General features: G+C 67.8%; 48 protein-coding genes (2 of these 48 cut by a window edge). 24 read left to right on the top strand and 24 right to left on the bottom strand.

Annotation, left to right across the window (positions count from 1 at the left end):
- Together AB0F51_RS22965 and AB0F51_RS22960 are read right to left on the bottom strand one after the other, a co-directional pair.
- Nucleotides 1-4,427 carry the 5' portion of an NAD-glutamate dehydrogenase gene (locus tag AB0F51_RS22965; RefSeq protein WP_360283066.1) on the bottom strand. The gene continues 439 nt to the left of window position 1, outside the view, so 4,427 of the gene's 4,866 nt are visible here — the first part of the coding sequence; the start codon lies at nt 4,425-4,427; its stop codon lies off the left edge, out of view.
- Nucleotides 4,428-4,686: 259 nt separating this feature from the next.
- Nucleotides 4,687-5,187: a MarR family transcriptional regulator gene (locus AB0F51_RS22960; RefSeq protein WP_360283469.1), complete on the bottom strand. Its 501-nt coding sequence runs from the start codon at nt 5,185-5,187 to the stop codon at nt 4,687-4,689.
- Between the two features lie 87 nt (nt 5,188-5,274).
- On the opposite strand from AB0F51_RS22960, the gene AB0F51_RS22955 reads away from it, so the two are divergent.
- Entirely contained in the window at nt 5,275-6,255 is a 981-nt protein-coding gene (locus tag AB0F51_RS22955; protein ID WP_360283064.1) for an NmrA/HSCARG family protein, read from the top strand.
- A 176-nt stretch (nt 6,256-6,431) separates the two neighbouring features.
- On the top strand, nt 6,432-7,340 hold the full coding sequence (locus AB0F51_RS22950) for an NADP-dependent oxidoreductase (RefSeq protein ID WP_360283062.1): 909 nt from the start codon (nt 6,432-6,434) through the stop codon (nt 7,338-7,340).
- Nucleotides 7,341-7,365: 25 nt separating this feature from the next.
- Here the strand turns inward: AB0F51_RS22950 and AB0F51_RS22945 are convergent, their stop codons facing one another.
- The gene (locus AB0F51_RS22945) at nt 7,366-7,842 is read right to left on the bottom strand and encodes a cupin domain-containing protein (RefSeq protein ID WP_360283060.1); all 477 of its coding nucleotides are present in this window, start codon (nt 7,840-7,842) and stop codon (nt 7,366-7,368) included.
- 176 nt (nt 7,843-8,018) lie between these two features.
- Entirely contained in the window at nt 8,019-8,879 is an 861-nt protein-coding gene (locus tag AB0F51_RS22940) for a GNAT family N-acetyltransferase (protein ID WP_360283467.1), read from the bottom strand.
- 107 nt (nt 8,880-8,986) lie between these two features.
- Between AB0F51_RS22940 and AB0F51_RS22935 the strand changes: the two genes are divergently transcribed.
- The 3 genes from AB0F51_RS22935 (at nt 8,987) to AB0F51_RS22925 (ending at nt 11,535) form a co-directional block, all read left to right on the top strand.
- Nucleotides 8,987-9,493, top strand: a complete 507-nt coding sequence (locus AB0F51_RS22935; protein WP_360283058.1) for a MarR family transcriptional regulator — start codon at nt 8,987-8,989, stop codon at nt 9,491-9,493.
- 15 nt (nt 9,494-9,508) lie between these two features.
- On the top strand, nt 9,509-10,342 hold the full coding sequence (locus AB0F51_RS22930; RefSeq protein ID WP_360283056.1) for a helix-turn-helix transcriptional regulator: 834 nt from the start codon (nt 9,509-9,511) through the stop codon (nt 10,340-10,342).
- A 251-nt stretch (nt 10,343-10,593) separates the two neighbouring features.
- Nucleotides 10,594-11,535: an NADP-dependent oxidoreductase gene (locus tag AB0F51_RS22925; RefSeq protein ID WP_360283054.1), complete on the top strand. Its 942-nt coding sequence runs from the start codon at nt 10,594-10,596 to the stop codon at nt 11,533-11,535.
- A 26-nt stretch (nt 11,536-11,561) separates the two neighbouring features.
- Here AB0F51_RS22925 and AB0F51_RS22920 read toward each other — a convergent pair whose 3' ends face one another.
- Nucleotides 11,562-12,497 carry a LysR substrate-binding domain-containing protein gene (locus AB0F51_RS22920; protein WP_360283052.1) on the bottom strand — a complete coding sequence of 312 codons (936 nt, stop codon included), beginning with the start codon at nt 12,495-12,497 and terminating at the stop codon, nt 11,562-11,564.
- Nucleotides 12,498-12,568: 71 nt separating this feature from the next.
- On the opposite strand from AB0F51_RS22920, the gene AB0F51_RS22915 reads away from it, so the two are divergent.
- Nucleotides 12,569-13,303 (top strand): SDR family oxidoreductase, encoded by a 735-nt coding sequence (locus AB0F51_RS22915; RefSeq protein ID WP_360283050.1) that lies wholly within the window; start codon nt 12,569-12,571, stop codon nt 13,301-13,303.
- Between the two features lie 10 nt (nt 13,304-13,313).
- Here the strand turns inward: AB0F51_RS22915 and AB0F51_RS22910 are convergent, their stop codons facing one another.
- Nucleotides 13,314-14,591: a family 16 glycosylhydrolase gene (locus AB0F51_RS22910; protein WP_360283048.1), complete on the bottom strand. Its 1,278-nt coding sequence runs from the start codon at nt 14,589-14,591 to the stop codon at nt 13,314-13,316.
- Between the two features lie 287 nt (nt 14,592-14,878).
- Here AB0F51_RS22910 and AB0F51_RS22905 point away from each other — a divergent pair, with 287 nt between their 5' ends.
- Nucleotides 14,879-16,093: an MFS transporter gene (locus AB0F51_RS22905; protein ID WP_360283046.1), complete on the top strand. Its 1,215-nt coding sequence runs from the start codon at nt 14,879-14,881 to the stop codon at nt 16,091-16,093.
- Between the two features lie 7 nt (nt 16,094-16,100).
- On the opposite strand, the gene AB0F51_RS22900 is transcribed toward AB0F51_RS22905, so the two are convergent.
- Nucleotides 16,101-16,853, bottom strand: a complete 753-nt coding sequence (locus AB0F51_RS22900; RefSeq protein ID WP_360283044.1) for a class I SAM-dependent methyltransferase — start codon at nt 16,851-16,853, stop codon at nt 16,101-16,103.
- Nucleotides 16,854-17,635: 782 nt separating this feature from the next.
- Here AB0F51_RS22900 and AB0F51_RS22895 point away from each other — a divergent pair.
- From AB0F51_RS22895 to AB0F51_RS22880, 4 genes are all read left to right on the top strand, one after another.
- Nucleotides 17,636-18,253 carry an expansin EXLX1 family cellulose-binding protein gene (locus AB0F51_RS22895; RefSeq protein WP_360283042.1) on the top strand — a complete coding sequence of 206 codons (618 nt, stop codon included), beginning with the start codon at nt 17,636-17,638 and terminating at the stop codon, nt 18,251-18,253.
- A 126-nt stretch (nt 18,254-18,379) separates the two neighbouring features.
- Nucleotides 18,380-18,910: a SigE family RNA polymerase sigma factor gene (locus AB0F51_RS22890; protein ID WP_360283040.1), complete on the top strand. Its 531-nt coding sequence runs from the start codon at nt 18,380-18,382 to the stop codon at nt 18,908-18,910.
- Entirely contained in the window at nt 18,907-19,683 is a 777-nt protein-coding gene (locus AB0F51_RS22885; RefSeq protein WP_360283038.1) for a hypothetical protein, read from the top strand. Before AB0F51_RS22890 ends, AB0F51_RS22885 begins: the two co-directional genes overlap by 4 nt.
- 15 nt (nt 19,684-19,698) lie before the next feature.
- The gene (locus tag AB0F51_RS22880; protein WP_360283036.1) at nt 19,699-20,316 is read left to right on the top strand and encodes an FMN-binding negative transcriptional regulator; all 618 of its coding nucleotides are present in this window, start codon (nt 19,699-19,701) and stop codon (nt 20,314-20,316) included.
- A gap of 20 nt (nt 20,317-20,336) precedes the next feature.
- On the opposite strand, the gene AB0F51_RS22875 is transcribed toward AB0F51_RS22880, so the two are convergent.
- Nucleotides 20,337-20,936, bottom strand: a complete 600-nt coding sequence (locus tag AB0F51_RS22875; protein ID WP_360283034.1) for a TetR/AcrR family transcriptional regulator — start codon at nt 20,934-20,936, stop codon at nt 20,337-20,339.
- Nucleotides 20,937-21,003: 67 nt separating this feature from the next.
- On the opposite strand from AB0F51_RS22875, the gene AB0F51_RS22870 reads away from it, so the two are divergent.
- Complete coding sequence (locus AB0F51_RS22870; protein WP_360283032.1) at nt 21,004-22,005, top strand: saccharopine dehydrogenase; 1,002 nt, start codon at nt 21,004-21,006, stop codon at nt 22,003-22,005.
- On the opposite strand, the gene AB0F51_RS22865 is transcribed toward AB0F51_RS22870, so the two are convergent.
- Nucleotides 22,006-22,779, bottom strand: coding sequence for an NAD(P)H-binding protein (locus AB0F51_RS22865; protein ID WP_360283030.1), 774 nt, complete (start codon nt 22,777-22,779; stop codon nt 22,006-22,008). It abuts the gene before it with no gap.
- A gap of 133 nt (nt 22,780-22,912) precedes the next feature.
- Between AB0F51_RS22865 and AB0F51_RS22860 the strand changes: the two genes are divergently transcribed.
- Genes AB0F51_RS22860 through AB0F51_RS22850 form a run of 3 tightly spaced genes read left to right on the top strand, consistent with a single transcriptional unit; the run spans nt 22,913 to nt 26,911 of the window.
- Entirely contained in the window at nt 22,913-23,788 is an 876-nt protein-coding gene (locus tag AB0F51_RS22860) for an RNA polymerase sigma-70 factor (RefSeq protein ID WP_360283028.1), read from the top strand.
- Nucleotides 23,789-23,826: 38 nt separating this feature from the next.
- Nucleotides 23,827-25,887 (top strand): hypothetical protein, encoded by a 2,061-nt coding sequence (locus AB0F51_RS22855; RefSeq protein WP_360283026.1) that lies wholly within the window; start codon nt 23,827-23,829, stop codon nt 25,885-25,887.
- Between the two features lie 52 nt (nt 25,888-25,939).
- Nucleotides 25,940-26,911: an alpha/beta hydrolase gene (locus AB0F51_RS22850; protein WP_360283024.1), complete on the top strand. Its 972-nt coding sequence runs from the start codon at nt 25,940-25,942 to the stop codon at nt 26,909-26,911.
- Nucleotides 26,912-26,953: 42 nt separating this feature from the next.
- Here AB0F51_RS22850 and AB0F51_RS22845 read toward each other — a convergent pair whose 3' ends face one another.
- The 3 genes from AB0F51_RS22845 to AB0F51_RS22835 all read right to left on the bottom strand — a co-directional run bounded on the left by AB0F51_RS22845 (nt 26,954) and on the right by AB0F51_RS22835 (nt 32,352).
- Entirely contained in the window at nt 26,954-30,403 is a 3,450-nt protein-coding gene (locus AB0F51_RS22845; RefSeq protein WP_360283022.1) for a sugar-binding protein, read from the bottom strand.
- Nucleotides 30,404-30,413: 10 nt separating this feature from the next.
- Nucleotides 30,414-31,478, bottom strand: a complete 1,065-nt coding sequence (locus AB0F51_RS22840) for a LacI family DNA-binding transcriptional regulator (RefSeq protein WP_360283020.1) — start codon at nt 31,476-31,478, stop codon at nt 30,414-30,416.
- 244 nt (nt 31,479-31,722) lie between these two features.
- Entirely contained in the window at nt 31,723-32,352 is a 630-nt protein-coding gene (locus tag AB0F51_RS22835) for a hypothetical protein (protein ID WP_360283018.1), read from the bottom strand.
- Between the two features lie 105 nt (nt 32,353-32,457).
- On the opposite strand from AB0F51_RS22835, the gene AB0F51_RS22830 reads away from it, so the two are divergent.
- Together AB0F51_RS22830 and AB0F51_RS22825 are read left to right on the top strand one after the other, a co-directional pair.
- On the top strand, nt 32,458-33,639 hold the full coding sequence (locus AB0F51_RS22830; protein ID WP_360283016.1) for a M48 family metalloprotease: 1,182 nt from the start codon (nt 32,458-32,460) through the stop codon (nt 33,637-33,639).
- On the top strand, nt 33,636-39,017 hold the full coding sequence (locus AB0F51_RS22825; RefSeq protein ID WP_360283014.1) for an AAA domain-containing protein: 5,382 nt from the start codon (nt 33,636-33,638) through the stop codon (nt 39,015-39,017). The genes AB0F51_RS22830 and AB0F51_RS22825 overlap by 4 nt, the downstream gene beginning before the upstream one ends.
- Nucleotides 39,018-39,037: 20 nt before the next feature.
- Here AB0F51_RS22825 and AB0F51_RS22820 read toward each other — a convergent pair whose 3' ends face one another.
- Together AB0F51_RS22820 and AB0F51_RS22815 are read right to left on the bottom strand one after the other, a co-directional pair.
- A complete protein-coding gene (locus AB0F51_RS22820; protein WP_360283012.1) occupies nt 39,038-39,880 on the bottom strand; it encodes a tryptophan 2,3-dioxygenase family protein in 843 nt (280 codons plus the stop codon).
- Nucleotides 39,881-39,932: 52 nt separating this feature from the next.
- Nucleotides 39,933-40,460 (bottom strand): SitI3 family protein, encoded by a 528-nt coding sequence (locus AB0F51_RS22815; RefSeq protein WP_360283010.1) that lies wholly within the window; start codon nt 40,458-40,460, stop codon nt 39,933-39,935.
- 116 nt (nt 40,461-40,576) lie between these two features.
- Here AB0F51_RS22815 and AB0F51_RS22810 point away from each other — a divergent pair, with 116 nt between their 5' ends.
- Both AB0F51_RS22810 and AB0F51_RS22805 read left to right on the top strand, forming a co-directional pair.
- Nucleotides 40,577-42,406 (top strand): hypothetical protein, encoded by a 1,830-nt coding sequence (locus tag AB0F51_RS22810; protein WP_360283008.1) that lies wholly within the window; start codon nt 40,577-40,579, stop codon nt 42,404-42,406.
- A 78-nt stretch (nt 42,407-42,484) separates the two neighbouring features.
- Nucleotides 42,485-43,957, top strand: coding sequence for a glycoside hydrolase family 76 protein (locus tag AB0F51_RS22805; RefSeq protein ID WP_360283006.1), 1,473 nt, complete (start codon nt 42,485-42,487; stop codon nt 43,955-43,957).
- Here AB0F51_RS22805 and AB0F51_RS22800 read toward each other — a convergent pair.
- Nucleotides 43,954-44,505, bottom strand: a complete 552-nt coding sequence (locus AB0F51_RS22800) for a hypothetical protein (RefSeq protein WP_360283004.1) — start codon at nt 44,503-44,505, stop codon at nt 43,954-43,956. The two genes, AB0F51_RS22805 and AB0F51_RS22800, sit on opposite strands and share 4 nt — an antisense overlap.
- Before the next feature lie 138 nt (nt 44,506-44,643).
- Here AB0F51_RS22800 and AB0F51_RS22795 point away from each other — a divergent pair, with 138 nt between their 5' ends.
- The gene (locus tag AB0F51_RS22795) at nt 44,644-45,141 is read left to right on the top strand and encodes a DUF2505 domain-containing protein (protein ID WP_360283002.1); all 498 of its coding nucleotides are present in this window, start codon (nt 44,644-44,646) and stop codon (nt 45,139-45,141) included.
- Nucleotides 45,142-45,239: 98 nt separating this feature from the next.
- Nucleotides 45,240-45,431: a hypothetical protein gene (locus AB0F51_RS22790; RefSeq protein ID WP_360283000.1), complete on the top strand. Its 192-nt coding sequence runs from the start codon at nt 45,240-45,242 to the stop codon at nt 45,429-45,431.
- 62 nt (nt 45,432-45,493) lie between these two features.
- Here the strand turns inward: AB0F51_RS22790 and AB0F51_RS22785 are convergent, their stop codons facing one another.
- The gene (locus AB0F51_RS22785) at nt 45,494-46,357 is read right to left on the bottom strand and encodes an alpha/beta fold hydrolase (protein ID WP_360282998.1); all 864 of its coding nucleotides are present in this window, start codon (nt 46,355-46,357) and stop codon (nt 45,494-45,496) included.
- Between the two features lie 138 nt (nt 46,358-46,495).
- Here AB0F51_RS22785 and AB0F51_RS22780 point away from each other — a divergent pair, with 138 nt between their 5' ends.
- Complete coding sequence (locus AB0F51_RS22780) at nt 46,496-47,137, top strand: TetR/AcrR family transcriptional regulator (protein WP_360282996.1); 642 nt, start codon at nt 46,496-46,498, stop codon at nt 47,135-47,137.
- On the opposite strand, the gene pruA is transcribed toward AB0F51_RS22780, so the two are convergent.
- The 4 genes from pruA to AB0F51_RS22760 form a co-directional block, all read right to left on the bottom strand.
- A complete protein-coding gene (gene pruA, locus AB0F51_RS22775; protein WP_360282994.1) occupies nt 47,138-48,766 on the bottom strand; it encodes an L-glutamate gamma-semialdehyde dehydrogenase in 1,629 nt (542 codons plus the stop codon). It abuts the gene before it with no gap.
- 203 nt (nt 48,767-48,969) lie between these two features.
- Entirely contained in the window at nt 48,970-49,908 is a 939-nt protein-coding gene (locus tag AB0F51_RS22770; protein ID WP_360282992.1) for a Ku protein, read from the bottom strand.
- A gap of 31 nt (nt 49,909-49,939) precedes the next feature.
- Nucleotides 49,940-50,488: a hypothetical protein gene (locus tag AB0F51_RS22765; RefSeq protein ID WP_360282990.1), complete on the bottom strand. Its 549-nt coding sequence runs from the start codon at nt 50,486-50,488 to the stop codon at nt 49,940-49,942.
- Nucleotides 50,485-51,981: a wax ester/triacylglycerol synthase family O-acyltransferase gene (locus tag AB0F51_RS22760; protein WP_360282988.1), complete on the bottom strand. Its 1,497-nt coding sequence runs from the start codon at nt 51,979-51,981 to the stop codon at nt 50,485-50,487. The genes AB0F51_RS22765 and AB0F51_RS22760 overlap by 4 nt, the downstream gene beginning before the upstream one ends.
- A gap of 221 nt (nt 51,982-52,202) precedes the next feature.
- Here AB0F51_RS22760 and AB0F51_RS22755 point away from each other — a divergent pair, with 221 nt between their 5' ends.
- Complete coding sequence (locus AB0F51_RS22755; protein ID WP_360282986.1) at nt 52,203-52,706, top strand: cupredoxin domain-containing protein; 504 nt, start codon at nt 52,203-52,205, stop codon at nt 52,704-52,706.
- Nucleotides 52,707-52,716: 10 nt separating this feature from the next.
- Nucleotides 52,717-54,042 carry a hypothetical protein gene (locus AB0F51_RS22750; RefSeq protein WP_360282984.1) on the top strand — a complete coding sequence of 442 codons (1,326 nt, stop codon included), beginning with the start codon at nt 52,717-52,719 and terminating at the stop codon, nt 54,040-54,042.
- On the opposite strand, the gene AB0F51_RS22745 is transcribed toward AB0F51_RS22750, so the two are convergent.
- The 4 genes from AB0F51_RS22745 to AB0F51_RS22730 form a co-directional block, all read right to left on the bottom strand.
- Nucleotides 54,003-55,217 carry a glycosyltransferase 87 family protein gene (locus AB0F51_RS22745; RefSeq protein WP_360283465.1) on the bottom strand — a complete coding sequence of 405 codons (1,215 nt, stop codon included), beginning with the start codon at nt 55,215-55,217 and terminating at the stop codon, nt 54,003-54,005. The genes AB0F51_RS22750 and AB0F51_RS22745 overlap by 40 nt on opposite strands.
- Before the next feature lie 2 nt (nt 55,218-55,219).
- On the bottom strand, nt 55,220-55,876 hold the full coding sequence (locus AB0F51_RS22740; protein WP_360282982.1) for an HAD family phosphatase: 657 nt from the start codon (nt 55,874-55,876) through the stop codon (nt 55,220-55,222).
- 81 nt (nt 55,877-55,957) lie between these two features.
- The gene (locus AB0F51_RS22735) at nt 55,958-56,746 is read right to left on the bottom strand and encodes a DUF4097 family beta strand repeat-containing protein (protein WP_360282980.1); all 789 of its coding nucleotides are present in this window, start codon (nt 56,744-56,746) and stop codon (nt 55,958-55,960) included.
- 97 nt (nt 56,747-56,843) lie between these two features.
- Nucleotides 56,844-57,127, bottom strand: partial view of a P-loop NTPase gene (locus AB0F51_RS22730; RefSeq protein WP_360282978.1) — the final stretch only. 991 nt of this gene lie beyond the right edge of the window; 284 of the gene's 1,275 nt are visible here — the last part of the coding sequence; the start codon falls outside the window, past its right edge; it ends in the stop codon at nt 56,844-56,846.

Below are 57,127 nucleotides of genomic sequence, written 5' to 3'. Positions count from 1 at the left end.
TCCGGTACGCCGTTGGACACCAGCGACTGGCGCCGCTGCTCGAACAGCGCCAGCTCGCGCCCGCGCAGTACGTCGGGAAGTGCGGCGGTGAGCTTGGCGATGCCCGGTGCGAAGAAGTCGATCAGGTCGGCGATGTCGACCGGGGGCCGACGGTTCGAGACCAGCCAGCGGGTGGCGCGCTCGACCAGTGTCCGCGTCTCCAGCCGCATAGCGGTCTGGGTCTGGGCGTCCACCACGTTGTCGAGCTCGGCGTTGCGGGCCAGCAACTCGGGCTGGGCGAAGATCCGCGACGCGGCCAGATTGGCGCGCACCACGTCCTCGATCGACCCGCCGGTCTCCAGCGAGAGCCGGTGGTACGCGGTGATCCCGGAGGAGTTGATGAACTCGTTCACCACCTGGGTGGTGATGATCTCGCGGCGCAGCTGGTGCGACTTCATCGGCTCGGCGAACCGGTCCTGGATCGCCTTCGGGAAGTAGCTGACCAGCTTGGCTTCCAGGTACTTGTCGTCGGGCAGCGTCGTCTTGAGCAGCTCGGCCTCGAGCACGATCTTGGTGTAGGCGATCAGCACCGACAGCTCGGGCGAGGTCAGCCCACGCCCCTCGGCCTTGCGCCGCTTGAACTCCGCGACGCTCGGCAGGAACTCCAGCTCGCGGTCGAGCAGGCCCTGCTTCTCCAGCCGCCGGACCCAGTCCTGGTGGACGTGCATCAGCGCCGGGGCCTGCGCGGTCGCGTTGGCCAGGCCGATGTTCTGCCGGTAGTTGCTCTTCAGCACCAGCTCGGCGACCTCGCCGGTCATCGACGCGATCACGTCGTTGCGCTGCTTCTCGGTCAGGTCGCCGTCGGCGACCACCTTGTCGAGCAGGATCTTGATGTTCACCTCGTGGTCGGAGGTGTCCACGCCGGCCACGTTGTCGATGAAGTCGGTGTTGATCCGGCCGCCGTTGGTCGCGTACTCGATCCGGCCGAGCTGGGTGAAGCCGAGGTTGCCGCCCTCACCGACCGCCCGCGCGCGCAGGTCGGAACCGTTGATCCGGATCGCGTCGTTGGCCTTGTCGCCGACGTCCGCGTGCGACTCGGTCACGGCCTTCACGTACGTCCCGATGCCGCCGTTCCAGAACAGGTCGACCGGTGCCTGGAGGATCGCCTGCATCAGCTCGTTCGGCGTGAGGGAGGCCGGATTGCCTTCCAGGCCGAGCGCCTCGCGCACCTCCGCGGTGATCGGGACCGCCTTGTCGGTCCGCGCGTAGACACCACCACCGGGCGAGATCAGCGAGGCGTCGTAGTCGGCCCACGACGAGCGGGGCAGGTCGAACAGCCGGCGCCGCTCCACGAACGACGTCGCCGCGTCCGGCGACGGGTCGAGGAAGATGTGCCGGTGGTCGAAGGCCGCGATCAGCCGGATGTGCTCGGACAGCAGCATCCCGTTGCCGAACACGTCGCCGCTCATGTCGCCAACGCCGACGACAGTGAAGTCGGCGTTCTGGCAGTCGTGGCCCATCTCGCGGAAGTGCCGCTTGACCGACTCCCAGGCGCCCCGCGCGGTGATGCCCATCGCCTTGTGGTCGTAGCCGACCGAACCGCCCGAGGCGAACGCGTCGCCCAGCCAGAAGCCGTACTCCTTGGCGACCCCGTTCGCGATGTCCGAGAACGTCGCGGTTCCCTTGTCGGCGGCAACGACCAGGTAGGCGTCGTCACCGTCGTACCGGACCACGTCGCGCGGCGGAACGATGTCACCGGCAACGATGTTGTCGGTGATGTCCAGCATCCCGGAGATGAAGGTCTTGTACGACGCGACGCCCTCGGCCAGCCACGCGTCCCGGTCGACCGCCGGATCCGGCAACTGCTTGGCGTAGAAGCCGCCCTTCGCACCCACCGGCACGATGACCGAGTTCTTCACCATCTGCGCCTTCACCAGACCGAGCACCTCGGTCCGGAAGTCCTCACGCCGGTCGGACCAGCGCAAACCACCGCGAGCGACCGCGCCGAAGCGCAGGTGCACACCCTCGACCCGCGGCGAGTACACGAAGATCTCATACGCCGGCCGCGGCTGCGGCAGGTCCGGGATCGCCTTGGGCTCCAGCTTGAACGAGATGTACGTCCGCGGGCTGCCGTCGGCAGCCGGGAGGAAGTAGTTGGTGCGCAGCGTCGCCTTGATGACGGTCAGGTAGGACCGCAGGATCCGGTCCTCGTCCAGGCTCTTCACCGTGTCGAGCGCGGCGACGATCTCCTTCTCCAACTGGGCCACCGCATTCACCCGGGCGGGGTCGTCGGCCGGGCCGCGCGCCGGGTCGAAGCTGGTCTCGAACAGCTGGACGAGCAGCTTGGCCACGTCGACGTGGTTGAGGAAGGTGTTCTCGATGTAGTCCTGGCTGAACGGAGTACCGCCCTGCCGGATGTAGCGCTGGTAGGCGCGCAGGATGCAGACCTGGCGCCAGCTGAGGCTGCCGCGCAGTACCAGGGCGTTGAGCTTGTCGCTCTCCGCACGGCCTTCCCACACCGCCTGGAACGTGTCGGAGAAGAGCCCACGCAACTCCTCGCGCTCCTCGTAGCCACTGGGCGCCCGGAGACCGAAGTCGTAGATGTACGCCGTACCGGAGGGCCGACGGATCTCGTACGGCCGCTCGTCGATCACCTCGACACCCATGTGGGTCAGCAACGGGAGCACCTGGGACAGCGACAGCGCAGTACCGGTGCGGTAGACCTTGAAGCGGCGCTCCCCCTCCCACTGCTCGTCGATCGGGGTGTAGAGCGACATGGCCAGGCCGTCCTCGGCGGGCAGCTTGTCCAGGATCGACACGTCGCGTACGGCGATCCGGGCGTCGAAATCCTCCTTGTACGCCTCCGGGAACGCGTTCGCGTACTGGCTGCTCATCCTGGTGACGGCCACGTCGCCGCCCTGCTCGTGCAGCGCGACGTTGAAGTCGTCCTGCCAGGCACGGGTCGCCTCGACCACCTGCTGCTCGAGCACCTCGTTGTCGAACTCGCCGACCGTCTCGCCCTGCTTCATCCGGACCACGAAGTGCACCCGGGCCAGCACCGACTCGGTCACGTAGGCGGCGTAGTCGACCGACTCGGCGCCGATCGCGTCCTTGAGGATCTGCTGCATCTTGAGCCGGACCGCCGTGGTGTAGCGGTCACGCGGCAGGTAGACCAGGCAGGACAGGTAGCGGTTGTACACGTCGCGGCGTACGAACAGCTTGACCGCGCGACGCTCCTGCAGGTGCAGCACGGACTGCACGATCGGCAGGAGGTCCTCCACTGGAGCCTGGAGCAGCTCGTCGCGGGGGTAGGTCTCCAGTACGTCGAGCAGGCCCTTGCCGCTGTGACTGTTGGGGTCGAACCCCGTCCGCGCGAACAGTTCGATCGCCTTGCGCCGCAGTACCGGCACCTGCATGACGCTCTCGGTGTACGCCGTGGAGGAGAGCAGCCCGATGAACCGGCACTCCGAGACCGGCTCACCGTTCTCGTCGAACTGCTTGATGCCGACATAGTCCAGGTACGACGAGCGGTGCACCGTCGAGCGGGAGTTCGCCTTGGTCAGGATCAGCAGCTTCTTCTCCCGGGCCTTGGCACTCACCTCCGGCGGCAGCAGACCGGCGTTCTCGTCCAGCTTCGGGTCCGGCCGCAGGATGCCCAGGCCGGTCCCCGGGACACCGCGCAGGATGCCCTGCTCACCGCGCATGGTGAAGCTGTACTCGCGGTAGCCGAGGAAGGTGAAGTGCTCGTCGGCGAGCCACTCCAGCAGCTCCCGGGCCTCCTCCACCTCGTTCTCGCTGACCGGCAGCTTGGACGCGTCGAGGTCCTCGGCGATCGAGACCGCCTTCTCGTGCATCTTCGGCCAGTCCTCGACGGCCTCCCGGACGTCGCCCAGCACCCGCTGCAGCGCGTTCTCGAGCTCACGGTGCTCCGCCGGGTCGGCGATCCGCTCGACCTCCAGGTGCATCCAGCTCTCCCGGACCAGGTCGTGCTCGTCCGCGGCGGCCGCGTCGTCGAGCACCTCCTGCAGGGTGCCGGCGACGTCACGCCGGACCACGAACTGCGGGTGCACCAGCAGCTGCAGCTCGAGGTTGTGGTCGGTGATCACCATCGAGGCGCTGTCGACCAGGAAGGGCATGTCGTCGATCACGATCTCGACGACCGTCCGGCCGTTCGCGGACCAGCCGTGCTCCTCGACCGTCGGGGTGAAGACATGCACCTTGGCGGTGCCCTGCGGCCGGGACAGCGCGGACTTGTAGTGGTGTTTCGCGGCGCCCAGGCAGTCGGTCGGTTGACGGGCGGCGACGTCCTCCGCGGCGACGTAGCGGTAGTACCGCTCCAGGAAGTTCCGTAACCGGCCGGCGTCGACCGACTGGTCCTTGCCGTGCGACCCCGCGGCCACCGCCTTGGCGAGAACCTCCGCCTTCTGGACGTCCAGCTTGCTCTGCATTCCCCACCGTCTCCACACGCGACAATCGGCGCTCCGGCGCCGGGCGCACGACGTTGTGCGCCTGTCTCAGAGATTAGTCCACTTCGGTCACTGGTGTGCTGCCGGGACGGTCCTTTCCGGTGCCTTACAAATCACCTTTAACAGCCCTTGCCAACCGGAGCGCGAGGGCCGGACAGGCCAGTACCGCGCGGCGCGCGTTCGCCAGTTCACCCCGGGTGATCTCGCGCCCGCGGAGTACCGGGAAGCCATGCCGGAGGTCTCAGCCGCAGCCGCGGATTTCCGGCGGGCAGTTCGTGTGCTCATGCTTCTCCACTGCCTCGACCACCTCGGCCGACGCCTCGCCGAGCGCCACCATCCGGTCCCTGCCGAGGACGTCGGCGAAGAACTCGCGGACGCGTCGGGCGTGGGCCGGCGCGCAGGCCTTGATCGCGGCCAGCCCTTCGTCGGTCAGCACGATCTCCGGATAGCGGGCGTCACAGGCCTCCTTGCGGATCAGGCCCCGCTTCTCCATCCGGGACAGGTGGTGCGACATCCGGCTCTTCTCCCACTGGGTCGCCTCACCCAGCTCGTACGCGCGCATCCGGCCGGTCACGGACTCGGACAGGTTGACCAGGATCTCGAAGTCGGACGCGGACAGGCCGAACTCGCGCTGCAGGTGCCGGGTCAGGTGCGTTTCCAGCGTCCTGCGCATCAGCAGGAAGTTGCGCCAGGCCTGCTGCTCTTCGTCGTCGAGCCACGGTTCGTTCGCCACACCGCCCATCATAGCGGCCAGGGTTGACACATCAACCAAATGCGGTACTGTCAATCTTGGTTGACACATCAACTCATTACATCGAGGAGAAATCTGATGACCGAGAAGTTGCTCATCGCCGTGGTCGGAGCGACGGGTTCGCAGGGCGGCGGGCTGGTCCAGGCGATCTTGGCCGACCCCGAGCAGCGGTTCGCAGTACGGGCGTTGACCCGGAACGCGCAGTCGGAGAAGTCGCGGGCCCTGGCTGCCGCCGGTGCCGAGGTCGTCGAGGCTGATCTCGACGACGAGGCGAGCCTGCGGGCAGCGTTCGACGGCGCGCACGGCGCTTACGTGGTGACCAACTACTGGGTTCCGCTGACGCCGGAGGAAGAGGCCGCGCGGAGCCGCGCCGAGATGGAGCTCGAGCAGGTCGACAACGCCGCGCGCGCCGCCAAGGAGGCCGGTGTCGCCCACGTGATCTGGTCGACGCTGGAGGACACCCGCGACCACTTCGGCGAGACCGACCGGGTGCCGAGCCTCGACGACGGCCGGTACAAGGTGCCCCACTTCGACGCGAAGGGCGAGGCCGACGAGCTGTTCACGAAGTACGGCGTACCGACGACCTTCCTGCGGACCACCTTCTACTTCGAGGCGCTCCTGCAAGGCATGGGCCCGGTCCGCGCCGAGGACGGCAAGCTCGTCCTCACCTTCCCGATGGCCGACCAGCCGCTGGCCGGCATCGCCGCCGAGGACATCGGCAAGGCCGCCCTCGGCATCTTCAAGCGCGGCGACGAGTTCATCGGCCGGACGGTCAGCATTGCCGGCGACCACCTGACCGGCACCCAGTACGCCGACGTCCTCAGCACCACCCTGGGCGAACCCGTGACCTACCGCCCCTACACCTGGGACGAATTCCGCAACCTCGGCTTCCCGATGGCCGTCGAGTTCGCCAACATGTTCCAGTTCTACGCCGAAGACTCGGAGCGCTTCACCGGCGACCGCGACCTCAACCTGGTCCGCGAGCTCAACCCGCAGGCGCAGAACCTCGAGGCCTGGCTCAAACTGCACGCTAACAAGGTCAAGGCAACCATCAACTGACCTTCCACCCCCGCTGAGATCGGCGGCTCACCCCAGCAACCCGAGCCGCCGACCAGCAAGCAAACCCCTCTGCTCAGGTGGCCCATCGAAACCGTCGGCGAATGGCCCAGTGATCGCGGGCCGCGGCTGCCTACGGTCGAGTCGTACCATCACAACCACCACTGCAGAGGAACTTCATGCGTGCCATCACCGTCCGCGATCGCGAGGCCGAGGGCTACGGGCTGTCCCTGACCGAGCTGCCCTCTCCCCGCCCTGCCGAGAACGACGTCATCGTCCAGGTCCACGCCGCCGGCTTCCTCCGAGGCGAACCGGAATGGCCGAGCACCTGGACCGACCGGGCTGGCCGCGACCGGACACCAAGTGTCCTGGGCCACGAACTATCCGGTGTAGTCGTCGAGCTCGGCTACGGCACCACCGGCCTCACGATCGGCCAGCGAGTCTTCGGGCTGACCGACTGGGCCCGCAACGGTTCGCTCGCCGAGTACACCGCCGTCGAGGCCCGCAACCTGGCCCCGCTTCCCGCCGACGTCGACCACACCGCCGCGGCCGCTGTGGTGATGCCCGGGCTGACCGCCTGGCAAGCGCTGTTCGACCACGCTCACCTCCAAGCAGGCCAATCCGTCCTCATCCACGGCTCCGGCGGCTCCGTCGGCTCGGTCGCCGTACAACTGGCCCGCGAAACCGGAGCCCACATCATCGGCACCGGCCGGGCTGCCGACCGGGACTTGGCCGGAATCCTCGGCGCCCACGAGTTCCTCGATCTGGACAGCGAGCGCCTCGAGGATGCCGGCGAGGTCGACGTGGTGTTCGATGTGATCGGCGGCGAGATCCGCGACCGCTCCACCGCGCTGTTGCGACCCGGCGGCACCCTCGTCACCGTCGCCGAGCCGCCGACCGTCCACCCTCACAACGGCAGGGCGATCTTCTTCGTTGTCGAGCCCCATCGCGAACAGTCGGCCCAGTTGGCTGCTCGCCTGCGCGATGGGAGACTCACACCGCTCATCACCGCCGTCCGCGACCTGGCCGACGCCCCCGCCGCCTTCACAGAGCGCACCCGCGACAGGATCATCATCACGCTGAAATGACGATAGTGGTCATGGATGGGCGGGCTCAGAGATAGCTCTCCGGCACCGGCCCAAGGACCTCCACGTGGGATCGGGCCGCGATCTCGTCCAGCAGTTCCGGCGTCGCCGAGCTGGTTGCTACTGCGTCGGCCAACTCCTCGAAGTACTGGACCATGGCAGCAGGTGAGAAGAAGTTCAGCTTCTTACCAGGACCCGCCGAAACGACCTTGAATGTGTGCGGCGTGGCTCTCGGTACGTAGACAAAAGTTCCGGGTGGACACAGAGTTTGCTGCTCCTCTATGTACATCAAGTATTCGCCCTCGAGCACAAAGAAGGCCTCGGCGGCATCACGATGAAGGTGGAGCGGGGGACCAAACTCCGGCGGCTCACTTTGCGTCTGCAACAGAGTGAACTGGCCGGCTGTCTGCGCAGCTGTTGCCAGGACTTCGGCCTCGAAGTTGCCCAGATCGAGATGCCGGCCCTGGCCAGGAAGAACGATGAATGCCTCGCCCATGATGGCCATCGTGCTCCTGCCGCATGCTTATTGCAACCAGCAGCCCGACGAAATCAGCCGCCGGCTTGCCCATCTGCCCAGTGTTGCCCTAGGCAAGCGCTGGCGCACCCCCGGGCCTGACACCCACGATCCACCGATTGCCGTCTTGGTGCTGCCGGCAACGATGTGATGACCGCAAGAACACCTCAGCCGTCATGTGCCGCGGTATCAGGAAGTGCGAGTGGGAGGGTGGCGCGGACGCTGATGCTGGTTGCGCCGTAGGTGAAGCCGAGGTGCTCGTTGAGGCGGCGCATGTTGTCGTTGCCGCGTTGGGTCCAGGTGTAGATCTCGGCGATGCCGTGCTCAGCGGCCCAGGCCATGCTCATCCGCTTCAACGTCGCGGCGACCGACTTGCCGCGCCACTCTCGTCGTACTGCGGTGTAGGCGACCTCCGCACGTTCCGGCTTGTCGGTGTCGAGCAGCAACCCGGCGACTCCGATGACCTCGTCTCCCGCGACGGCCAGGAACATCGCCTCCGGATCGTTGATCCACTCCTTGGCCCAATCGTCAGCCGTGACGTTCAACAAGCTCGGCACGTCCATGTCCGGGAAAGTCGGCAACGCCACCTGCTCATAGGCCCTCGCCCACAGTTCGGGGCGCTGCGCGACAGTGACGACCTCGTACTCCGTCGGCGGAGCCGGCCAGGGCTCAACCCCGATCCGGCGCACCTGCTCGACCTGGCGGTCCGCCTCGACGAACCCGAACCGCTGCGCGAAGGCAAGCGACCCGTCGTCCTCCACTCCGGCACCTGCCCGCTCGTAACCCTGATCCACCGCATGACGTGCCAACGCCATCAGCAACTCCGTACCGACACCCTGACGGCGATGCTCAGGCAGGACACGCGGCGCAACATACGCCCGCCCCTCCTCGTCCGAGCGATCCGCCAAGCCACTGCCGACGACCCTGCCGTCCACCTCGGCCACCAGCAGCAAACGACCCGGCCGATCCATCTCTCGCAACTCCGCAACACTCGGACACCGCTCATGAGGCAACGCCGCAATCCGCACGTGGCGCCAAGCCTCGTAGTCCGCGTCTGTCACTACTGTCCGAACTGACACCACCGTCACTCCTCAGCATCGGTAACCTTCGAATTCAAAGCATGTACGATCGCGGCATGAGTGGAGCGGCGCCGGGCCTGAGCACGGAGCAACTTAGTGCGTACTTCGCTCTGGTGGAGGTCAGCAGCCTTCTGCAGTACGCGGTGGACGAGCACCTGCGCGTCGACGGCGACCTCAGCTATGTACAGTTTCAGGTCCTCGCCCGGCTCGTCGATGCGCCGGAGGGCAAGCTGCGGATGACCGATCTGGCCGACGGTGTCGTGTACAGCCGTAGCGGGCTGACTTATCAGGCGGGCTTGCTGGACAAGCGCGGCCTGATCACTCGTTCGCCGTCGCCCGACGACGAGCGCAGCGTCATGGTGACCGTCACGGACGTCGGCCGCGACCTAGTCGCCCAGGTGCTCCCGGGGCATGTCGACCGCGTCCGGCAGCTGTTGTTCGAACCCTTGACCCACAAGGACGTCACTGCCCTCAACGGCATTCTGGGCCGGGTCCGCGACCACATGCGCGCCGCTCCGCCTCGCTCGGCCAAACCTCGCGCCCGGCGCAACCAGACCGGCTGAGGCAGGGGGAGAGTGATGGACCGCGCGTTGCTGGCGGACTTTCTCCGGGCTCGCCGGGAAGCACTGCAGCCGGAGGAGGTGGGGCTGCCGCGGGGTGCCCGGCGTCGTACCGGTGGGCTGCGGCGCGAGGAGGTCGCGGTGCTGGCCGGCATGTCGGCCGACTACTACAGCCGGCTTGAGCAGAAGCGCGGCCCGATGCCGTCCGAGCAGATTCTGGCCGCCGTGGCCGGGGCGTTGCGGCTCAGCCCGAGCGAGCGGGAGCACCTGTTCGCTCTCGGCGGGCACGCGGCTCCGCGGCGTACCCAGCCGGACGACCGGGTGAGTCTGGCCATCAGGACCATCGCGGAGCAGCTCTCGGACACGCCCGCGATCGTGTTCTCCCGGTTCGGTGAGGCGTTGCTGCAGACCCCGGCGGCGGTGGCGTTGTTCGGTGACTACACCTGTTTCGACGGCCTGTCGCGCTACCTGGTCTATCGCTGGTTCACCGACCCAGCCCAGCGGGCCATCTATCCGCCCGAGGACCATGATGTCCGCGGCCGGGTTTTCACCGTGGACCTGCGGGCGGCGTACACGACCGATCCGGCGGGCACCGCCGGGGAGATCGTCGACGCGCTGCTGGCGGTCAGCCCCGAGTTCGCCGAGGTCTGGCGGCGGCACGAGGTGGACGTCACCCATCACCACGAACTCAAACGCTACCGGCACCAGGAACTGGGCGAGCTGGAGTTGTACAGCCGGCGGCTGGTCGATCCCGACGAAGGACAGGATCTGCTGGTCTTCATGGCCGAACCCGGATCGCCGAGTGAGGCGAAGCTCCGGCGGCTGGTCACCATGGCCGGGGACGAGGCGTGAGCCGCGCCTGAACCTCTTATCCATGGTCTCTCATACCGTGGATGACGAGAACATTCACCCGCCTCCCGTACTGCGCCACGCTTGAGTGGTCGAACCGGGAAGGCGAGGCCGCTGGTTAAGGCGACCACCCGGTAAGTCTGGCCGAGACGGCTGTCGTCCGCCGCACCCCCTTTGCTTCGAATTCGAAGCTTGCTATAGTTCAGAAGTGCTTCGAAATCGAAGCACATCACACCAGAGAGACGAGGCTCGTCATGAAGGCAGTGCGTTTCCACGAGTACGGCGCCCCCGAGGTCCTGCGCTACGAAGAGGTTGACCAGCCGGCCCCCGGTTCCGGCGAGATCCGGATCCGGGTGGCGGCGACGTCGTTCAACCCGGTCGAAGGCAACATCCGCGCCGGTGTCATGCAGGGCCCCATCCCGATTCAGCTGCCGCACACCCCCGGCCTCGACATCGCGGGCACGGTCGACGCGCTCGGCGAGGACGTGACCGAATTCGACATCGGGGACCGGGTGATCGGCGTCCTGCCGCTGACCAGCACCGGCGCGGCCGCCGAGTACGTCATCGCCCCGGTCCAGAGTCTCGCGGCAGCCCCCACGAGCGTCCCGCTGGTGGACGCCGCCGGACTACCGCTGGTCGGGCTCACCGCGTGGCAGGCGCTGTTCGACCACGCGAAGCTGACCAACGGCCAGCGGGTGCTGATCAACGGCGCTGGCGGCGTCGTCGGCGGCTACGCGGTGCAGCTGGCCAAGAACGCCGGCGCGTACGTGATCGCCACCACCGGCCCGCGCAGCTCCGAGCAGGCCAAGATGGCCGGCGCCGACGAGATCCACGGCCCCGGCATCCCCGAGCTGTCCGAGCCGGTCGACGTCGTGCTCAATTTCGCCCCGATCCCCCCGGGGCAGATGGCCGCCCTGGCCGCGGTGATCCGGGACGGCGGCGTACTGGTCAACACCACCGTGTGGATGCCCGCTGCGTCGGACGAAGCCCGCGGCGTACGGGGAATCAACCTGTTCTTCCGTCCCGACGCCGAACAGCTCGCTCAGCTGGTGACGCTGCTTGACGCCGGCAAGCTGCACCTCGGCGCGACCCAGCGGGTGCCGCTGGCCGGATTGGCACAGGTGCACGCCGAAGCCGCCACCGCCCCGATCAACGGGAAGATCGTCTTCGTCACCCCCAGCGCCACCCTCGACTAGAGGAGGCACTGGGGTGAGTGCCCCGGTCAGTAGGTCAGTGCGGTCAGCTGGTCGGGGTGGTGGGCAGCGACGTCGTGGGCAGCTTGGACGAAGGCGGCGACGGCTGGGGATCGCGAGGTTTCCGGCCAGGCGACCATGACCTCGCTGGGGCTGAGGCCGGTGACCGGGCGGTAGGCGATGTCCGGGCGCTGGTGCAGCTTGGTGGTGGACAGTGACAGGAACGCCACCGCCTGGCCCAGCGCGACTACCTCCAGGAGTTGCTCGACGCTGGCCACCAGCGGCCCCTCAGGAACGTCGGCCAGCGGGCCATCGCTGTCTTCCGCTCCGTCGCAGCCTGTGTAGTAGGCGGTGTCGGAGGCGGCGGCCCCTTTCCAGCGTGGGATCGGTTCGCCCTTGAGGTCTGCCAGCCGCAGTCGTCGACGGCCGGCCAGGCGGTGCGCGGCGGGGAGAACGGCCAGTCGCGGCTCGACCACCAGCGTCTCCGAATCCAGCCCTAGATCGTCGAACGGGCTGCGCAGCAGCGCTACATCGGCCCGGCCGTCCCGCAGCATGGCGATCGGCTCTCCGCTGCCGCCGACAACAACTTCCGGCGGCGGTAGCTGCGAACCTCTTCCCCGGTAGGCGGCGAGGATCTCCCGCAGCAGCCCGGCGTCGCCTCCCGGCTTGACCGCCACGACGAGCTGGGGTGTCGGCTGGCCGGCCCGACGTGTACGCCGGGCCGCCGCGTGCACAGCATCGACCGCGATCCGGGCCTGGTCGAGCAGCACCTGACCGGCGGTGGTCAGCCGCACTTGCCGGGTGGTGCGCTCCAGCAGGCGTACGCCGAGCCGCGACTCCAGCTGAGCGATCGCCTTCGACAGCGGGGGTTGCGCCATCCCGAGGCGTTGCGCGGCCCGGCTGAAGTTCAGTTCCTCGGCGACCGCGATGAAGTACCTCAGCTCCCGCACCTCGAGCTCACTCATATCTGTGGACTATAAATCCAGAGCCATCCGGTCTTTCCCTGCCACCCGTGGGTGAAGGGAGGCTGAGTGCCATGACGACTTCGCAGCAGACTGCTTTGATCACCGGCGCGAACAAGGGCATCGGCAAGGAAACGGCGCGCAGGCTCGCAGCCCTCGGCATCACCGTCCTGATCGGCGCGCGCAATGCCGAGCGCGGCGAGGCGGCGGCCGAAGAGCTGCGCACGGGCGGCGCCGACGTACGGTTCGTACCGCTGGACGTCACCGACGAGATGTCGATCCAGGCCGCCGCCAAGCACATCGACGCCACGTTCGGCCGCCTCGACATCCTCGTCAACAACGCCGCGATCGCCGCCGGACCGCAGAAGCCGAGTGAAACCCCGGCCGCCATCGTCAGGGAGATCTACGAGACCAACGTGTTCGGCGTCATCGCGGTGACCCACGCGATGCTTCCCCTGCTACGCCGCTCCGCCGCCGCACGCATCGTCAACATGTCCAGCGAACTCGGCTCCCTCGCCCACCTGGCCGACCCGGGCAGCCCGTGGTCGGCGTACTCCTCGATCCTCCTTCCCTACTGCACCTCGAAGAGCGCGCTGAACGCGATCACCGTGCTCTACGCCAATGAGTTGCGCGCCGAAGGGATTCTGGTCAATGCGGTGAGCCCCGGGTACTGCGCGACCGACCTCAACCGCCGTACCGGAGTACGGACGGCGGAGGAGGGCGCGGCCGTCGCGGTCGACCTGGCGGCTGTGGGCGAGAACGGCCCGACGGGCGCCTTCCTGACCGAGGACGGTCCGATCCCCTGGTAATTCGGTGGCGTCAGCTCTTCCGTTCGAAGGTCCAGACTGTGCTGGTGTCGGTCGCTCCGGTGTTCCATTTCACGGCGCCGGCCGAGGTGGCGTACAGGTAGTTCCTGCTGGTGTTCGCATTCTCCAGGCGCAAGCCTCCGGTGGCTGACTCGACCGTCCAGAGCGAATCTGGGACGATCTCGCCGGTGTTCCAGATGACTGCGTTGTTGGTGTCTTCGGAGTCGAGGTAAAACCGTCCGGTCCTGGCGTTCTTCAGGGTCCAGGCGCCGGACGAGTGCTTGGCGGCCACCCAGTCCTGGTCGTCGTAGGTGCTGCCGGCCGCGGTGGTGACTACGCCGTTGCCATCGGAGTCGAGGTACCGGCCGGTGGCGACGTTCTTGATCTTGTAGGTGGCGCCACTGACGAGCGGATCCGAGCTGGGTGCCTTCTGGTAGGCGCGGAAGTAGTCGACGACGAATTCCTTCGGGCGCTTGTCGTTGGGATCCAGCGTCCCGGTCCAGCCCGCGTTCTCGTAGAGACCCAGATAGAACACTGCCGGGTACTTCAAGGACTGGTTGATCGTGTCCTTCAGGACATTGTCGACGTACAGCTTGAGCTGGGTCGGGGTCCACTCGAGCGCATAGGTGTGCCACTCCGTGGTCATGTCGAACCCGACCGGGATGCTGCGCGTGGACGTGGTCAGGTTCGGATCCGACCAGGCGAAGAGGTTGTAGTTGAAGCGACTGCGCCCATGGTTGCCCGCGTGCTCCATGATGTCGACTTCACCGCGCTGACTCCAGTTGTCCTGCCTGCCGGTCAGCCAGAATGCCGTGTGAATCCCGTTCTTCACCGAGCTCTTCGCGCGAATCTCGTAGTACCCGTACTGCGACGTGTACTTCATGACTGTGGGAATCGCGTGGTCGAAGTGATCGTTCTTGTGCAGGTCGGTCCGCTGCCCGGTCTGGATGCTGGAGACCTTCATCGGATTGTCGGAGTAGTACGTCGGTTGGTCGTCGTCGATTCGCAGTACGAGGGCGTTGTCCCTGAATCCGTACCGGGCCCTGGATCGGTATTCCTGCGTTCGCGATTCCAGGTAGTTGGTGATCCACAGACTCGAGTCGAGACTTCCGTTGAACTCGTCGTTCCTGTCCAGGACCCAACCGGGCTTCTGCAGAGGATTCGCCGGGAAGTCGGCCGTCACGGTCGCCGGTTCAGCCGCCGCGTTGCTGACGGTCAGCGCTGAGGCGAAGACCAGCAAGCCGGCGGACCAGAGCGCGAGTCGTGATTTCTTCGGGGTTGGAATCCTCACCGGCACAGACCTCCTGAACGAATGGCAATCGCCGCGCACGAGCACACCCGCTGCAGTACCGGCCCGACGAAAGGGGCACGCACAGGGTATGTACGCGTGATCTTCCCCGGGCCGTCGAAAAGAATCTGTCAAGCACTGTCAACACGCCCGGCCAGTCCACCGGCGCGAAACCCGGTTGCTTGCCTAGGGCACGTTGTCGAGACTGGTCGCGGCAGACTCGGGCGTCAAGCTAAAGGAGAGGCTCACAGGATCTCTCGAACCCACTGCCTTGGTCGGCGGTGGTGCTGATGGACAGGCAGGCTCTGATCGTTGCGTTCGTCCGCTGGACCTGGATGCGCGCGTTCCTCCACAACGGCTGGTGGCTGGTCGCCAGCGTCTACATGATCATCGACGCCGGCCTTTCGGCGTCGCAGATCGTGCTCATCGGGTCCGTGCAGGGAGTCTTCGCCTTGCTCTGCGAGGTGCCCGCCGGCGTACTCGCCGACACCATCAGCCGCAAGTGGTCGCTCGTGCTTTCCCAGGTCCTGATGGGCACCGCAATGCTGACAACCGGTCTCGTCACCTCGTTTCCACTGCTGATGGCGACGCAGGCGCTGTGGGGCCTGTCCTGGACGTTCGCCAGCGGCGCCGACATCGCCTGGATCACCGATGAACTCGACCAACCGGATCGCATCGCGGCGGTGTTGTCCCGAGCCGCGCGTGCGCAGCTGGCCGGCTCAGCCACCGGACTCCTCGCGATCGGCGGGCTGGCTTGGCTGACCCGGCGTGATATCGCGGTCGTCGTCGCCGGTACAGCCATGCTCCTGCTGGCGTTCTACCTGATCGTCCGATTCAGTGAGGAACGGTTCGCCGGTACCCGCACCGCGCGATGGTCCACGTCCTGGAGCACCTTCCGACGCGGGCTCACCCTGGTCCGTCGAAGCCGGGAGATCCTGCTGATCTTCTTGGCCACGTTCCTGATCAACGGGGCCGCCGATGCCGGCGGGCGACTCGCGCCAAAACAACTGCTCGAGCTCGGACTGCCGACGGCTGTCGATCCCATCGTCTGGTTCACCGGACTCGGCTTCCTCGCCCTGTTGATCGGTACGGCGGCCCTGCGCATCGCGGAGAAGCGCGTCGACGGGCGCCACGCGCGCCACTCCTACGCGTTGGCCGCCGCCATCGGGGCGGCCGGCATGGCCGCGTTCGCGATCGCGCCCGAGCCGATCAGCGCCAGTGCCGCGCTCGTGATCATCTCCGGGATCGCCGTCCCGCTGACCCGCATCATCAGCGCCATCTGGGTCAACGCCCGCACCACCAGCGACGTACGCGCAACGACGCACTCCTTCCTCGCCCAGGCCGAGTACCTCGGCGAAGTGACCTGTGGCCTGGCCATCGCCATGATCGCCAACCTCGTCGGCCTTTCCCTGGCGCTGGCCGGCTGCGCCACGCTGTTCGCCCTCACCGCAGGCTTGATGCGACACCGACGTACCGGGCGAACCGCCGGCGAGATGCCGCGGTAAGAAACGCTCATGCGGGCTCGCAGATGCAGAGTTGCAGGGCCGAATCTGAGGCGAATGGTCGGCCGGACCAGTCGCCGAAGCGGTCGGTGAGGCGGAGGCCGCCGAGAGAGAGGAGGAGCGGGAGTTCCTGCGGGAAGATGCTTCTGATTTCGAGCGGTACGACGACGAAGTCGGGCTCGGCGTCGGTCGAGAGGTACCAGGTCCCGCGGGTGACTTGCGCGGGCGCATCGTAGATTTCGGCGACCTCGACGGTGACGTTGCCGCGGTGAGGTTCCGTGAACGACAACGACTCTCGGGTGCGGCGTACGCCGTCGGCTTCGGCGAGGAGGCGGACGCTCGGGTTGAAGACATCGAAGACGAACCGTGCTCCAGGTGCCAGGTGCCTTCGAACCGACCGGAAGCAGCTCACCAGATCGTCGGCCTCCTGCAGATGCAAGAGGCTATTGGCTGTGATGAAGACGAAGTCGAAGGTGCGACCCAGATCGAAGTCCCGCATGTCGCCCTGCATCCATTCCACCGCGACACCGCGCTCGTCCGCCTTCCGCTGAGCCTCAGCCAGCATGTCTGCCGACAAGTCCACGCCGACACACGGATGCCCGTCGGACGCGATGGGGATCAGCTTGTGCCCGGTGCCGCACCCGAGCTCCAAGACGCGCCCACCTTGCCGATTGACCTCGGCCCGGTAGAAGTCGACGGCCGGCCCGCCACCCGGAAACATCAGGTCATACAGCCTCGCATCCGAGTAGAACGCTCCACTCATTACGCGCCCCTCCTTTCCAACTCACCAGCAGTCAGCCAGTTCGGCTAGCCGAGCCGCCACGGCGGCGGGTTTCATTCAACTGTGTCTGATCCAAGAAGTGTCGACTGGACCGGCGAGGCGTTCATGGGCGGCGTATGTCCGGTCAGACGAGCTGCCGAGCGGGCGTGAGGTCTGCGTCGAGGTCGACACCGGTCTGATCGGAACTGACTATCTGGACCGCTACCGCGTGACCTTCGACGTGTCTGGGGCTTGCCTGATCTTGTCTCCTCGCGGCGGCAACCTTTTGGGCGTTGGTGGCAACTGGGGGGTGGACGTCGACTCGATCAAGTGAACGGATGGGTATGAGGACAACGAAGCATGGCGCGGCGCAGGGGCCGCAGAAGCACCGGCGGGCTGCCGTCATTCCCGTGGCTTTGCTGGCTGTTGGCGTGGTGGTCTGTTTGGCCGCGGTGCTCCTGACCAGGGGCGGCGCTGAGCCTCGGCGTACCGGTGACGCGTCTGTCGCAGCTGCCGACGCGAGTGGTTCGCCCGATTCCGGTTCTCCGGACGCGGCGGCCGGTGCTCCCACCGCACCGACACCGTCGCAGCCCCCGGTCACTAGCCCGCGGCCATCGCCCCGTACTGCGCCGCGCGCGGCCGCCAGCAAGACGCCCGCAGCCACCCGCACTCCGCGCGCGGCTTCCAGCAAACCGCCTTCGGCTACTCGCAGCCCGCGCGTGACTTCCAGCACGCCGAGCACCCCGAGCACCTCGCGCACCACGTCTGCGGGGACCTCGGGATCTTTGGCGGGACGGATCAAGCCCGGCGTCCGGTACCAGGGCGTCGCGACCGCCTACGAGGCCGCTGACGGTAACGGAGCCTGCCTCTTCGGCCCGTCGGACAGCATGATGATCGCGGCGATGAACCACACCGACTACGAGTCGGCCAAGGCCTGCGGCGCGCACGTACTCGTCCGCGCCGCCAATGGAGCCTCGATCACGGTACGGATCGTCAACGAGTGCCCGTTGCCCTGCGCACCCGGGCAGATCGACCTCAGCCAGCAGGCCTTCGCCAAGCTCGCCAAGCTCTCCGTCGGCCGGCTCCCGATCACCTGGTCGCTGCTGAGCCCCGCCGAGTCCGGCACGATCTCCATCCGCTACAAGACCGGGTCCAGCCAGTACTGGTGCGGCGTCCAGGCGATCGGTCACCGCAACCCGTTGGCCGCGCTCGAGGTCAAGACCGCCAGTGGCTGGCGAAAGCTGCACCGGACGGGGTACAACTACTTCCTCTCCCCCGATGGCAGCGGATGCGGGAAAGCGATCCGGATCACCGACATCTACGGTGAGCGGCTGACCATCGACGGGATCGCACTCAAACCGGACGTCGCGCAGTCGACCCGGGTCCAGTTCGCCCGGCACTGACCGTGCCGCCCGACCATCGTCAGGACGCTGCCCTTCACGGGCGATCACCGTCCGGCGGTGATGGGCACTGTTACGCTCGGGCCGATTGTTAACGCGAACATCGCAGGGAGAGGCCGACCGAGGGAGATGCTCCTCGACGACGCGTCCGCGGAGTTCCACGACTTCTTCGAACGCCACCATGCCGAACTGGCTCGTCTCGCTCACCTCCTGACCGGCGAGAAGGACGTGGCCGACGACCTCGCTGCCGATGCGCTGATCGCCCTGTGGCAGCGCTGGGACCGGCTCCGGGCGGCGCAGCACCCGGTCGCCTACGCCCGTGGAGTAGTCGCCAATCTGGCGCGGCAATGGATCCGGAGTACGGTCCGCGAGCGACGGCGAGTGGCGCTGTTCTGGTCGCGCAGTACAGAACAGGTGGACGGGCCGGACGTTGCGGTCGTGGTGGACGTCCGGGCCGCACTCACCCGGCTGCCGTTCCGCAAGCGGGCGTGCGTCGTACTGCGCCACGCGTTCGACCTGTCGGAGAAGGACACCGCGGCCGCGCTGGGCATCTCGGTCGGTACGGTGAAAAGCCAGACCTCGAAGGGGATGGCCGAGCTGGAACTGCTGCTCGGCGCGGAAGCAGTCGGCGAGCTCGCGGCAGGAAGGAGGAACCGGTGAACGACGAAATCGGCCGTCGGCTGCGAGAGGCTGCCGAGGCCCACGAGCCCAACCGCGCAAGGATTCTGGCGCGCGTCGAGCGCGGCGTGGCCGACCCCACCGTCCGGCACCGCACATCGTCGATCGCGAGGTCATGGCCCCAGGCGGCGATCGTCGGTGTCATCACTGCCGCCACTCTGGCGACCGGTGGTCTCGCCGTAGCCGCCATTGGCGGAGTGCCGTCACTGCCGGCCGCTGCCCCCAGTTCCGCCGTCCCGTCCCCCACCGTCACTCCGACGCCATCGCCCCGCAGCACCAGCGCCACCCGGCCGGCTCCCGCCAGCACCCGGCCGGCCCCGAGCACCAGCCCGGGCAGCTCGCGCCCGACTACCCCGGCCGGCACTCGGATCCAGAACGGGCCGTTGTGGTCTCAAGGCTCGATGGACGCGCACAGCTCCATCTACTGGGGACAGAACAACCTGGTCATCAAGACCACGGAGCCGCTCACCTCGCTCACCGTGGAACTGCGCATCGCCCAGACCGGCGACGTACGGAAGACCGGCAACTGGCAAACCCTGCCAAACGATGAGTTCACCGTGACCGTTGAGGAGTCCGCTGGTGCCCTGCTCTACCGCTGGACTCTCAAGCCGGGTCGCACCGTGCCGGCCGGGCAGCACCAGTTCGCCGCGCAGTACAACCACGCCACCGGCGTACGCAAGATCAAGCGCGACCGCTACCGAGTCCACGCCCAGAGCTCAGTCGGCTCCAGCGAAGTGTGGGGAGGGTTCGACTGAGCGACAATTGGCGCTATGTACGTTCCCAAGCACTTCGCCGCGGACGACGCCGTCGTACAGGATCTGCTGCTGAACCACGGCGCCGCGAACCTGGTGACCAGTACGCCGAACGGCTTGCTCGCGACCTTCCTGCCTTTCGTGTACGACGCTGAATCGGGTGCACTGCTTGGGCATCTGGCCCGGAACAACGAGCAATGGAAGACACCCGTGCTCGGCGAAGCGCTCGCGATCGTGAGCGGTCCGGATGCTTACATCTCGCCGTCTGCCTATGCGTCCAAGCGTGAGCACGGCCGGGCGGTGCCGACGTGGAACTACCTGACCGCTCACGTCTACGGGAACTTGGTGATCCACGACGATCCGGCCTGGCTGGACACTCTGGTGAGGCGCCTGACCGCCAAGCACGAGGCCGGCTTCGCGGAACAGTGGTCTGTGGATGACGCCCCGGCGAAATTCATCGAAGGGCAGCTCCGCGCGATCGTCGGGGTCGAACTCGTGGTCAGCCGAATCGAAGCGAAGGCCAAACTCAGCCAGAACCGATCCAGCGCTGACATCGACGGTGTCATCACGTCACTGACCTCCCGAGGCGAGGTCGACTCCGCCGAAGCAGTCAAAGCCGCAAGACCTGCTGACTAACAGCCGCAGCCGCCGACAAGTCAGCGGGAGGTTGTGTTGCCGACTATGAGGTCGGTTAGGGCGGTGATGGCGTTGGTGGGGGTTGCGCGGTTGAGGTTGAGTTCGGCGGCTATTGCTTCGGCGGCTCCGAGGATGCCGATGCAGCGCAACTTGAGGGCGTCGGGCGGAAGACCGGAGTACGGCGCCAGTGCGGTGGCCATCAGGTTTGTGTAGGCGGCGAGTAGGTCGTGCTGGATCGCTTCCGCTTCCGGGTTTCCCTTCAGGGCGGCGGAAACGGCGGCGAACTCCGGCATGTCGGTGGCGCAGGCGAAGTACGCGGTACTCATGACGCGAGCGATCGCCTCGGCGGTGGGTTCGGCGGCTTCCAGGGCCTCGGCCAGCGCCGTGCGGTGTCGTTCGTCGAGTCGCCGGTAGACCTCGACCAAGAGGCCGGCGCGGGTGCCGAAGTGGTCGTACACGATCGGCCTGCTCACCTTCGCGGCCTCCGCGAGAGTCACCAGCGTCAGGCCGTCCGTACCGCGGGAACGAACGAGCGCGACGGCGGTGTCGAGTAATTGCTCCCGCCGGACCTGCTTCGGCAGTCGCTTCGGTGAGGTCGCCAGGGGGCTGTCTTGCGTCACCCCCAGATCATAAGCTACAAAATGTAGGCTACAAAATGTAGCTAACGATCGACGTGAGGAGTCACAGGTGAAACCTGTCTTGATCTTGGGCGGTTCCGGCCAGGCGGGCTCTGGAGCCGCGGCAGTTCTGCGGCGCTGGCATCCGGCTCTGCCCCTGACGATCGCGGGTCGCGACCTCGGCCGCGCGCAACGGGTGGCCGACGAACTCGGCACCGCGACAGCCGTGACCATCGACCTGCAGCGCAGCGACCTCGGCCTTCCGGCCGGTGACGGGTACTCCGCGGTCGTCGCGACCGTGTGGGACGCGCATCTGCACGGTCTGCGGTTCGCCCAGGACCGCGGACTGCCGTATCTCAGCATCTCCAGCGGCCTCCTCGAGATCGCGCCGGAGGTGGTCGCGAGTGCTCAGCGCGCGAGCGCAGCGCCTGTCGTGGTTGCCAGCCACTTCTGTGCCGGTGTGCTCGTCCCCGCGACGGTGAACCTGGCCCGGGAGTTCGAACGCATCGACACCATCCGGATCGGGGCGCTCCTGGACGAGTCGGACGTCGGCGGACCTGCCGGACTGGCCGATCTGGAACGCTGGTCCGCCGCTAGTCCGGCAGGGCTGGTACGCCGCGACGGAGTATTCCGCTGGGTCAATGGTCCCGACGCGGATGTCTCCGTGTCGAGCCTCGACGGCACCGTCGTACCGGGTCAGCGCATCGGCATCCTCGACGTACCGAGTCTCGCTCTTGCCACGGGCGCTCCGAACGTCAGCTTCGACTTTGCCGTTGGCGAGTCCGCTGGCCGGCGCGGCGGTGGAGGCCCCTCCCTCGAGGTCCGGATCGACCTCGAGGGAGAAGGCGCAGGCGGTGCACACCTCAGCAGAACTCACTACCTCGTGCACCCGGAGGGACAGCGCCCCCTGACCGCTCTCGGCCTGGCTCTCAGCATCGAACGGCTGCTCGGCCTCCGCGGCGAACCGGTCTCACCAGGAATCCACACTCCCGAGGCGCTCCTCGATCCCGCCTATGTGGCCGACCGATTGAAGGACATCGGCGCCGAGTTCGTGGCCGCGCAAAGACCGTAGTCAGGGCTGGGTGGCGAGCCACTCCTGGAAGGTCGGGCCGGCGAGTTTGGCGTGCGGGCTGGGAAGGAAGGCGCCGTCGGCGGCGAGCTCGGCGTCGGGCATGTTCGAGCCGTCGACGGCGACGACCTTGATGCCTCGCCGAGCGCCGAGGAGGGCGGCCGCCTCCGCCAGGGTCTCCCGGCGGGGCCCGGCGATCTCGGGAATCGGTGCTCCCCGGCATGGCTCGCCAGGGGCGAGGGCCAGGTCGACCAGCTCTTCGGCCACGGTGCGGCAGGCCACAAGTTGGGTGGGCAGGGCGGGGACGTAGGCGACGTCGCCTTTCTGCCAGTCCAGCAGTTGACCGACGAACTCATGGAACTGCGCGGCACGCAGAATGCGGACGGCGAGCGGGCCGGATCGAAGGAACTCCTCGTGCAGCCTCTTGGCGGCGACGAAACCGGTGGTGGCCTTGTCGACGCCGATGATGGACGCCACCGCGATCCGGGTGACCCCCGCGTGCCGTCCCGCCTCCTGCAGGTTGCGGGCCGAAGTACGGAAGAACTCCGTCGCGGCCTCCTGCTCGGACGCGTGCCAGGAGGCGACGTCGATGATGACGTCCGCACCGGCGAGCGCCTCGGCCAACCCCTCACCGGTGATGACGTCCACGCCGGTGGCTCGCGACATCGGCACAACCTGATGGCCTCGCTCGGCAAGTACGTCGACGACATGACGCCCCAGCCGCCCAGTCGCTCCCGCCACCGCGACGTTGAGGTGGGCTGTGGTTGATGTTGGCATGGTTTGGCCTCTCTTGCCGGTGTGTTGTGTGCAAGAGATCCCGGCGACCCGCGTGGTGTGACACCCGGGTTTGTGTGACGCAGCCCACGGATGGTTGGTGTCACAAGATGGCGGGCCGCGGGATCTTATGGGCATGGACGGGACCGAGGTGTTTGTTGCTTATCGCAACTTGCTGTTCACGGTTGCCTACGAGATTCTTGGGTCCGCGGCCGACGCCGAGGATGTGCTGCAGGAGAGCTGGCTGTTGTGGACGGGCGTCGACCAGAGCACGGTGCTGAACCAGCGGGCGTACCTGATCCGGATCGCCACCAGGCAGGCGCTGAAGCGACTGCGCACACTCGACCGGCGCAAGGAGACGTACGTCGGGCCGTGGTTGCCCGAGCCGTTGCTGACCTCCCCCGACGTGGCCGAGGATGTCGAACTGGCCGAGAGCGTCTCCCTCGCGATGCTGCTCGTGCTGGAGACGCTGGGCCCGACTGAGCGAGCAGTGTTCGTACTGCGCGAAGTGTTCGAACTGGAGTACGACGAGATCGCCGAAGCCGTCGGCAAGACCCAGGAGGCGGTCCGCCAGATCGCGCACCGGGCAAGGACCCACGTCGCCGCGCGCCGGCCACGGAGTACCGGCTCTTCGGACGAGCACCGGGCCGCATTGCAGGCTTTCCAACGAGCCGTCGAAACCGGCGAATTGCAGAGCCTGCTGGACATCCTCGCGCCGGATGTTGTTGCCCTGAGCGACGGTGGTGGCGTCAGGCACGCCCTGCTGCGACCCATCGTCGGAGCGGACAACGTCGCTCGCCTGCTGGCTGTCGGCTGGTGGAAGCGCGACGTGGAGAGGTCGGTCGAGTTGGTGCAGATCAACGGCGGCCCAGGACTGCTCGTCCGGGTCGATGGCGAGATCGACGGGGTGGTGGCCGTGCGAGTGGACAACGGTCGTGTCACCGGCGCCTACCACGTGCGCAATCCCGAGAAGCTGTCGCGACTGAAGCAGTCGACCGCGCTGCGCCGTTGAACGCGGCGTGACCCCGGGGTGGGCGGATAGTTGGAGTGATGATCGGGGTTCGGGGGTTGGTTGCGGCGGTGGCCGCGGTCGGGTTCTGGCTGCCCGGGGTGGAAGCGGCGGCGGATCCGGCAACTCCAGTGACCCCGCCGGTCGTGATCGTCGGGATCGGTGGGTTGACGTGGGACAACCTGAGCGAGAGTGGTTCGCCGACGTTGTGGCGGATGCTCGAGGACGGCGCTGATGCTGCGGCGATGACTGTGCGGACCGTGCACTCGCCGCCGTGTCCGCTGGACGGCTGGTTGTCACTGTCAGCCGGGCGGGCTGCCACCGATCCGCAGTCAGATCGAAACCGCGACTGTACGACGGTGCCGTCGGTGACCGGCGGCGTCGTCGACGGTTGGAGCGAGTTGGTCAAGGCGCAGCAGGCCTCGGTCTTCGACCCGGAGCTAGGTTTACTCGGTCAAACTCTTGCTGAAGGCAACGTTTGTGCCACCGCTGTCGGCCCGGGCGCGGCGCTCGCGCTGGCCGATCGTGAGGGCAGGATCACGAGATACCACGCAGAGCTGGCGAGCGCCTCCTTCGACTGCCCGGTGACCGTGGTCGACGCCGGCGTGGTTGATCGGCGCAACGATCCGGGGAAGGCTTTGCGCGAAGCCGACGGCAAGGTGCGGCAAGTGCTCGACGGCGTATCTCGCAACGCCACCGTGATCGTCCTCGGCATCTCCCAGCCGCTGCACTCGACAGTAGCGATGGGAGCGGTCCTGATGTCCGGCCCTCAAGCCGGCGGCCGCTACCTCACAGCACAGTCGACCCGCTGGCAGGGCATCGTCCGGCTCCTCGACATCCCCTCGACGGTGGTCGCAGCAGCCGGACTCGAAGAACCCAATCACTTCACCGGAGCCCCACTGGTTGCTGCAGGCAACCGACCTGGGGCGCATGACACCACGGAGAAGCTTGCCGGCATCACCCATCGCGACCGCGATCTGCGGCGCAGCTCCGGGCTGTTCATCAACGGGCTGGCAGCGGCGACGGTGCTGGCGGTCGGAGCGCTGGCGCTGCGGCGGCGCGCGCGGCGCAGTACGGGCGGAGTCGACCTCACCCTGTTGATGCTCGCTGCGTTGCCGTTGTGCTCGTACCTGGTCCGGCTGATCCAGTGGTGGCGCTGGCCGGTGCCGTTGGCCGCTCTGTGGCTCGGCATGCTCGGCGCCGCGGTGCTAATGGCACTCGTACTTCGGCGGCTGCCGCGCGTACCGGCCTGGGTCACGGTGACAGCCCTGTCCGGTGTCACCTTCGGCGTGCTCGCCGTCGACGCGGTCACCGGCACGATCCTCCACCACGGCAGCCCACTCGGCCCGTCACCACTGTCAGGAGGCCGGTACTACGGCTTCGGCAACACCACGTTTGTGGTGTTCGCAGTGCACGCGGTGCTGTTCGCCGCCGGGCTGGCCAGCTGGCTGCGAGCCCGGCGCGGCCCTGTCTTCGCGGCGGGTGCAGTTGCGGTGATCGGCCTGATCACGGTCCTGGTTGACGCCTGGCCGTCCTGGGGCGCAGACGTCGGAGGCGGACTGGCGATCGTGCCCGCGTTCGCATTGCTCGGACTGGTAGTGCTCGGCCGCCGCGTAGGCGCCATCCGGCTGTTGCTGACCGGCGCTGCAGCAGTAGCGGCGGTTGCTGTGGTCAGCGTGCTCGACTGGCGACGGCCGGCCGCATCGCGGTCACACGCAGGCAGGTTCGTGGAGGACCTCCTGCACGGCGACGGCATGGCCGTAGTCACCCGCAAGGCCGACTACGCGATCGGCTCCCTCTCCGCTGGACCACACCTGTGGCTCGTTGGCGCGCTCCTGCTGTGCAGCATCGCCGTAGTACTGGCCCGGCATCAACTGGCCCCAGCTTGGTTCGAAGCAGCAGTAGCCCGCTGGCCCTACTTGTGGGGCTGCTACCTGGCAGTCGTGGCCATCGCCGCGATCGGCTCCACCACCAACGACTACGGCCTCCGCGTCGCCCTGCTGACCGTCGGCATCGCCGGCCCACCGTTGGCACTGACAGTCAGCCAGCTGATTTCAAGTCCTGGTCTAACTGTTGGTCTAACTGATGCGCAGGCTGCATAGCATCGCCGTCGGCGCCACTCAACGGTGGAGGCGCCTGAAAGAGGTGGGGCGAATGGATCTCAATCGGCGGAAACTGCTGGCACTGGGCGCAGGTGCGGCCGCTGCGGCGACTGCGGGTGCCGTGGCGGCACCGGCTGCGGCAGCCGAGAGCACGGCGGGTGGCGGCGTACCGTCCGATGCTGCGCTGGCACGGTCACTAGGGCTGCGCAGCAGGTACGCGAAGGGCCAGCACTACGTCATCGGCGGCAAGGGCGAGCCGCTGGTTCTGCTGCCGGGCTGGCCGCAGACCTGGTGGTCGTTCCACAAGATCCTGCCGGCCCTGGCGAAGCGGTACACGGTGATCGCGCTGGACCTGCGCGGCATGGGCGGATCGGCCAAACCTGCCGACGGGTACGACAAGAAGACGATGGCGCGCGACGTCCACACCCTGGTCCGGCACCTGGGCTACGACTCGGTCAACATCGCCGGCCACGACATCGGCGCGATGGTCGCGCACAGCTTCGCGGTCAACCACCGGGCGGCAACCCGCAAGCTTGTCCTGATGGACGTCGGGCACCCCGACGCCTCCCTGTACGAACAGCCGCTACTGGTCAGGCCAGGGCACGGCTTCAGCCTGTGGTGGTTCGCCTTCAACCAGGTCCAGGGCCTGCCCGAGCAGCTGATCACCGGACGCTCGCGGTACATCGTCGACTACTTCATGGACGCCTTCCCGCCCGACCCGTCGGCCATCGACGAGCTCTCCCGGCGGATCTACGCCCACGCGTACTCCGGTCCGGAGGCGATCCGGGCCGGCAACGCGTGGTACCAGGCCTTCCACCAGGATGTCGTGGACTTCGCCACGTACGGCCGGATCACGGCACCGTTCCTCGGCCTGGCCTCGGAGTACAGCTACGACTTCATGAAAGACGCCTGGGCCGGCCAGGGCACCGACGTACGGGTTCACAGAGTCCCGGGGACAGGTCACTTCCTTGCCGAGGAGAACCCAGAGGCCGTGATCGCTGAGCTGAAGGCCTTCCTGGGCTAGCACCTTGGACCCAGCCCCGTCAGCGGGGCTGGGTCCGCCGCGTCACTTGGTGATCGCGCGGTGCAAGGTGATCGTCGCGTGCGTCGTGCCGGCCGGCAGGAGCACGGTGCCGGCGGCCTGGTTGACGGTCGCGCCCTTGACGGAGACGCCGGCGATGTTGTTCCGCAGCGCCGGGAGCTCGATGCTGTAGCCGGCCACCGCATCACCGGACAGCTCCAGCGAGACGTACCTGCCGGAGGTGGTCAGCCGGTACCCGATCCGTTTGCCGTCCGACGCCGGATAGTTGGTGAGGGCAATCTTCTGGCGATCGCGCAGCCACTCGTCCGGTACGCCGCGGCCGATGATCACCGAGCCGTCGGCCTTCTGGGCGAGCAACGAGTCGAAGAGCACCTTGGTCGCCGTCGACTGACCCCACATGTGCTGGTTCGAACCGCCGCCGCCCCGGGCGTGGTCGAGGTTCCACGGTGAGTTCTGGTCGGGGTAGTCGACGCCTTCCCACCAGCCGAACGGGCCGCTCATCGCCTTGTCGATCATGAACTGGTAGCCCTTGATCCCCGCGTCGCGGTACCGCTCGCCGCGCAACGCCGCACTGCCGTAACCCGCGTTGTAGGCGCTCGAGAAGTACCCGTGCGGATAGCCACCGAAGTTGTAGATGGTGTCCGAGACATCCTTGCGCCGGTCGAACCCGTGCGTGTAGGTGTCGTCGATCTTGTCGAACATCACCCCGCTCTGCTCGGCGCCGAACAGGTACCCGTCCCAGGCCCACCGGCCGAACAGGAACATCGAGGCCCAGTTCGCGTCCCGCGGATCCTGCCGCGGACCGGTCTCGTTCGGCTCGACCATCGAGATCGGCAGGTAGTCGAGATCGTGCTCCTTCATGGTCTGCTCGATCCGGGCCGTCGCGACCCGGAGCAGATCGTCGTACTCCGCCTTCGCCCACGCCGCTTCCCCGGTTTCGCCCAGGGCGGTGGCGAGGTAGCGGTAGGTGGTGAGTCCGGCGAGGGCCGACCAGTTGTCGATCGTCCAGTAGCCGAGGGAGTCGATCGCGAAGGTCTGCTTGATGATGCCCTTGCCGCCGTCGATCCGGTCGGTCTCGACCAGGTGGGTGTTCTTCTTGATCGTCTCGAACTGGCTGCGGACGAACGCCTTGTCGCCGGTCCGCTGCAGATACAGCGCGTACGGCCAGCTGTACTTCCACTTCGCGTCGTCGTACTGGAGCTGCGCCGGCAAGGTCGCGAGGTAGTCGCGGGCGTAGGTGAAGTCGCCGATCGTCAGCAGCGTGGCCACGATGCCGATCGTGTCGTGGTCGAACATCTCGTCGTAGCCGTTCTCGCCGACGTGCAACCGCTTCTGGCCGTCGATGTCGTCCCGGATGATCAGCGTGTAGATGTAGCCGGCCTTGTAGGCGTTGACGAGCCGCTGGTCCGGAAGCTCGGTGATCTGGGCGATGGCGGCCAGCCTGGTGTTCCAGTAGGAACGCATGTTCTTGTAGTGCTTGCTCCAGGAGCCCGCCTGCTGCAGCTGCGCCGCGGACGGCCAGTCGTAGCTCGCCCCGAACCGGTCGGCGGCGATCGCGTAGTCACGGACGACGGTCTCGCCCGCGCCGATCGTCGTCACCGTCGGCGCGGCCGCGGCGTTGAGCGGCGTCAGCAGACTCGACACCCGCGGAAGTCGCGCCGGCGCCGAGGTCGTGTTGGTGACGGTCATCCGCGAGTAGGCGACCTCGAAACGGTTTCCGCCGATCAGCACGAGATCCGCGAAGTTCTCGACCTTCAGCTGAAGGCCGTCCTTCGAGTACTCACTGATGAACGCCGGCAGGTAGCCCTCCGCGTTGGACCACTTGATCTTGCCGGGGACATTCGGTACTCCGAACGTCACCAACGCGTTGCCCCGGCTGCGCAGCCGGTAGCTCCCGTCGATGAAGGCGATCGGCGCGTGCAGGTCGCCCTCCCAGCCGAACGACGAGGTCAGGCCGGGATTGGTGACGTTGGTGTACTCCGCGCCGGCGGCCGAGGCCTTCGCCTCGTCGTACGCGGCCTTGAGGAGGACGTACGCCAGCCTCAGCTCATCCCGTTGCGCGGCAGCGTCAGCGATGACCGCAGTCGCGGAGCTGATCTCGCCGTCAAGTTGCTGTCGAGCAGCCTCGCTCGCGGCGTTCACGTCTGCCGTCTGAGCTAGGCCGAGGAGGGTTCGAGTGAGCGCGCGGTAGCCGTCCGCCGATGTGTCCGCCTGGGTCACCCCGGCGAGCGTCACGTTGCCGGAGTCGTGGGTCTTGCGCGTCAGTTGTGCGGTGATGCGAGCCGAGTCGCCGGCGCCCAGCGTCAGCTCGAAAAGCCTGGTGACGGAATCGCCCGTGCTGACCAGATCGCTGCTCACGAAGGCGGGAGCGGACGAGCCGTTCAGGTAGACGGAGACGGTCGCGGCCGCGCGCCAGACGCCCGACACGAAGCGCACCGTGCGCCCACCAGCCGCCGCGGGGACCGTGAGGTCGTAGCCGTAAGGATCCGTCAGGTCCTTTCCGACCAGCTCCGGATTGGTGCCGTCGGCAAAGAAGATGCCACCGGCCCGGCTGCCCGGCTCGGTCTGCGCCGGCGCTCCGTCGGTCCACGAGTAGGTCACCGGATTGTCGTTCTGCGCCCCGATCGCGGCACCGGTCTGCCGGTTCGCGACGCCAAGGCGAGCCGTTCCAGCCGGTACGACGCTGCTGCGGTTGATCGTCGCGCCGTTGAGGTGCATCCAGTCGCTCGGTCCCTCGGCAGTCAGGTTCATGGCGACCGGCGGAGCAGTCGCGGTCAAGCTCGCCTCCGCCGCCGGAGCGACCTTCGAGAGCGCGGCCGCGGACAGCGAGATGTTGCCGTTCGCCTGCAGCTTCTCCGTGAACCTGGTGGTGACGACAACGCCCTCCCCCGGACGAATCGTCACCGTGTAGCGCTTCGCGACGGCACTCCCGTTCGCGCTGATCTTGGTCGTGTACGCCGTACCGGCCCCGTCTGCCGGCGCGATGGTCACCGTGCCGCGGGCCTGCCAGATCCCACCCACGAACACGAGTCGCCGCGGGGAGTCCGAGGGAGCGACGGTGATCCGGTAGCCGGCGTCGTGCGCTGTCGCGTCGCCGACCGTAGTGTCGTCGTACTTGAAGACCCCGCCCGTGGTGATCCCGGGAGTCGAGGGCGTGGTGGTGCCGTCGGACCAGCGGAAGGTCAATGGGCTGTCGTTGAGCGTGTCCTGGCCGGCCGCGGGGTTGAGGTTGTCGACCGTAATGGCCGCCGCGACGGCCTTGCGTTCGGTCCCGGCGCCGGTCAGGTGGACCCAGTCAAGATCGCCGTACGTCGTCAGGTCCATCGCGCCGGCGGCACCGGTGCCGTTGGCAAGGTTCTCCACGTTCACCACGAACGCGTTGGCCGGTGCCGCCGCGGCCGGCAGGGATGTCAGGGCGGGTAACAGCAGCGCTCCGGCGATGGTTGCCGCAAGCAACTTGATTCTGGACCTCATCGGTGTCCCCTCACTGCCTCGGTGGTCCTGGAAGGCTGGAGCCCCGGACGATGAGTTCCGGTTCCAGCAAGACGTGCTGCGGCTCCCGGGCGTCGCCGGCGAGCAGGTTGTCGATGGTCTGGATCAGCTGCCGCCCGACCACGTCGATCGGCTGGTGCAGCGTGGTCAGCCCGGGGCTGACGAGTGCGGCGGTGGGCGAGTCATCGAACCCGGTGACCGCGACGTCGGTGCCCGGCCGCAGTCCGCGCTCGTGCAACGCCCGCAGTACGCCGAGGGCGAGCGTGTCGGAGGCACAGACGAGGGCGGTGGCGGGACGGGACGAGTCGAGCATCCGGTGCGCGGCCTGCCGGCCCGCCTCGAGCGTGTCCGGGACCAGGGCCTGGAGATCGGTCTCCAACCCACGCTCCCGGCAACCCTCCAGCCAGCCCTCGCGGCGCTCGGCGCCGATCTCGGACCCGGCAAGCCAACCGATGTGCCCGATCCGGCGATGCCCCTGCGCGGCGACATGCTCGGCCGCGGCGCGAGTTCCGGCCCGGCCGTCGACGTCCACCCAGGCGGTGCTGTCGTCACCGTCCCAGGAGCGTCCGAAGGTCGCGAACGGCACACCCCAGGACCGCATCGCCGCGACCCGGTCGTCGTTGCGATGCGTCTCGGTCAGGACGAATGCATCGACCGGCGTCTTCTTCAGCAGGTCCCGGTACGCCTTGATCTCGTTCGCCGAGCCGTCTTCGGCGTGCACCAGGATCAGGTGGTAGCCGGCCTGCGCCGCGGACGCGTTCAGCGCGTACAGGAACTCGTCCATCAGCAGCGAGGCCTTGTCCGGCCGGGCCGGCCGCGTCTTGAACGCGATCAGCGACGAGCTGCGGTTGCGGAGCGCTCGCGCCGACAGGTTCGGCTCGTACCCGAGTTCCTCCACAGCCGCCAGGATCCGCTGCCGGGTCGCCGGAGCCACCCGCTCGGGGTTGTTGACCGCGTTCGACACGGTCTGCGCGGAGACGCCCGCCCACCGGGCCACCTGCACCAACGTCACGTGCCCGTGCGGCACCGGCCCTCGACTGCTGTCCTGCGGCCCCATCCCGCTCTCCTCACGAGCCGTGGATTTTATTAACGTTAAAATCCGTGGGCCGCACGCTACTGAGGCACCTTGACGCCCGTCAAGAGGTTGTCAGTTCCCAGGGGTTTTAACGCTAAGCCCAGCCAGCTGGATCAGGACGCCGCCAGGGTCAGGTGGACCGAGGAACCGGTCCGCTGGTTGGGGTGAATGGTCAGGCGGCCTCGCCACAGCGGCCGGCGACGTCCAGGCCGAGTCCTGCGGAGCCTCAGCCCTCCACTGCTGGGCGCGGAAGCCGCAGGCCGGTACTGCGAAGTTCCAGGTCGGCCAGTCGGGTGATGACCGCGGAGTCGCCCTCGCGCCACGCGGTGACCGGGTCGTCGGAGATCTTCGCGAGTTTGTGCATCGGCTGGTTGGCCATCGCCCGGAGCGCGAACAGGTCGAGGTCGGCCGCGTTGTCGATGAACTTGCGCGCGGCCGTCGCCCGCCGGGAGAAGCGGATCCGCCGCGGCAACCAGATCAGCAGCGCGAAGAGCACCGGCAACCCGATGGTCACTCCGGCCAGCAGATAGGCCAACTGCTCCGCCGCATGCGCCTGATCCCGCCCCGCCTCAGCCATCCTGGCCGCGGCCTTGGCAGCACCGTCGACCGGAGACTTCAACTCGTCCCCGACCGCGGGCACCTTGCCGATCGACCCGGACAGCCGCTGCAGATCACCCGACAGCCCGTCGCCGGCCTCAGCCGCCTTCCGCCCCGGATAGCCGAGCGCGTTGGTGATCTTGAAAACCGTCAGCCCGAGCGCGGTACAGAAGGCGATCCAGCCCAGCAACAGCAGATCCCCCAACACCTGCCCGAACCGCTGCACACCCACATCGGAGTAGAGCTTCACGCCGTCCATCTCCTCGATCGGTCACGCCCAGTCCCCGTCCCCTGACACTAGTGCCCAGCAGGTGTTGTCTTCGCACGGAGGTTTTTCGTCGGTGGGGGTGGTTAGGGTGACGCTGTGGTCAGTTCGCTGTCGCCGTTGGGGTATCACCGGGCCGTGCTTGCGCAGGTTCGCCGGGTGGATGAGCGTGCCTGGGAGGCCTTGCGGGGTGGGGAGGCTCAGGACTCCGGGTTGAGCGAGGCTTTGTTGCGGAACACGTATCGGTTGGAGGCAGCCAGTCACCCCGAGCTGCATGCGGCCGGGCGGCGGGCTGTGGAGGCGCTCGGGCTCGAGGTGGAGATCGGGTTCTTCCAGGCACAGGGCGCCGGCCAGCCCAATGCGTCGTTGCTGCATCAGGGTGATCGGGCGGTCATCCTGTTCGAGGGGCCGCTGCTGGAGCGGTTGGATGCCGATGAGCTCGCGGCCGTCTGCGGGCACGAACTGGCGCACCGGGTGCTGTGGACGCTCGAGGACGGGGCGTATCTCGCGGTCGACCGGTTGCTCGACGCGGCGGCGGGTGACGCGCGCACGCCACCGCAGTACCTGGAAACCCATCGCCGTTGGGTGATGGCCTGCGAACTGTTCGCCGACCGCGGCGCACTCGTCGCCTGCGGAGACCTCGGTACTACGGTGCGCGCGTTGCTGAAAGTCCAAACCGGCTTGGGTTCCGTGGATCCGGCGGCCTACCTGCGCCAGGCGGCCGAGCTGGATCTGAGCACGGGCAGTCGCGGGACGAGCCATCCCGAAGGAGTCGCCCGAGCCTGGGCTCTGCAGAACTGGCTGGCCGAGGAAGACGTCGAGATTCTGCTGACCGGGCCACTCGACGTGGATGCACCAGATCTGCTGGATGCCGCGTTGCTGCGCGAGGTGAGTATGGACTTCGCGGCGCACATCGCGCAGGCGGAGGGGTTGCGGTCCGACACGGTGGCCACGTTCGCGGCCGGCTTCGCGGATCCACCCGGGCCGCTCGGCGTACCGGGTGGGGCGGTGCCGCGGTTCGACGAGCCGCTGGCGATCCGGCCCGTCGACGGTGCTCCGATTCCGCGTCCTCGGCGGTTGACGCCTGCTACGCGGCAATACCTTTGCTACCTGTTGCTCGACCTGGCGACTGCCGATCCCGAGTTGGGCGATGACGGTTTGATCGCGTCGCTGGCGCTGGCCCGCCGCGCCGGACTATCGGAGTACGACGATCTGGCGGACGACGAGCTCGGGTGGAGCGATCGGCGCCGGGCCGAGCTGACGCAGGCGGTGACGCCATGAAGGATCTCGTTGCGCTGGCCGTCTCTCAGGGCGGGCTCGGCAATGACGCGTTACTCGCCGCTGTGTTGCCGCTGTTCCACGAGACGGCCGAGGTGCACGAGCGCGGTCTGGTCGCGCCCTTGCGCGGGCTCGACCTGATCACTGTCGACGAACAAACCCGTCTTGGTTTCCCGCCGGAGGCAGCGTCTCGCCCGCTCATCCAGGCCGACGAGATCGCTGCCAGGGAAGGACATCGAGCCTCAGCGGTCGAGGTCGTGTCGCATCAGCAGGTCGAGCTGGATCTCAGCGAGAGCGGCGGCCGACCCAAGGTGCAGGTGACCGAGCCGGTGCCGGAGGCAATCACCGCGCCGGTGCTCGTGCCGGGCTGGCAGAGCTGGGAGCACGTGCTCGGTCATCACGACCCGCTGACCGACATCTTCAGTCTCGGCCAGCTGTTGATCGCGCTCGGCTGCGGGCTCGATCTGTCCCGGACCGAGGACGTCGCTCGGCTGGTCGATGCCCGCGGCAACTTCTTTTCACTGACCGGTTCGCTGCATCCGGTGATCGTCTCGGTGGCAGCGCAGATGGCCGAGCCCGATCGCCATCGCCGCGCCCAGGACCTGCGCTCGCTGATCGAGCAACTGGAGAACTACCGCGACCAGCCGCTCGACTTCGACGTCGACGCGATCACTCGCGATACGGCGGACCGGCGCGAGGCAGTGCTGAAAGCCTTGCGGGACAGGCTTTTCGACCTCTCGAGGCGCAACCGGCTGGTCAACTTCCGGCACACCGCCCAGACGATCAACCTCACCGAGGCCTCGGTCCCGCTGATGCTCGACGTGCGCAACATCCGCGCGGAACAGCTCTTCACCTGGAACGCCGACCTCGCCGCACGACTCGTCGACGGCAAGGGCCACTCACTCGGCAAGTGGATCCGGTACGACGAAGCGCCGTACGCCGCGTCCGCGCTGGACAAGCTGATCTCGACGGCCAGACGCGACCGCGCGGAGTACGGGCAGGATCAGTTGCGGCTGGTCCCGGCCTTCCTGCGTTGGCACGATCTGAAGAATGACCCTGCCACCCGGCTGACCTCGCCGCTGGTGCTCGTGAAGGTCGAGCTGGCCAAGAAGCGGGGGGTGCGCGACTCGTACACGGTGCGGATCACCGATCCGGTCGCTGAGATCAACCCGACGTTGCGGCATCACCTGCATCAGCTCTATGGCATCAACCTGCCGGACAAGGTGGATCTGACCGAGCCGGACGCGATCGGCGTACTGCACGAGAAGTTGCGGGCCGAGTTGCAGGCGTCCGAGCCGGGGTTGCAGCTGCAGCTGCGGTCGAAGCCGCGGATCGATCTCGTTCGGCAGCGCGCGATGGTGAAGCTGCGGAACTACCGGCGACGGCAGCACGGGAACACGGCGAACGAGTTCGGCGGCCGGCACTACTCGTACTCCTATCGCCGGCCGGACTACCAGCCACTCGGTGTGCAGATTTTCCGCCAGCAGCTTGCTGTGCAGGAGTTGCCGCTGAGCGTTGTGTTCGGCGAGCCGCGACGACCGGGTGCGATCGAGACCGACAGCTATGTGCTGGAGACGGGCGACGACGGCAGCCCGTACTCGTGGGACGTCGACCTGTGCGCGGTCGCGCTGGCCAACTTCAACTACCGGACGCTCGGGCTGGTGCGCGACTACGACGAACTGCTCACGACCGGGCGGTCCTGCCCGTCCTTCGACCAACTCTTCTCCGACCGGCCGCGTCCGCTGGTCAGCGATCCGCCGGAGCTGCCGACGTCCGAGCGGCATCTGGTGGTGCCGGCGGACGGATCGCAGGTGGCGGCGGTGGCGCGCGCCCAGCGGGGCGAGAGTTTCGTGATCCAGGGCCCGCCGGGGACGGGCAAGTCGCAGACGATCACCAACATGATCGCGGACTTCGTGGCGCGCGGGCAGCGGGTGCTCTTTGTCTGCCAGAAGCGCGCGGCGCTCGATGTCGTGCATGCGCGGCTGGTCAGTCGGCGGCTCGATGAGTTGTGCACGCTGATCCACGACTCGCAGGCCGACAAGAAGGCGTTCGTGCACGGCCTGCGCGACACCTATGAGGCCTGGCTCGCGGCGTCGGACGATCTCGACGACCTGACCGTACGCCGGGACGCGCTCGTCGCGCGGGTCGATCGTTTGCTCGCGACCGTCGGTGAGTTCGAGCGGAAGCTGGCTGCCGAGTCGCCATCGCTGCGGACTGTGGTGAACACGCTCGCGGAGTTGCGTGAGCAGGAGTGGGGGTCGTCGCTCGAGCCTGCCCAGCGTCGGTTGATCCCGTCGCCGGGCGATTGGTGGGCGGCTCGGGAGGTTGTTGGTGAGCTGGCGTCTGGGCTAGCCGCGGCGGATCCGGCGAGTGGCGGCGTACTGGCTCGGAGCCCGCTGAGTCTGGTCGCGCCTGCTGTCTGGGCTGCGCCTGGCGCGGATGCCGAGATCCCGGCTACTGCTGCTGAGGCCGTCGCTGCTTGGTCGGCGGTCGCTGACACGCTTGAGGCGTCTGGCCTGACGGCGCCTGATGGTTGGGGCAGCGTTGAGATTGGAGTTCTGCGGCGGCTGGGTGAGCTCGGGGTAGTCATGTTGCCTCTGGTCGAGCGCGGCAAGGGCGAGGTGCTCGACTCGTCGTCCTCCGCTGCTCGGGAGCTGCGAGCGGCCGCAGCCGAGCACGAGTCGTTGCTGGCCGCCGAGCGAGCCGCGTGGGACGAGGCCGCAGGCTGGACCGAGCCGCTGAGCCCAGCCGACGCACGCTCCGCACTAACCGTTGCCCAAAGCAAGGAAGGCGGCCTGCTGTCGTTCCTCTCGGGCGACTGGCGCCGGGTGAAGTCCCTGGTCCACAGCCGCTACGACGCCTCCACCCGAGCCGTCCGCCCGTCCGTCACCGAACTCCTCACCACCCTCGTAGCCGCCCACGAGGCATCAGCCGCGCTCACCGCCCACACCCACCAATCCGAACAAACCTGGTCCACCCCCAACCCCAGCACCCTCACCCAATCCCTCCAAGCCCTAACCCAAGACCCCACCCTCACCCCTTGGCTCCCCGCACTGACAACAACCACCCCACACGCCGATCCCGCGCCCTCCGGCGGGGCGCGAGTCGGAGCCGCGCCCTCCGGCGAGGCACCCGCCGCTCGGCGCCCGGACGCCCCCGCCACCAACACGGCTCACGGCGGACACGCAGACGACACCTCGCCTTCAGCCCCCGGTGGGGCCCCCGCCGGCCCTCTCCAGGGCGAGGCAGCGGACGCTCCGCCCGTGCCCACTGTTGACTCAGCTCAGAGCGGCACAGCCGCTCGTCCAACGCCGGCAAGGGAGGTCGTGCTGGCGTTGGCCCGGGTCGGGCAGTTGGTGGCTCGGGCAGAGGAGATCACTCGGGGATTGCTGGTTCCGGAGTATTCCGAGAGGAGTCTGGGCGGGGTACGGGAGATTGTAGGGGTGCTGGCGGGGGCGGGGTTGGTGCCGGTGGTTCAGCGGGTGGGTTCTGTGATGCGGCGGTTGGGTGAGGCACCGGTGGGTGTGCAGGCTGCGGTGCGGGCTCTTGAGGCGACTCCCGCGCAACTGGAGTACGCCGTCTGTGCGTTGCACTGGGAGCGGGCGCGGGCGGCGAACCCGGTGCTCACCGAGGTGACTTCCGCGCGACTCGACGCGATCGTCGGCGAGCTGAGTCTCGTGTACGACGAACTGACGACGGTCAACGCCGACGTGGTGGTGGCCGGGGTGCGGCGGCGGTTCCTGACCGACCTGGCGCATTCCGAGGCGAGCGTGACCGGGATGTCTCAAGAAGATCGGGTTCGCAAGAAGACCTTCAGTACCGGCCGGCGCGAGCTGGAACACGAGTTCGGCAAGGTGATGCGGTACAAGTCGATCCGCGAGCTCGCCTCCGGCGCGACTGGCGAGGTCGTCTCGCTGCTGCGCCCGGTCTGGTTGATGAGCCCGTCATCGGTGTCGGACACCTTGCCGCTCGACACCTTCTTCGACGTGGTGATCTACGACGAGGCGAGCCAGATCCCCATCGAGGAAGCGATTCCGGCGCTGCACCGCGCACCGCAGGTGATCGTCGTCGGCGACCAGATGCAGTTGCCGCCCACGCAGTACTTCCGGACCACCGCCTCGACCGGTGATCCGGACGACGAAGCCGAGCAGGTCGGCATCGCGTTGACCGACGACAGTTTCCTGGCCATCAGTGCGCTGCGTCTCGCCTCGACCATGCTGACCTGGCACTACCGCAGTCGTTCCGAGGCGCTGATCTCCTTCAGCAACGCAGCCTTCTACCAAGGCAGGCTCGCCACGATCCCGGATCGCCTGCCCGCCCACCCGGCACCGCCGTGGACCGTCCGGGCCGACGACGAGTTGCCGTCTCAGGTCGAGGACGTCGTCGACGGGATGCTGGCCGGCAGCATCACCGCAGTACGGGTCGTCGACGGGGTCTACGTACGGCGTACCAATCCTGCTGAGGCGCGGTGGATCGCTGGGCTGGTCCGGGAGATTCTGGCGCGCGACACCGGGAAGAGTCTCGGCATCGTGGCGTTCTCGGAGGCGCAGCAGGGCGAGATCGAGCGGGCGCTGGACGAACTGGCCGAGCGCGATCCGGAGTTCGGCGCGCGGTACGAGGCCGAGCAGGTGCGGACCCGGGACGAGCAGGACGCCGGATTGTTCGTGAAGAACCTGGAGAACGTGCAGGGCGACGAGCGCGACATCGTCATCATGAGCGTCTGCTACGCGGCCGGGCCGGACGGGCGGATGCTGATGAACTTCGGCCCGATCAACACCTCCGGCGGCGAGAAACGGCTGAACGTCATCTTCAGCCGCGCCCGCCAGCACATGGTGATCATCAGCAGCATCGAGCCGGACGCGATCACCAACACCTACAACGACGGCGCCAACACCCTCCGCCGGTTCCTCACTTACGCCAACGCGGTGTCCCAGGCGAATGCGGAAGCAACCCGCGCAGCTTTGGCGCAGTACTCGACCGGCACCCGCCGGGCAGCGCAACATCCGCGCCGCACCGCTCCGGCCCAGGATCCGGCTGGTACGCCGGTGGTTGCGGGGGTCAGCCGGGCTGCGGTGGTCGAGCAGTTGACCGAGCGGCTGCGGGAGAACGGAGTGGTGGTGGAGACGGCTGTCGGCGAGTCGGTCTTCCGGTGCGACCTCGCTCTGCGCCGGCCCGACGACGAGGGCCATCGCCTCGCAGTACTGGTCGACACACCGGAGCGAGTAGCTGCGGATTCGCTCCTGGAACGCCTCACCACGCATCCGCGCGCGTTGGCCACCGGCGGCTGGCGGACTCACCACGTGCTGACAGGCGACTGGACCAGCAACCCGGACGCAGTACTGGCCCGCCTCCTGGACACCCTCGACCGCCCCACGGACTAACCGCCCGCGGAGCCGAGGGGTCAGAGGGACGTGCGGAGGGTCCAGAGGAGGGGGTAGTAGCGGAGGTCGAGGCGGCTGCGGAGGTAGCCGGCGCCGGAGGAGCCGCCGGTGCCTGGCTTGGTGCCGATCATGCGCTCGACCATCACCACGTGCCGCGCGCGCCAGGCCGCGGCCAGCTCGTCGTGCTGGAGGAGGCCCTCGGCCAGTTCCCAGATCTCCGCGTGGTGGCTGCGATCGCCGGCCACCGTCTGCAGCGCCTTGCGGAGGTCGTCCTCGTGCGCGGTCGAGAAGCCGGCCGCCTCGAGGACCGCCAGGAAGGCGTCCCACAGGGTCGGCTCGGCTAGGCGCAGATCCAGCCGGGCCTTCTCCGCTTCGGACAGGCCGCGGAACCGCTTCACAAACGACGGGTCCTTGGCGCCGGACAGGAACTCGATCTCCCGGAACTGCACCGACTGGAACCCGCTCGCCGGCGACAACCGGTGCCGGAACGTGCCGAAGTCCTGCGGCGTCATCGTCTCGAGGATGTCGACCTGCTGGATCAACGTCCGCTCGATGGTGTGCACCCGCCGAAGCAGGTGCTGGGCCAGCCAGAGCTCACCGCACAGCATCGCGTCGCGTGACGCCGTCATCTCGTGCAGCATCTGCTTGAACCACAGCTCGTAAACCTGGTGGACCGTGATGAACAGCAGTTCGTCGTGGGCCGGCGGATCCGACTCCAGCCGCTGCTGGTCGAGCAGAGTCTCCAGCCGCAGATAGCTGCCGTAGGTGAGGCGGCCACCCTCCTCACCGAAGTTCACGTCAACGCCCTCCCACCGGCCGGTCACCGCTTCACCGCTGGGCTGGATACCGCTGTTCTCGCTCACGGCCTGAGGATAACCGCGATCACAACCGGTGACGTCTGCTACACAACGTGCGTCAGTCCGCAAACGACGGAGTACCACGGCGATGCGGCCTCGAACCCACCACCGCGAGCCGCTCCGGCGTCCAGAGATCGTCGCGCTCATGCAGGCTCAGCTCGCCGTCTCGACGCAGCAACCAGACGGTCTTCAGCTCCCGGTGCAGCACCGCATCTCCAGGCACCAGATCCAGCAAACCCAGCGTCAGCACCACGATGTCGTCCTGCTGAGCCCCGAGGTCGGCGAACTTGTTCAGCCGAAACGCCACCCGCACCGCCGGCGTGATGCCGAGATCCGTCACCACCACATGCCACGGCGCACTCGTCGGCTCCAGAACCCGAACCCAAAGCCCCCACCTGACGAGCGCACCGTCCAGCAATCGCCCACCGGTGATCGACGCACCCGGCCCACGTCCATCCAGCGCGGGCGCGGCTGTGGCAACCGCACCATCCAGGAGACCGGCTGTTTCCGCGACCCGGCACAGCTCTTCCGCGACCCGCGCCGCCGGCGTACCGGTCGCGAATTCGAGGCTGAAGCCGATGACCATTCGGCCATTCTCGGCGATCGGTGGGGTCCTGCGGGCGGCGGCGGGTGTGACCGCGAGGGCTGTCGCTCGTTGGGTGGTCGGTGGAAGCTTGCCGCGATTCGAGGAGCAATCAGGCCGTGATCGACCTCCAGACCTTGCTTCAGCGCAGGAATGTCACCCCGGCCGAGGTCGAAGCGGCGCTCCTCGACGACTACTCGGCCTTCGTCCGGCTGGCCTACCTGATCTTGCCACCCTCGCTCGGCCGCCACCGGCGCATCCTCGCCGCACATGGCGTTGTCCAGCGCGCACTACCCGACCGCCGGCGGCTGCAGCGACTGCTGGTCGGCGAAACCGACGCGCTCACCTTCCTCCGCCGCCGAGTCATCCAGAACGCCGTCAAACAAGCCCGTTGCCGTATTCCGCTGCGCCTGCTCCCGCAGGTCTGGGGATTCCGGCTGTTCCCTCGCTCGGGCGCAGCCGACGGCCTGGCTCTCGACAACGTGCTGAGCAGCCTGAGCCCTGAAGCACGAGCGGCCTGGACACTCCTGCGAGCTGAGCGGCTCTCAGTAGACGACGCGGAACTGCAGCTCCGCGCCGCCGGCATCCAGCACGCACAAGCCGCCATCAACGAAGCCACTCCGCCCGACGAAGGCCCGGGTGAGCCCCTGGACGCATCGACCTTCGACCCGTGCGCGGTGCGGTTGGCCCCCACCGACCTGGTCCGCCGCAGAGCCCGCGGTCGCGCAGTGGCCATCTCGGTCACCAGCGCACTGGCCGCCGCCATCCTGGTCTCGTTGATCGTGACAGCAGGCGAGGGTAATGAGCCCGCAGCAGGCCCGTTGGGTCAAAGCGTGCCAGCCCCCAAACTGACAGCGGACGCACTACGTCGTACCGGGTCCGAGCGCTGGCAGGACACAGCACGCGTGGACTTCACCGCTTGGGCTCCCCGCGGCGACCGCCTTGCAGACAACGCTCTACTGACCAGAGCCCTCACCGCCTGGTCCACCGGCGACGGAGTCACAGCAGTCGCCGGTACGCCGACCGCGGCGCCCAGCGACGCCCCGCAACTCCTGTACTCCGGCACTGTGGACGGCAAGTCCGTCGCCCTCCTGTACGACGGGCAACGCCTCGCCCGCTACACCGATGGCGCCGGACTCGTCGTGGCTCGCTCAGACAACGCGAACGTGACGACAGCCGCGGCAGTGGTCATCAGCGAGTCCGCCTCCGGTATCCGCTACCTCACAGCACCATGGGTCGGCACAGCCAGCCTGCGCGACCTGGTGAAGCCGAACCGCCCGGCCACCGACCTGACTCGATCCGACGGCATCACTGCGGAAGTCGCACGCCCGACTTGCTCGTCCTGGCCGACACTGCAGCTCCGCTCGGCCTCCACCGTCGCAGAGAAGCACGCCTTCCTCCTGACGTACCTAGGCGGCTTGAGCCCAGTCCACCTCACCTACCTGCCACCACCGTCGAGTGGTGCCGCCCGATCCCCACGCGAGGCAACTAGTAGCGCCGCCTTGTCGAGCTGGGCCAAGACGGCCTGCAGCCTGCAGTCCCTGCAGAACCAGGGCGTCAGGTCTGCCAACAACTGGGTCTTCGCTCAGCAGGCGCTGCCCGGAGGTGGCCTGGGCAGCTGGGTCTGCACCCGCACGGATACCTGGGAGGGCAATGGCTGGGCCAGCGCCCAACTCCTTGCGCCGGGAGCAGCCGCAGTGCCCGCAGGCAAGGCGGTCAACACCGCAGCTTGTAGCCGCTTCGACCAGAACGTCCTGGCCTCCACCTACTGGAAGTCACCCGCAGGCGCCACTTACCTGATGGCAGCGGGCAGCCGGCACGTCGACCGCATCACGCTGAACGGCCGCGCATACAGGGGAAACGTGGCAGTTCGGCAGTCCGGGCGCGCGCCGGCCACCCTCACCGGACACCTCACCACCGGCGCCATCGTCACTCCGCTGAGCAAATAGGCGACACGTATTGACGGTTCCATCCGGCGCGTCTAGGTTCGTGAAACCGCTCTCTTCCTACCGCCCCAGGGAGAACTCATGCTCGTTGGAATCGTTTCCGCCGCTGCCCTGACCGCCCTGTCCATCCCGGCCGGCGCACCTCCACCGGCCCCCGCGTCCACTCCGGCGGTGACCGTGTCGACCCAGGCGACCATCTGCAACAAGTACTGCGATGCCCGCGATCCCGCGCTCTCCCCGGGCGACCGCTCCCCGGTCTCGGCGACGATCTTCGGCCGGACGGTGCGGCTGCACTTCGACGATGCGGACGCGATGGGCTGGGCCTCGATCGAGAACGGCAACCCGGGTGACGAGGTCTGGCTGGATCGCTCGATGGACGGCGGCCGGACCTGGTCGACGGGCAGCCGGCTCGGCAACACCGTAGTACCCGCTGGGCAGCGTGGCTGGCGAACCCAGATGTTCAACGTGGACGACTGGAACAACCACGGCGTCGGCGCCCTTCGTGCCTGCGGCAAAGCCGGCGACCGCGCAGAAATCGCCTGTACGCCGTGGGCGCGGACCACCTGGAACGCGGGTGACCGCCGAACGGCTGCCGCCACCGCGCAGATGCAGTTCTACAACTACTCGACCGGCCTGTTCGACACCACCGGCTGGTGGAATTCGGCCAACGCGCTGAACGCGATCATCGACAACGCACGAGTGACCGGGATGGGGAGCTACCGCTACGCGATCGGGCGGACGTACGACCTCAATCTCAACGCCCAGCAGGGGCAGTTCCGCAACGACTACATCGACGACACCGGGTGGTGGGGGCTCACCTGGATCGCGGCGTACGACTTGACCGGCGAGACCCGGTACCTCCAGACGGCGAAAGCCGACGCCGACCACATGGCGGCGTACTGGGACAACACCTGTGGCGGTGGAGTTTGGTGGAGTCAGGCGAAGACGTACAAGAACGCGATCTCGAACTCGCTCTACATCCAGCTCAGCGCGGCGCTGCACAACCGGATCGCGGGCGATACGACGTACTTGCAAAGGGCCCAGAACGGGTGGGCGTGGTTCCAGCAGACGGGCATGATCAACAGCTCGAAACTGGTGAACGACGGCATCGATCTGTCCACCTGCAAGAACAACGGAGATGTTGCCTGGAGCTACAACCAGGGAGTGTTGCTGGGGGCACTGACCGAACTGTCGCGTGCCACCGGCAACAGTTCGTACCTCACCACCGCCCGGCAGTTCGCCGACGCCGCCACCACCTCCCCCGGGCTGAACACCGCGGACGGCATCCTGCGGGAGCCTTGCGAGGGAGGTGACTGCGGCGGCGACGGGCCGTCCTTCAAGGGAGCCCACGTCCGCGGCCTCGGCAAACTGAACGAGGCTCTGGCCGATCGTCCGTACACGACGTACCTGCGCCGGCAGGCCGATCGGGCTTATGCGGCCGACCGGACGGCGATGGACCAGTACGGGCTGCGCTGGTACGGGCCGATCGACAAACTCGACGCGGCCCGCCAGCACAGCGCTCTCGACCTGATGAACGCGGCTCCGCCCAGCTAGCCGGCGTGCCCGACGAGGATCCACATGTAGTCATGGTTCTTCACCGGGAAGGTCGCGGTCTTGCTGCTGACCTCCTTGGTCTTCTTGCAGTCCGAGGTGGTGTAACGCCACCGGACGACCTGCACGCGCCAGGACTGCTTGAGCTGATGCAACCGGCGAACCTTGTTGGCCGGCACCTCAGCCGTGTACGACCAACTGTCCGACACCGAGTGCGACTTGCCGACGGTCTTGGAGTACTTGTTCTGGATCTCGCCGATCACCATGTTGATGCTCACCCCGAGATCCCCACTCCACGACGAGTTCGACTCCGACGTAGCGGTCTTGGAGTAGGTGATCCGCCCGGGCCCCTCCATCCAGTCGGAGTACAAGTTCGTCCCGACATACACCTCCTTACCGCCCCGCACATACCAGTTGATCTCCTTGGTATTGCACTTCTTAGCCACCTGCCCCTCCCCCACCGGCGCCGCCGCAGCCCCCACCGCCACCACCCCCGGCGCCACCAACCCAGCAACCCCCGCCACCACACCCACCAACCGACGAACCCGCATAACCGCCTCCTACCTAGAAGCCAACCTTGGTAGGAAACTTACGAACCTTCATTACCTCACAACAATCATTTTCACATCACACTGTGTAACGGATTCATCTCACCCCGGTGAGCGGTTGGTGATGCCATGATGTGCGGCATGGAGCTGAAGATGTCGGCGTCTTATGACGCCACCCCTGAGGAAGTCTTCGCGATCGTCACCGACGCCACCTTTCGCGAGCAGGCCTGCGAGAAGACCAAGGCGTTGTCGTACGACGTCAAGGTGAGCGAGTCCGGTGGCGACACCGTGGTGCGGGTGGAGCGGGAGATGCCGGCCGACGACGTGCCGGACATCGCGCGCAAGTTCGTCGGGCAGACGTTGACCGTGGTGCAGACCGAGACGTGGCACCCGGCGAACGCGGACGGATCGCGGAAGGCCGACGTGAAGGGCGAGATCGCCAACACGCCGGTCACCCTCAAGGGCACCGCCACCATCACCTCGACCGGTGGTGAGACCGTGCAGGCGATCGAACTGGACGTGAAGGTCTCGGTGCCGCTGATCGGCAAGAAGATCGAGCCGTTCGTGGTCGAGGCGATCCGCAAGGGCCTGCAGAAGGAGCACGACCTCGGCCGCGACTGGCACAACGGCACCAACTGATCCCGGCTACCGGCCGGAGCCCGCTTCGGCCGTGTCGCTGACCGCCTCCGCCCACCTCCGATGGCAACCTGGGAAGGACTATCGGAGGTGGGTTTCTGATGCGTACCCGACGCCGCGCACCGATCGACGACTCCCGGTACTGCGTACTGTGCGATGACGTGGTGGAGTTCGAACGGGTCGAACCGGGCGATCATCCAGCCGACGACCCGTCGGCCGAATGGATCTGTGTGGCCTGCGGCTCCGCCGTCCTGATCGGCCCCGCGGCCCAGCCACTCCACCGCACCGCCTGACCAACTGACCTGGCGCGGATGCCGGCCACCCCTGCGACCGACATCCGCGCCACCCCCAGGCTCTACAACGCCGGACCGAACCCGCACACGACCCGCGAAGCATGGGCCGGGTCGAGCGCATTGGAGACCAGCTGCGCCACGGTCGGGTCGAAAGCAAGACCGACGTGGCCGACCGGGTCAAACGGGCAGGTGTCCTGGACGAACTGGTTCGTCACCCCGGGCTCGCGGATGAACGACGTCTCGTGCGGCGTCACCAAGGCGTCGAGCTTCGAGGCGATCACCGTGTACTTCACGCCCGGCTGGGCGATCGGCCCGGCCGTCAGCTTGGCCACCTCCGAACCACCCACGATCAGCTCATCGCAGGCCGGGCAACCGAACTCACGCAGTACCTGGTCGACCAGCGGGCGCAGGCCGAGGTAGTCGCCGACGCTCACCAGCCCGCCGAACGTCGTACCGTGCGTGGACGGCGCGAGGGCGACCACCTTGCCGACCTTGGCGGCGTACCCGCGGACCTTCGGGCCGTAGATGCTCTGGAAACCGCCTTCGGAGTGACCGACGATGTCGACCTTCGCGGCGCCCGTGCTGGCCCGGACGCGATCCACGAACGCCTCGATCTGCGCCGACGACTGGACGATCGAGATCGTGCCGCCGACGGGGATGGCCGGCGTGGCCTGGCCGTAGGTGAGCGTGTAGGCGCAGTAGCCCTTCGCCGCGAGGTACGGGCCCAGGTACGAGTAGTTGCCAGGGCCGTTGCCGCCCAGCCCGTGCAGGAGCACCAATGGGTTCGGATGCGCGGCCGACGGCTTGCAGGACCAGTCGTCGAAGCCGGAACTAGGTGCTGCGGCGTGTGCCAAGGCAGTGAGGGTGGTGGCGAGCAATGCGGCAGCCAGCAAGCCTGCCGCAGTACGCCGGAGAACGTTTCGCATGACGGCTCCCGAGGGGCAGTGTCGTTCAGTGACGACGGGATGACCGACAGTGGAGCACGTCTTCGAGTTATGAACAAGACCTCGTGTTCATAACTCGCCACCTGGTTAGTAACCAACCACTAGGGGTAGCGTCTGGCCATGGGGCGAGTGATCAGAGGCCTGACGGCCGAGCAGCGCAAGGCGGAGCGACGGGAACAGCTGCTCGACGCCGCGCTGGACCTGTTCGCAACTCACGGCTACCTGGGGACGTCGATCGAGCAGATCTGCAGTACGGCGTACGTGGGCACGAAGAGCTTCTACGAGGTCTTCGACGGTCGTGAGGACTGCTATGTCGCGCTGCTCCGGCGCACCTCGGAGCGGTTGCAGGCGGACATGATGGCGGTCGCGGCACGGGCCGAAGGCAACGAACGCCAAGCCGCGCCGCGCATCATCTCCGCCTTCGCCCACGCGCTGCTCGACGATCCGCGGGTCGCCAAGGTGACCTTCGGCCAGGCGGGCGGCATCTCCGCCACGGTCGAGCGGCAGCGGCGGACCAACCGCCGCTGGGCCGCCGGCTTCCTGGAACAGATCTGGGACCGGTACGACGCTCCGTCCGGCCAATCCGACAAGGCGGAGAGCCGGGCCCGGCACGCGATCGCGATCGGGCTGGTCGGCGGGCTGTTCGACCTGATCGCCGACTGGCTGCTCGACGCCGACCCGACTGTCCCCGACCAGGTGGAGAGCCTGATCGAGGACCTGACGTCGTTCTACATCACCGTCCGGCGGGGACTGACCGGCTGATCAGCCCTGGTGCGGGTAGCGGTAGTCGGTCGGCGGGGCGAAGGTCTCCTTCATCGACCGCGGGCTGGCCCAGCGGATCAGGTTCCACATCGAGCCGGCCTTGTCGTTCGTCCCGCTGGCCCGCGAGCCGCCGAACGGCTGCTGGCCGACGACCGCGCCGGTCGGCTTGTCGTTCACGTAGAAGTTGCCGGCCGCGAAGCGCAGGTACTCGGCCGCCTCGGCGATCGCGGTCCGGTCCTGGGCGATCACCGCACCGGTCAGCCCGTACGGCGCCGCGCTCTCCATCTGCCGCAGTACGGTGTCGTAGTCGCCGTCCTCGTAGACGTGCACGCCAAGGATCGGACCGAAGTACTCGGTGGTGAAGATCTCGTCGGTCGGGTCGTCGGAGACCAGCAGCGTCGGCCGGACGAAGTAGCCCTCGGAGTCGTCATAGGTGCCGCCGGCAATGACCTCGATACCGGCCGCCTGCTGGGCCCGGTCGATCGCGGTCTTGTGCTTGGCGAACGCCTTGTCGTCGATCACGGCGCCGATGAAGTTCGACAGGTCGGTGACGTCGCCCATGGTCAGCGAGTCGGTCTCGGCGGCGATGTCGTCGCGGATCTTGTTCCACACGCTGCGCGCGACGTACGAGCGGCTGGCGGCGGAGCACTTCTGGCCCTGGTACTCGAAGGCGCCGCGGACCATCGCGGTCTTCAGGACGGCGGGGTCGGCCGACGGGTGCGCCAGGATGAAGTCCTTGCCACCGGTCTCGCCGATCAGCCGCGGGTAGGTCTTGTACGACGCGATGTTGGCGCCGACGGTGGACCAGAGCGACTGGAAGGTCTTGGTGGAGCCGGTGAAGTGGATGCCGGCCAGGTCGGGGTGGGTCAGCGCGGCCTTGCTGACCTCGATGCCGTCGCCGGTGACCAGGTTGATCACGCCGGCCGGCAGCCCGGCGGCCTCGAACAGCCGCATCGTCCAGTGCGCCGCGAACTGCTGCGTCGGCGACGGCTTCCAGACGACGGTGTTACCCATCAGCGCGGGCGCGGTCGGCAGGTTGCCGGCGATCGCGGTGAAGTTGAACGGGGTGATCGCGTAGACGAAGCCCTCGAGCGGGCGGTAGTCGACCCGGTTCCAGATCCCCGGCGAGGAGACCGGCTGGTCGTTGATGATGTCGCGGGCGAACGCGACGTTGAAGCGCAGGAAGTCGATCAGCTCACAGGCCGCGTCGATCTCGGCCTGCTGGACCGTTTTCGACTGACCGAGCATGGTGGCTGCGTTCAGGGTGTCGCGCCACGGGCCGGCCAGCAGGTCGGCGGCCTTGAGGAAGACGGCGGCGCGATCGTCGAAGGACAGCGCACGCCAGGCCGGGGCGGCCGCGAGCGCGGCGTCCACGGCGGCCTTGCCGTCGGCTTCGGTCGCGTTGCCGAGGTTGCCCAGCACGTGCGCGTGCTTGTGCGGCTGGACCACTGAAATCTGCGCCCCGCCGCCGAGCTTCTGCTCGCCGCCGATCGTGCAGGTCAGGTCGATCGCCCCGGCCGCGTTGAACTCCTTGAGCTTCGCCTCCAGGCTGCCGCGCTCCGGCGAGCCGGGCGCATAACCCCGGACAGGCTCGTTGACAGGCGTCGGTACTGCGGTGACGGCATCCATGGTGTGCGGTGCTCCTCGGTCGGCTCGACTGGTTCCCGGCGGCCCGGCGCGCCCGATCGGGGCGCGGCCGTGACACGTCGCGCTCCTCATGCTGCCATGTCCAACCGCATACCACGAACCTGACAGGTCTTAGCCAGGCAAAGTTCCACAGACAGCTCCGCCCAGGGCACCGTGCGGTGTCCTGGGCGGAGTTCGGAGTGTGATCAGGCCGACTTCTTGGTGGCCTTCTTTGCTGCGGTCTTCTTCGCTGGGGCCTTCTTGGCGGCTGCCTTCTTTGCTGGGGCTGCCTTCTTGGACGCGGTCTTCTTGGCTGGGGTCGCGTCGCCCTGGCCGCCGCCGCCAGAACCGCCGGCCGCGCGGCGCGCTTTGGCGGCTTCGACGGAGGCGCGGAGTGCGGCGACCAGGTCGACGACCTCGGCGCCCTCGGCCTCTTCCTCCTCCGCCTCGGGTAGCGGTACGCCGGCCGCCTTGGCCTCGACGACCTGCTCCAGCGCGTGCCGGTACTCGTCGTGGTACTGGTCCGGGTCGAACTCCCCGCGCAGGGTGTCGATGTACGACTCGGCCATCGCCTTCTCCTGCTTGCGGATCTCCACGTCCTCGTCCGGCGCGGCGAAGGCGGAGTCGCGGACCTCGTCCGGCCACAGCATCACCTGCAGGACGAGCACGTTGTCGTGCGTCCGGAGCAGCCCGAGGCTCTCCCGCGACCGCAGCGCGACCTTCACCAGCGCGTACAGCTCGGACCCCTCGAGCGCGTCCCGGAGCAGCACGTACGGCTTGGCTCCCGGACCACCGTCGGCGGCGAGGTAGTACGACTTGCCCAGGTAGAGCGGGTCGACCTGGTCGGCCGGCACGAACTCCAGCACGTCGATGACCTTCTTGCTCGACAGCGGCAGGTCGGCGAAGTCCTCCGGCTCGAGGATCACCATCCGGCCGTCGGCCATCTCGTAGCCCTTGCCGATATCGGAGTACGGAACCTCCTCGCCGCACTCGGAACAGACCCGCTTGTACCGGATCCGGCCGCCGTCGGCGACATGCACCTGACGGAAGGAGATGTCCTTCTCCTCCGTCGCCGAGAACACCTTGATCGGGATCGTCACCATCCCGAACGAGATGGCGCCCTTCCAGATCGCCTGCATCGCCATCAGCTCCCTGTCAGCTCGTCGCCCGGCCGGCTCAGCCGGTCAGGTCCCGCGTTCCCCGGTGCGGCCCCTCCGCCGCGAGGAAGTCCGGGATCTCCTGTGTCGCGTACCACAACAGGTCTTCACCTTCGCACGAGTCGAGGGCGAAAACAGCTTCCTCGTGGCCGGGATTCGCGGTGTCACCCTGGGCCACCTCCCACAGCTCGGCGGCCTTGGTGACCACCTCGACGGCGTCGTCGCCGTCCACATGCAGCGCCGCCACCGTGGACCACGGGACCACCACATTGAGCTCCAGCCGGGCGTCACCCAACTGGGCAGCACCGTCGGCCGGCGGAATCGCCGACACGTCGCAGGCCACCACGACCCGCTTCCGCGCCGCACCCGGGTCGGCCGCGAGCAGCCCCACCGAGGCACGCGCGGCCTGCTCCATCGCGGCGTACTCGAGCTCCTCGTCGTCGGCGCTCGCGAACCACTCGCGCAGCGCCGGCGTCACGGCGTACGCGAGCTGCGGCGCCGGACCGAACTCCCCCGCGTGACAGGCGGCGTCGAGCAGGGGAATGGTGGATGGGATGTAGATCCTCATGAGCCCGCCTTCTTGGGACCTCGGGATGGTGTCGCCGGCTTTCCCCGCCCCGCCGCCCCGGTCTTCCGGCCGCGGGACGCGCGGCTCCGGCTTCCCTTCGTGGTGTCCAGCAACTCGTCCAGCGCGTCCGTGACGCACTGGGCGAAGACGGCCAGGTCGGGCATCGCCGTCCGGTCGGCGTTCAGCCCGAAGGACACCTTCCCGTCGTACGACGTGACGCCCACCGACAGCCCCTGCCCCGGCATCAACGGCACCACCGGGTACGACGCCAGCATCGGCGCGCCCTGGGCGTAGAGCGGGAACTGTGGACCGGGCACGTTGGTGATCACCACGTCGTCGATCGGCCGGACGGTCGCCGTCGCGACGCGTGCCGCCAAAGCGTGCAGCGTCGTCGGCGCGAAGCCGGCGATGCCGACCAGCGAGCGAGCGCTGACGGCCCGGCCGGTGTCCTTGTGCACCTTGGTCTGGTACGAGATCTGATGGAGTCGCATGACCGGCGAGTTCTCCCCCACCGGCAAGTTCACGGTCGACGAGATCACCCGCGAGCCGAGCGAGGTCGGCTCCTCCTCGTCGTCGTCCCGGATGCTGACCGGTACGACGGCCCGCACACCGCGGGTCGGGCTGACCGACTCGCCTCGGGTCATCATCCAGGCCCGGAGCGCACCGGCCACTACGGCCAGGATCACGTCGTTGACCGTGCCACCGTGCATCGCCCGGACGGCCCGGTAGTCCTCCAGGTCGGTCTGAACAGTCGTGAACCGGCGCTGCCCGGAAGTCTTCACATGCAGCGAGCTCTCCTGGACGTGCCGCTGCGCGACCACCGAGCCGACCACGTCTCCGAGCACCTCACGCACGGACGTCGAGCCGGTGAGGCTGGCCATCTCGGCCCGCGCCAGCTCCAGTACTGCGGTCGGGTGCCGGGTCGCGTCGGCGAAGACGCCCGCGAGCAGCTCCAGCGCCGACGGTGGGTGCGCGGGCTGCCAGGTGTCGGTGGGTGTGTCGCGGGGATGCGCGGTGGAGTCCAGGACGACCTGGCCGATGTCCACCGTGCTGTTGCCGTCGACAAGCGCTTGGTGGGACTTCGCGATGATCGCGAACCGGTCTCCCTGCAACCCCTCGACCAGGTACATCTCCCACAGCGGCCGGGCCCGGTCGAGCCGGCGCGACATGATCCGCGCGACCAGCTCGAGCAACTGGGCGTGCGTGCCGGGGCGCGGCAGGGCGGACCGGCGTACGTGGAAGGTGATGTCGAAGTCCTCGTCGTCCACCCAGATCGGCCCGGCGAACCGGCCCGGGATCTGCTGGATGCGCTGCCGGTACCGCGGGACGAAGGCGATCCGGTCGCGGATCAGCGCGACCAGGCTCTCGTAGTCGAACCCGTCGTCGCCGTGCACCGGTGGCTCGAAGATGTCCACCGTGCCGACGTGCATCGGCGTGGCCGGACTCTCGGCCTTCAGGAAGGTCAGGTCCAGCGACGTCAACCGGTCCGGCATCCGGGCCCTCCTTGTCCTGTCGAGGTTCGTGTTCAGTCACCCTAACCGGGTCCGCCGACAGTCGGCTGCGACACTGGCGAGGAACGGCGAACATGGCTGTCAGCGATCGTGACACGACTGATGGTGCATAGCGGGAACACTGATGCCCGCGCGTTCGTCAGGCAAGGGGGCGTGTCCCACGTCCTGCTCGTGTCAGCGATCTTCGAAAGGCCTCTCGTCTCATGCGTTCGACGTTCTCCCGCGGTACCGCGCTCGCGCTCCTGCCCGCTCTCGGCATGCTGGTCCTGGCCGGCTGCGGCGACGACTCCGGCAGCGGCGCGACCCCGAGCACCTCACCGTCGACCGCCCCGTCCTCCGAGCCGACCGCGACGCCGACCGGCATCCCCAGCAGCACCGGTACGCCGGGCAGCACGCCGAACACCAAGTCGCCGTCGAACACCGCCGACCCGTCCGGCGAGCAGGCCGACGTGACCGTCAACGTCACCGTTGCCAACGGCAAGGTCAACCCGAGCGGCGCCAGCATCAAGGTGAAGGCCGGCCAGACCGTGCTCATTACCGGGGTCAGCGACGCCGAGGATGAACTCCACGTGCACGGGTACGACAAGGAGCTCGAGCTGAAGCCGGGCAAGCCCGCCTCGGTGAAGTTCACCGCGAACATGAAGGGCACCTTCGAGGTCGAGACGCACGAGAGCGGCAAACTGGTCGCCAAGCTCGTCGTCTCCTGACCCGCCGGTGATGCCTCTTCTCCTGCCCCTGCACGGGATCGGCGGCCGGCAGGACCTGCCCATCCCCTTCGGGCTCGCCGTCGGCGGCGCCGGAGTGGCGATCGCGCTGTCCTTCATCGTCCTCGGGCTGGCCTGGCGCAATCCGAAGTACCGGGGTGACGCCTCCGGCAAGCCGTTGCCTGACGCAATCACCCGGACGGTCGACTCGGCCGGGTTCCGGTGGTTCGTCCGGCTCTTCGGGCTGGCCACCTTCCTGTACGCCGGGGTGGCCTTGCTGTTCGGCGTCGACCGGCTGACGAACCCGGTCTTCGGCTTCCTCTACATCCTGGTCTGGGTCGGGCTGGTGCCGATCTCGCTGTTCCTGGGCCCGGTCTGGCGGACGCTGAACCCGCTCCGGACCGTGCATCTGCTGCTCAGCAAGGCGCTTCGGCAGCCGCCCTCGCAGGGGCTGTTCACCCTGCCGAAGGGGCTCGGTCTGTGGCCGGCCGCGCTCGGCATCTTCGCCTTCACCTGGCTGGAACTGGTCGCGCCCGACCGCGCCACCCTGCCGGTCCTGCAGGCGTGGCTCGCGCTGTACGTCGTGATCATCCTGTTCGGTGCGGTCCTGTTCGGCGACCGCTGGTTCTCGACGGCCGACCCGTTCGAGGTCTACGCGACGCTGATCGCGCGGATGTCGCCCTGGGGCCGGCGTGACGACGGCAAACTGGTGCTCCGTCGCCCCCTGGAGAACCTGGACGGGCTGAAGGCGCAACCAGGGCTGGTGGGCATGGTCGCGGCGCTGCTCGGCAGTACGGCGTACGACGGCTTCTCGAACTCGACCGCCTGGATCGGCTGGGCGCAGAACAGCGACTACTCGATGACGACGCTGGGCACGCTGGCTCTGCTGGCGTTCATCCTCTTCGTGCTGGTGACGTACGTCGGCGCCACCCTGCTGGCCGGGCGGCTGTCAGACAGCTCCCGTACTGCGCTCCCGGGGTTGTTCGCCCATTCCGTCGTACCGATCGTCTTCGGGTACGTCGTAGCGCACTACCTGACGCTGCTCATCCTGGAAGGCCAGCGGACCCTCATCTACCTGAGCGACCCGCTGTCCAACGGCGCCAACATCTTCGGCACCGGACTGCTCGGCCTCAACACCTCGATCACCGAACACAGCACCGCGATCGCCGTGATCCAGGTCCTCGCGGTCGTCTGCGGCCACCTGATGGGCGTCATCTCCGCCCACGACCGAGCGGTCGCCCTCTTCCCCCGCCACAAGGCCCTGATCGGCCAACTCCCCCTGCTGATCGTCATGGTCGGCTACACGGTCGCCGGCTTGCTCCTGCTCTTCTCGGAGTAGCTGGTGTAGGCAAGGGTCAGGAAGGCGAGCATGCCCAGGATGAGGTGGGAGTTGCCGGGGATGGACTGCCAGAAGGTCCAGCTCAGTTCACGGTCGTCGCGGAACGGGACCCACCAGATCGAGCGGAGTACGAACAGGCCGTACCAGAGGACGCCGGTGATGACGGCCAGGCGGGTGCCCCACTCGCGGTGGACCGCGCGGATCAGGCTGATGCCGAGCGGGATGATCCAGACCCAGTGGTGACTCCAGCTCACCGGTGACGCGTACAGGACGGCGAGCGCCATCACCGAGATCGCGGTGACGCCCTCGTCGGCCAGCCAGTACCTGCGGGCCAGCCAGAGCACCAGCAGACCGAAGATTGCCGACAGCAAGAACCAGGCCGGCTCGACCCAGGTCGCCTCGTCGCCGAGCCTGCTGAGGAAGCCCATGAACGACTGGTTCGCGGTGTAGGCCAGGCCGCCCACCCGGTTGGCGTTGCGGATGACAACAGTCCAGTACTCCCAGGACTGGTTCGGTACGACGGCGAACCCGATCGCCATCGTCGCGACCAGGCCGAGCACCGCGTTCCGGAACGCCTTCCACTGCTTGGTGATCAGCAGGAACGCGAGGAACGGCAGCGGCGTCAGCTTCACCCCGATCGTCACGCCGACCCAGAACCCGCGCCAGCGCGCATCGGCCGGCCGTACCAGATCCAGCAGGATCATTGCGGTCAGCAACAAGTTGATCTGGCCGAACTGGATCGTCTGCCAGACCGGCTCGAGCAGCAACGAACCAGCAGTCAACGCAGCCAGTACTGCGATCCGCCGGTCTCGCCAGCGATCCGGGAGCAGGTTCCAGGCTTCAGCGGGCAACGCGGCTCGCCAGATCAGCGCGATGCAGAGCACCGAGATCGTTGTCCAGAGCACCAATGCGACGCTCCACGGCACGGCGGCCAGCGGGACCATCGCGATCGCCGCGAACGGCGGGTAGGTGAACGGCAGACCCGAGCCCGGCAGCTGCGCGTCGTACAGGGAAGCGCGGTCGAGCAGGACCGAGCCGCCCATCCGGTAGACGCGGAGGTCGATCATGCCGTCGAAGAGCCCATAGGCCCAGGCACCGAGCGCGACGAGGACGGCACAACCGAGGATCGCGAGGACCAGCCGGCGACGGTCGGTACCGGGTGGAGTAGACGTCATGGTCACGTGAGATCGATCCCGAAGAGTGCTTCCAGTTCGCGGCGGGTTTCCTCGTACGACGTGTGCACGATCCCGGTGATGCCGAGTTCGCGGGCGGCGACCACGTTGACCTCCATGTCGTCGACGAACACGCACTCGGCCGGGCGGAGGCCGAGCCGTTGCGCCGCGAGGTGGTAGATCTCGGGCTCGGGTTTGCGCAGCTGGACCTCGCCGGAGATGACGATGTCGTCGAACATGCCGTCCCAGGTGTCCCGCGGGTAGCTGTTGCCCCACGAGTTCGACAGCAGCGCGGTCTTGATGCCGTGCCCGCGGGCGCGGCGGATCAGCGCGGACATCTGCGGCTGGTGCTCGAAGTGCGCGAACATCCGCTCGATCAGGCCTTCCGCCTGGACCGGGCCGCCGTCCTTGCGGACCAGCATCGAGGCGAGCTTGCGCTCGAAGTCGGGGACCGCGATCTGGCCGCGCTCGAGCGCGTGGATCGGGTTCACCTCGGCCTCGACCGGGCTGGCGGCCAGCCAGTCGACCATCGCCCGGTAGTACGCCTCGAAGTCGAGACCGTCCAGTTCGGCCCAGCGGCCCAGCGCGTCCTCCAGGCCGGAGGTGAGCACACCACCCCAGTCCACCAGCAGGCCACGGAGTACAGGCGTGTCGTCAGGCATGCGCGCAAGCCTACTCAGGACATTTCCCCGGCTCCCGGCCGCCCGAAGTACCAGCGGCCGGAGCGGAATCAGCGTCGGTGCTCAGCGGGCGTACTCGACGGTGGTGTCGCCCGAGGAGGTCTCCAGCGTGATGATCCGGGTGGAGGCCGGGTCGACCTTGACCTTCGCGACCTCGTCGCCGGACTTGGTGTCGGTGTCGACCCGATAGGTCTCGGCGCCGTTCGGCAGCAGCACGGTCACGTCACCGGAGCTGCTCTTGGCGTCGACTTTGGTCGGGGCCGTCCGGAACTCCAGGTCGACGTTGCCCGAGCTGGTCTTGCCAGTGACCGAGCTGGAGCTCAGGCCGGTCGCCTCGACATTGCCCGACGACGTGTCCATCGACAGGTCACCGGACACCGCGTTCGCCTCGAGATTGCCGGAACTCGACTTGAGCGTGGTCGCGCCACCGAGGTCGGTCACCTTGAGATCGCCACTGCTGGTCTTGATCGTCACGGCCAGGTTCTTGGGCACGGTCACCACGTAGTCGGTGTCACAGCCGAACGACAGGAAGCCGCAGCCGGTGTCCTTGATGTGCAGCCGGCCGTCGTCGTAGTCGTCCTTCGGGTCCGAGCCCAGCGCGTTGCGCTCCACCCGCCGGTTCACGGTGATCTCCCTGACGTCCCTGGCTTCCACCGCGACATCGACCGAACCGGTCTCGATGGTCAGCGCCGACCCGACGACCGGGTAGGTGTCGTAGCTGGTCTTGGTGCTCTCCGTCAGGCTCGTCAACGCCCAGTACACGCCACCGAGGATCAGCGCGACCGAGATCGCGATGCCGTAGCGGCGCTCAGGACTCATCGTGCCGGCCGGACGGCCCTCGACGTCGGACATCGCTCTCCCAGGATGGTGCCTGGACGCCACTGGTTGGCGCCCTGACCCAACCCTGGCACATCCCGGAGGCGTTGTCGGTCGGGTCAAACCCCGAAAATCAACTGAGGAGATCCCTGAGAACCCCGGCCGCCAGCTGCTGCATTCCCTTACGGAGCTTGCTCGACTTCGCGGCTTCCACCAGACTCCGGCCGTGCGAGAGCGCCGCGTCGCAGGCCGCCTGGTCGAAGGGCAGCAAGGCGGCAGGCTGTACTCCGGCGTACCGGGTGAGCGCCTCTGCCACTGCATCGGCAGGGGAACTCCCCAGCGACCCTGAGCGGACCCTGTTGACCACTACTCGGGTAGTGGCGGACGGTACTGCGGCCCTTAGCTCGTGGAGGGCCC

Source organism: Kribbella sp. NPDC023855 (genome assembly GCF_040639475.1).
Lineage (GTDB): Bacteria > Actinomycetota > Actinomycetes > Propionibacteriales > Kribbellaceae > Kribbella.
This window is presented reverse-complemented; position numbering and strand designations above follow the sequence as displayed.

Coding starts and splice junctions, on each gene's coding strand:
- AB0F51_RS22960 (WP_360283469.1), bottom strand. CDS start 5,187: ATGGGCGGTGTGGCGAACGAACCGTGGCTCGACGACGAAGAGCAGCAG.
- AB0F51_RS22955 (WP_360283064.1), top strand. CDS start 5,275: ATGACCGAGAAGTTGCTCATCGCCGTGGTCGGAGCGACGGGTTCGCAG.
- AB0F51_RS22950 (WP_360283062.1), top strand. CDS start 6,432: ATGCGTGCCATCACCGTCCGCGATCGCGAGGCCGAGGGCTACGGGCTG.
- AB0F51_RS22945 (WP_360283060.1), bottom strand. CDS start 7,842: ATGGCCATCATGGGCGAGGCATTCATCGTTCTTCCTGGCCAGGGCCGG.
- AB0F51_RS22935 (WP_360283058.1), top strand. CDS start 8,987: ATGAGTGGAGCGGCGCCGGGCCTGAGCACGGAGCAACTTAGTGCGTAC.
- AB0F51_RS22930 (WP_360283056.1), top strand. CDS start 9,509: ATGGACCGCGCGTTGCTGGCGGACTTTCTCCGGGCTCGCCGGGAAGCA.
- AB0F51_RS22925 (WP_360283054.1), top strand. CDS start 10,594: ATGAAGGCAGTGCGTTTCCACGAGTACGGCGCCCCCGAGGTCCTGCGC.
- AB0F51_RS22920 (WP_360283052.1), bottom strand. CDS start 12,497: ATGAGTGAGCTCGAGGTGCGGGAGCTGAGGTACTTCATCGCGGTCGCC.
- AB0F51_RS22915 (WP_360283050.1), top strand. CDS start 12,569: ATGACGACTTCGCAGCAGACTGCTTTGATCACCGGCGCGAACAAGGGC.
- AB0F51_RS22905 (WP_360283046.1), top strand. CDS start 14,879: ATGGACAGGCAGGCTCTGATCGTTGCGTTCGTCCGCTGGACCTGGATG.
- AB0F51_RS22900 (WP_360283044.1), bottom strand. CDS start 16,853: ATGAGTGGAGCGTTCTACTCGGATGCGAGGCTGTATGACCTGATGTTT.
- AB0F51_RS22890 (WP_360283040.1), top strand. CDS start 18,380: ATGCTCCTCGACGACGCGTCCGCGGAGTTCCACGACTTCTTCGAACGC.
- AB0F51_RS22880 (WP_360283036.1), top strand. CDS start 19,699: ATGTACGTTCCCAAGCACTTCGCCGCGGACGACGCCGTCGTACAGGAT.
- AB0F51_RS22865 (WP_360283030.1), bottom strand. CDS start 22,779: ATGCCAACATCAACCACAGCCCACCTCAACGTCGCGGTGGCGGGAGCG.
- AB0F51_RS22860 (WP_360283028.1), top strand. CDS start 22,913: ATGGACGGGACCGAGGTGTTTGTTGCTTATCGCAACTTGCTGTTCACG.
- AB0F51_RS22855 (WP_360283026.1), top strand. CDS start 23,827: ATGATCGGGGTTCGGGGGTTGGTTGCGGCGGTGGCCGCGGTCGGGTTC.
- AB0F51_RS22850 (WP_360283024.1), top strand. CDS start 25,940: ATGGATCTCAATCGGCGGAAACTGCTGGCACTGGGCGCAGGTGCGGCC.
- AB0F51_RS22845 (WP_360283022.1), bottom strand. CDS start 30,403: ATGAGGTCCAGAATCAAGTTGCTTGCGGCAACCATCGCCGGAGCGCTG.
- AB0F51_RS22840 (WP_360283020.1), bottom strand. CDS start 31,478: ATGGGGCCGCAGGACAGCAGTCGAGGGCCGGTGCCGCACGGGCACGTG.
- AB0F51_RS22835 (WP_360283018.1), bottom strand. CDS start 32,352: ATGGACGGCGTGAAGCTCTACTCCGATGTGGGTGTGCAGCGGTTCGGG.
- AB0F51_RS22825 (WP_360283014.1), top strand. CDS start 33,636: ATGAAGGATCTCGTTGCGCTGGCCGTCTCTCAGGGCGGGCTCGGCAAT.
- AB0F51_RS22815 (WP_360283010.1), bottom strand. CDS start 40,460: ATGGTCATCGGCTTCAGCCTCGAATTCGCGACCGGTACGCCGGCGGCG.
- AB0F51_RS22805 (WP_360283006.1), top strand. CDS start 42,485: ATGCTCGTTGGAATCGTTTCCGCCGCTGCCCTGACCGCCCTGTCCATC.
- AB0F51_RS22800 (WP_360283004.1), bottom strand. CDS start 44,505: ATGCGGGTTCGTCGGTTGGTGGGTGTGGTGGCGGGGGTTGCTGGGTTG.
- AB0F51_RS22795 (WP_360283002.1), top strand. CDS start 44,644: ATGGAGCTGAAGATGTCGGCGTCTTATGACGCCACCCCTGAGGAAGTC.
- AB0F51_RS22790 (WP_360283000.1), top strand. CDS start 45,240: ATGCGTACCCGACGCCGCGCACCGATCGACGACTCCCGGTACTGCGTA.
- AB0F51_RS22785 (WP_360282998.1), bottom strand. CDS start 46,357: ATGCGAAACGTTCTCCGGCGTACTGCGGCAGGCTTGCTGGCTGCCGCA.
- AB0F51_RS22780 (WP_360282996.1), top strand. CDS start 46,496: ATGGGGCGAGTGATCAGAGGCCTGACGGCCGAGCAGCGCAAGGCGGAG.
- pruA (WP_360282994.1), bottom strand. CDS start 48,766: ATGGATGCCGTCACCGCAGTACCGACGCCTGTCAACGAGCCTGTCCGG.
- AB0F51_RS22770 (WP_360282992.1), bottom strand. CDS start 49,908: ATGGCGATGCAGGCGATCTGGAAGGGCGCCATCTCGTTCGGGATGGTG.
- AB0F51_RS22765 (WP_360282990.1), bottom strand. CDS start 50,488: ATGAGGATCTACATCCCATCCACCATTCCCCTGCTCGACGCCGCCTGT.
- AB0F51_RS22760 (WP_360282988.1), bottom strand. CDS start 51,981: ATGCCGGACCGGTTGACGTCGCTGGACCTGACCTTCCTGAAGGCCGAG.
- AB0F51_RS22755 (WP_360282986.1), top strand. CDS start 52,203: ATGCGTTCGACGTTCTCCCGCGGTACCGCGCTCGCGCTCCTGCCCGCT.
- AB0F51_RS22750 (WP_360282984.1), top strand. CDS start 52,717: ATGCCTCTTCTCCTGCCCCTGCACGGGATCGGCGGCCGGCAGGACCTG.
- AB0F51_RS22745 (WP_360283465.1), bottom strand. CDS start 55,217: ATGACGTCTACTCCACCCGGTACCGACCGTCGCCGGCTGGTCCTCGCG.
- AB0F51_RS22740 (WP_360282982.1), bottom strand. CDS start 55,876: ATGCCTGACGACACGCCTGTACTCCGTGGCCTGCTGGTGGACTGGGGT.
- AB0F51_RS22735 (WP_360282980.1), bottom strand. CDS start 56,746: ATGTCCGACGTCGAGGGCCGTCCGGCCGGCACGATGAGTCCTGAGCGC.